This is a genomic window from Methylobacterium sp. E-066, from assembly GCF_022829635.1.
Taxonomy (GTDB): Bacteria; Pseudomonadota; Alphaproteobacteria; order Rhizobiales; family Beijerinckiaceae; genus Methylobacterium.
On sequence record NZ_JAKSYO010000033.1, the window covers coordinates 55,866 to 111,804 of the forward strand.

Sequence of the window (55,939 nt, forward strand, 5' to 3'; positions counted from 1 at the left end):
GCTTCTGGAGCCCAAGCCGGAGCGTCCGTTTCGCCGAAGCACCTGGACCCAGCCCATCGAAACGCCCTCCGGAACGCACGCCGCCTGGGCAGCGTCACAACCCATGGTCGCATCGATTTTCTAATCAATGGTTGTAGTGTTTGTCTGAATTCCAGTGTTTCGAGCCGAATACCGGATGTCAGATGTCCACGGCCGGCCGCAGCGTCCCGATCTCCGATGGGGCGAAGGCGGCGCTCTTGATCACCGCGTGGACGGGGCGCCCCGGCGCCAAGCCCAGCTCGCGGACCGCGACCGCCGTGACGCGGGCGGCGATCAGCGCGCCGTTGCAATCGATCTCCACCGCCACCTCGGCGCCGCCGGGGGTCAGCGCCGCGATGCGGCCGGGCAGGATGTTGCGTGCGCTCAAACCCCGGGGTTGCTCGGTCGCCACCAGCACGTCGCGGGCGGGGATCCGCACCCGCAGCCGGGTCCCGAGCGGACGCGCGCCCAGGCCCGGCACCAGCAGCTGACCGGCTTGGCCCATGAGCCGGGTGAGTCCGGTCTCCGGATCGGCCCCGCCGACGACCATGTCGAGGAGCGCACCCGCCTCCGCCTCATGGACCGGCACGAGGTCGGCCCGCCGCAGGATCGCCTCGGCGGGACCCGATGCCGCCACGCGCCCCGCCTCCAGCACGATCACCGTGGTGGCGAGCCGCGCCACCTCGGCGACCGCGTGGCTGACATAGACGATCGGCACGCCGGCCTCGTCGCGCAGGCGCTCGATATAGGGAAGGATCTCGGCCTTCCGGGCCTCGTCCAGGGCCGCCAGCGGCTCGTCCATCAGCAGCAGGCGCGGCTTGGCGAGCAGCGCCCGCCCGATCGCCACCCGCTGGCGCTCGCCCCCGGACAGGCCCGCGGGCCTCCGGTCGAGGAGATGGCCGATCCCGAGCATTTCGGTCACCGCGGCGAATCCGGCCGGGTCGGCGGGCCGGCGCCCGAAGACGCGGCCGTAGCCGAGATTGCTCCGCACGCTGAGATGCGGGAACAGCCGCGCATCCTGGAACACCACCCCGACCCGGCGCCGGTGGGGCGGCAGGAAGATCCTCGCCGCACTGTCCACCAGCGTGGCGCCGTCGGCGACGATCCGGCCGCGATCCGGCCGGGCCAGCCCGGCGATCAGGTCAATCAGCGTCGTCTTGCCGGAGCCCGAGCGCCCGAACAGGGCGGTCAGTCCCGGCCCAGCTTCGAACGCCGCCTCCAGGCTGAAGGCGCCGCGCCGAAGGTTGAGGTCGACCTCGATGCTCATGCGATTCGCCCCCGGCGGCACGGGCGGCGGCGATGCGCGTTGGCACCCGCCACGGAGCGCGCACGATGATCACCGTCCACCATCTCGAGAACAGCCGCTCGCAGCGCGTGCTCTGGCTGCTGGAAGAGCTCGGCCTGCCCTACACGGTGAAGCGCTACGAACGCGACAAGCGGACCATGCGAGCGCCGCCAGAACTCGTGGCTGTCCACCCGCTGGGCAAGTCGCCGGTCATCACCGAGGACGGGATCGTGGTGGCCGAGACCGGCGCCATCGTCACCTACCTCACCGACCGGGCCGGGGGCGCCCTGGTGCCCGCGCCGGGAACGCCCGAGCGCGCGCGCTACACCTATTGGCTGCACTACACCGAGGGCTCGGCCATGCCGCCGCTGCTGCTCAAGCTGGTCTTTTCGCGCCTCGCGCCGGGGAGCCCCTGGGCGCTGCGGCCCCTGGTTCGCCGGGTCGCCGAGACGGTACTCAAAAACTTCGTCGATCCGGACCTGCGGCGGCACGCGGCGTTCTGGGAGCAGGAACTCGCCGACCGGCCGTATGTCTGTGGCGAGACGTTCACCGCCGCCGACATCATGATGAGCTTCCCTCTGGAAGCCTTCGCGGCCCGCGGAACCGGCACCGGGCCGCAGGTCACGGCTTGGCTCGCGCGCATCCATGCCCGCCCGGCCTACCGAAAGGCCCTGGAGCGGGGCGGCCCCTACGCCTATGCCTGAGTGGCGGTCACGCCAGCACGCGGTCGATCGGGCCGCCATTCAATCCGCCCTCAGCCGGCGCGCGACGCGGGACGCCAGGAACTCCGAGACCAGCAGGGCCGCCACCGACAGGGCGACCGAGATCAGGGTCAGGCGCAGGGCCGGCCCTTCCCCGCCCGGGACCTGGGTGAGCGTGTAGATCGCCGAGGGTAGGGTCTGGGTCTCTCCGGGGATGTTCGACACGAAGGTGATCGTCGCCCCGAACTCGCCCATCGCCTTGGCGAAGGCGAGCACGGCGCCCGCGATGCAGCCCGGCAGGCTCAGCGGCAGCGTGACGGTGAGGAACACGGCGAGCGGGCCGGCCCCGAGGGTGCCGGCAGCCTGTTCGAGCCGGGGATCGACGGCCTCGATCGACAGCCGCATCGCCCGCACCATCAGGGGGAAGCCCATCACCGCGCAGGCCAGGGCCGCCCCGGTCCAGCGGAACGAGAAGACGATGCCGATCTCTGCGAGCGCGCTGCCGAGGACGCCGCGCCGGCCGAGCGCCAAAAGCAGCAGGTAGCCGGTCACCACCGGCGGCAGGATCAGCGGCAGGTGGACCAGCCCGTCGAGGAGCGCCCGGCCGGGAAACCGGCGCCGCGCCAGAAGCCACGCCACCGCGAGCCCGGGCAGCAGGCTCGCGAGCGTCGCCACGCTCGCCACCCGCAAGCTCAGGGCGACGGCCGTCCAGGCGTCGGGGGGCAGGCCGAGCAAGGCCGTGGGCGCGGGCGGCTACTGGCTGACGCCCGGCTTCTCGACCACCGTGAAGCCCTGACGCTCGAAGAAGCCCCGGGCTGCCGGGCCGCGCAGATAGGTCAGCAGGGCGGCGGCATCCGGGTTGGCCGAATCCTTGAGGAGGGCTGCCGGATAGACGATCGGCGGGTGGCTGTCGGACGGGAAGGTCGCGACCACGTGGACGCTCGGGTCGGCGGCCGCGTCCGTGGCGTAGACGATGCCCAGGGGCGCTTCGCCGCGGGCGACGAGCAACAGGGCGGCACGGACGTTCTCGGCCTGAGCGACCTGCCCCTTCACGGAGTCCCAGGCGCCGAGCTTCTCCAGGGCGGCCTTGCCGTATTTCCCGGCCGGGACGGCGTCGATCGTGGCCATGGCCAGCTTGCCGCCGCCGAGGATCCGGGTGAGCGTCGAGCCGAGATCCGGCGCCAGGGCGACTTGCGGATCGGAACCAGCGTTCTTCGGGCCGGACGCGATCAGCACCAGGGCGTTACGCAGGAGGTCGACGCGCGAGCCCGGCTTCAGGCTGCCGGCCTTCTCGGCATAGTCCATCCAGGCCTGATCGGCAGAGATGAACAGGTCGGCCGGTGCCCCGGCCTCGATCTGCTTGGCGAGCGCGTTCGAGCCCGCATAGGAGATCCGGGCAGTCTCGCCGGTCTCCTTCGTCCAACTGGCAGCCGCGTCGTCCAGCGCATTCTTCAGGCTCGCCGCCGCGAAGACCACCACCGAATCGGCAGCTCGGGTCGGGCCGGCCGCCGACACGAGGGCCAGCACGGCGAGCAGGGTCCAGATCCGTCGGGTGTGTCGCATCGGCTCGGGCATCCCGTGGGGCGACCCGTCGGCCGGCCGCCTTCGCGATCGACCTTAAGACGGGCGCCCCCGCGGACCAAGCGCCGTTCAGGCTGTCGGCCCAGACGGCCTCCTGGGTTCACGTGTGCGGCGTCTCCCGGCGCTCCCGTGGCGCCGCCTCGGCGCGGTGCAGCTGGCTCAGCAGGACAAGGAGACGACCCGGCAACGGGCCGTCCGGCGCCGGACCGCCGAACAGCCGCTCGCGCGGTGAAGGACGGACGGCGCCATCGTTGACGACGACGGGTCCGCGCGGTCCGGAACGCCTGGACTTGGTCACGCTGTACGCACCCTGCTCGATCACGCCTCTGGCGAAAGCCGGCAAAAACGCCGGCTCCTGTCGCCGGTTCCGCAGGCAATCGGTGGATTCTGTGGTTAACGCGCAGACATCCTGCCGCATTCCTGGGCGGTCCCCGCCGCGAATCCGGATTTCTGGCTCACCAGGTCCGAATGTCGCGCCGCTCACGCGTCTCGGTATCGGGCGCCGGCGTCATCCCGGTCGCAACCAGGACGGCCCAAAGCGTGACCACGAGGGTCGTGGTGAGGGTGACGGCGACGCTGACGAGCAGGGATGAGTTCATGGGGGGGCTGTCATTGATCAAAACGGGCGCGCCGGTTCACGAAGATCGGCGCGCCAGAGTTGAGGGTCTAGCCTTGGGGAGGCCGAGACTGTTGTAATCAGAGAAATTGTGCTCGGAAACTGATTTAAATCGTTTTCGGCGCGCCGATTGTTAGATGTGTCGCAGCAGCAACAAATCAGCAATCCTGGTCTCAGGCGCCGCGAGATCGGGGCACCGGATGCGGATTTTTCGCGTCTGCCCCTGTGATGCGGCGCGCTCCGGGGCTACAGCCCGGCATCATGCTCGAAGGTCTGCCGCCCCACCGCCCGACTCACATCCTGCGCCTGACGACCGACGAGCGGTCGGCCCGGGCGATGACGGATCTGCTGGGCGAGATGTTCGATCCCACCGAGACCGCCGTCGCGGCGTTCGAGGATGCGGATGGCCACACCTGGCGGCTCGAAGCCTATTTCGCCGACGCGCCGGACGAGGATTACGTCCGCGACCTGATCCGCCCGGTGATCGGGGACGAAGCGGACGTCGCCGAATTCCGCACCATCGAGCAGCAGGATTGGGTCCGCACCTCCCTGGAGGGGCTCAATCCGGTCCGAGCCGGCCGCTTCCTTGTCCACGGCGCGCACGACCGCGACGCGGTGCGCGGCAACGACCTGCCGATCGAGATCGAGGCCGCCCTCGCCTTCGGCACCGGCCATCACGGCACCACCCTCGGCTGCCTGCGCGCCCTGGTCTCCGAACTGAAGCAGCGGCGGCCGGCTCATGTCTTGGATGTGGGCACCGGCACCGGGATCCTGGCCTTCGCGGCCGCCAAGGCCCTGCGGCAGCCGGTGGTGGCCGGCGACCTCGACGGTGAGGCGGTGCGCACCGCCCGGGAGAACGCGCGTCTCAACGGTCTCGGACCCTACCTCAAGCTCTACGAAGGGCCGGGCGTGCGCCACCGGCTCGCGGACAGGCCGCGGCACTTCGACCTCGTCTTCGCCAACATCCTGGCGCGACCCCTGCGGCGCCTTGCCCCGACCCTGTCCCGGGTGGTCGCCCCCGCGGGGGTACTGGTCCTGTCCGGGCTGATCGAACGCGACGTGGCGGGGGTGCTCTCGACCTATCGCCACCAGGGTTTCCACCTCGTGCGGCACGGCCTGATCGAGGGCTGGGTCGCCCTGGTCCTGGCCCGCGGCGGTGCGGCGAAGCGGCCCCGCCGCTGAACCGGCGCCCGGCCCGCGCATTGCCCGGGCATGAGCCAGCCGCCGCACCACGATCCGCTCGCCGATCCCATCACCGAGGGCGCGCAGGCTCGGGCCCGAGGCCGGCCCAAGGATGCCTGTCCCTATCCGGCGGCGTCGCCGGCCCGTATCGCCTGGCTGGAGGGCTATGACGGCGTCCCAACCGGCCGCGCCCGGGATCTGCCGATCGCGGACGCCTGATCGGCGGGGCGCGCCCTATCGCGCGGTCCGCAACTGCCGGAACAAGGCTGAATCCTCCGGCGCCGTCTCGACAGCCGGGCCTTCCGCGTTATCCCTCTGCGCCACCGGAGCGCCCAACGCCGCCATCAGGACGCGCAAACCGTCGACCCACTCCTCGGCCTCCGCCAGCGAGCCGAAACCGTCGCGCCGAATCACGGTGTCGGGCTCGATCGTGGTGATGGCGTCGAAGAGGCCGTCGGGTCTGTCGCTGATCCGGTAGAAGACGCGGCGTGGCATGACTGGGAAGATAGGGCAAAGAACGGGCGTGATAAGATTGTCCGCGATGCTAAACCCTAGGTTATGGCTTCGTCTATGGATCTCACGATGGGTCCGATGCGGTTGCGATCATGGACCGCCGGGCGATAGGCTCTCGGCATGACAGAGCCCAGTCCGCCCCGCCACCGATTCCAGACCTTCGACGATCCGAGCCATCGCAAGGGCGCTGAGCGGATCGAGGCGCTGCGCGCGGCTTTGCGCGAGGCGGCGCTGGACGGCTTCGTGGTGCCTCGCGCCGACGAGCACCAATCCGAATACGTCCCCGCGGACGCGGAGCGTTTGGCCTGGCTCACCGGCTTCACCGGATCGGCCGGGACGGCGGTAATCCTCATGGAGTCCGCAGCCCTGATCGTCGATGGCCGCTACACCCTGCAGGCGCCCGAGCAGGTCGATACCGGTGTGGTCACCGTGGTGCCGCTGGCCGAATCGACCGCCGAGGCCTGGATCGCCGACAGCCTCAAGCGCGATCAGGTGCTGGGCTACGATCCCTGGCTGCACACCTCGGACGGCGTCGCGCGCCTAGAGCGGGCCGCGGTGAAGGCCGGCGGTTCGGTGCGGGCGGTGCCGAACCTGGTCGATGCCGTCTGGGCTGGCCGGCCAAAGCCGCCCGCCGGGCCGGTGGTCATCCATCCCGAGGCGTTCGCGGGCGAGACGGTCGCTGAGAAACTCACCCGCGTGCGCGAAGCCCTGGCCGAGGGCGGCTGCGACGCCCTGGTGATTTCGGATCCGCACAACCTCGCCTGGGCGTTCAACCTGCGCGGCGCCGATGTCGGCCATACGCCCCTGGCGCTCGGCTACGCGATCCTGCCTCGCGAGGGGCGGGCCCGGCTGTTCCTGTCTTCCCCCAAGGTCGATCCGGCTTTGCGCACGGCCCTGGCGCCGGTCGCCGAGATTCTGTCGCGGGCCGACCTCGATGACGGGCTCGGCTCCTTCAGCGGCGTGCGCGTCCGGGTCGATGCCGCGACGGGCGCCGTCGCCCTGAAGAAGAAGATCGAGGCCGCGGGCGGGACCGCCGATATCGGCAAGGACCCGATCACCGCCATGAAGGCGGTCAAGAACACCGCCGAGATCGAAGGCGCCCGCGCCGCCCATACCCGCGACGGCGCCAGCGTCGTGCGCTTCCTGGCCTGGCTCGACGGCGCCGCCGCCGCGGGGAGCTTGAGCGAGATCGCCGCCGTGGAGGCTCTGGAGGATGTCCGCGCGGCCGGCGGCGACCTGCGCGACGTGTCGTTCCCAACGATCTCGGGCTCCGGCCCGAACGGCGCGATCGTGCATTACCGGGTCACCCGCGCCAGCGACCGAGTCGTGCGGCCGGGCGAGCTGTTCCTGATCGATTCGGGCGCGCAATACCCGGACGGCACCACCGACATCACCCGGACGGTCGCGGTCGGCGAACCGACGGAGGCGATGCGCGACCGCTTCACCCGGGTACTGAAGGGGCACATCGCCATCGCCCGGGCGGTCTTCCCGAAGGGCACCACCGGCGCCCAGATCGACGCCTTCGCCCGTGCCCCGCTCTGGCAGGCCGGGCTCGATTTCGACCACGGCACCGGCCACGGCGTCGGCGCCTTCCTGTCGGTGCACGAGGGGCCGCAGCGCATCGCCAAGACCGGGACCGTGGCGCTGGAGCCCGGCATGATCCTGTCGAACGAGCCGGGCTACTACGCGCCCGGCGCCTACGGCATCCGGATCGAGAACCTCATCCTTGTCGAGCCGCGCGCGATCCCTGGCGGCGAGCGCCCGATGCTCGGCTTCGAGACCCTGACGCTCGCCCCCTACGACCGGCGGCTGATCCGCCCGGACCTGCTCGCGCCGGAAGAGCGGACCTGGATCGATGCCTATCACGCCCGGGTGCGTGACACGCTTGCGCCTCTCGTCGACGCGGAAACCCGCGTGTGGCTGGACCGCGCGACGGCGCCCCTGGCGGGTTGAGGGCGGGGAAGCCGCTCCGAGAATGGCCTTCGCGCCCTTGTGTGACCGAGGCCGGCTCGACAGATTATGTGGACGACTTGGCTGATCGGGCGTTCGGTTTCGTCGCGGGCGAGCCCGCCAGGATCGTAGAAGGTCGCCGGATCATGCCCAGACGTTCTCCAGATCTTGCCGAAGTCGCGAAGAAGGCCGCCAACGCATCCTTCGGCACCGCCGTAGTGCAGGATGTCCGCCTCGGCGACATGGAAGGCTCCGACGGCGAGGACGTTCGGCGCGTCCAGCTGATCGTCTCCGAAAACGCGATCGACCAGCTCGATGGCGACAAGCTGCTTGATGCCGGCTTGGCTATCCGCAAAGCCTTGCAGAAGGCCGGCGAGACGCTGCGCGTGGTCGTCGAGTATGCCGAGCAGCGCGAGCTCGACGAACTTGGCGCTGATTAATCCCGAGCATCTGTTCAGCCAGGCAGATGCGCTTCTTCTCCAAATCGGCCGCGGCTCGTTGCGGCAGGCCGATCTGCGCCGTACCTTCTCCAACGCCTATTACGGCCTGTTTCACGCGATCCTGACGGCTGCGGCCGACGAGGCAGTGGGGCGGACGCGGCGCAAGGATCCGCTCTGGACGCTGGCGTATCGTTCAGTCTCTCACCAGCGTTTGAAAAGCATCTGCAACGATCTCCAGGCCGCGACGCTCAAGCCGAAGATCAGGCGGTATGAGCCGCCCGGTGGATTTGGTGGTCACGTCATCACGATTGCCGGGGCCACTTCGGAATTGCAGGACCGGCGGCACGCCGCCGACTACGATCCGTCCCTGTCGTTCCTGCAAACCGACGCGCGGGCGGCGCTGCAGACGGCCCGGTCGGCGGTCAACCGGCTGGCCCATCTGAGGGCGGATCAGCGACGGGCGTTCCTCTACCTCATCCTGTTCGAGCCCCGCTGAGCGACCCCAGCGGCGTCATGGTCTCGGCCTCACCGCGCTGAGCGGAGGACAGGGCGCTGACCCCCGCGCTATAAGCGCTCCCGTCACGGAAGAGCCCGCGCCGGTCCCGAAGGCACCCGGGTGAAACCGCGACCGCTTCGCGCGCGAAGGAACAGCATGATCCGCCGCCTCGCCTTCCTGCTCCTGATGCTCGCCGCGAGCCTGTCGGCCGCGTCGGCGCAGGGCTTCCGCACGCCGCCCGATCTCGTGCGGGCGAGCCTCGTGGCCGAGCCGGTGGCGGTGGCCGGGGCGCAACCATTCACGCTGGCGGTGCGGATGCAAGTGAAGCCGGGCTGGCACGTCTACTGGCGCAATCCCGGCGATTCCGGCCTGCCGCCGGAGGTGACCTGGACCCTGCCGGCGGGCTTCAATGCCGGTGCGATCCGGTGGCCGGCGCCTGAGCGCATCGCCATCGCGACCCTGATGAATTACGGCTACGAGGGCGACGTCACGCTGCTCGTGCCGGTCACGCCGCCGCCGAGCCTCGACCCGGCCGATCCGGTGCGGATCCAGGCCAAGCTGACCTATCTGGTCTGCGAGACCGAATGCGTGCCGGGCTCCGCCGATCTCGCCCTGACCCTGCCGGTGGGCGAGCCCCGGCCGGATGCCGGCCAAGCCGCCCTGTTCGAGCGCGCCCGGGCCGCCCTGCCCGCCCGGGCGCTCTGGCCTGTGCGCCTCTCGAGCCAGGGCGATACGCTGCAGCTCGATTTTGCCGCGACCGGCCTCAAGCCCGAGACGATCAAGGGCGTGGCCTTCTTCCCCTATTCCGAGACCGCGATCGACAACGCCGCCGCCCAGGTGATGACGATCGACGAATCCGGCCTGCATCTCACGCTCGCCCGGAGCAACCCGGCCGAGCCGGCACCGGCCGCCCTGCCGGGGGTGCTGACCGTGGAGGAGGCGACCGGCGCCGGCACGCACCGCCTCGCCTTCGCGTACGGAGACGAGCCGGTCCCGCCGGCCTCGGCGGTGGCGGCCGAGACCTTGGCGACGCCGCCGCCCGCCCCCGCGTTCGACGCGCTGACGCTGGCGACCGCGGCCGCGCTCGCCTTCCTCGGCGGCCTGATCCTCAACCTGATGCCCTGCGTCTTCCCGGTCCTGTCGATCAAGGTGCTCAGCCTCGTGCGGCACGCGGGCGAGAGCACCGCCCGGGTCCGGTTGCACGGCCTCGCCTACACGGCCGGCGTCTTGGCGAGCTTCCTCGGGCTGGCCGGTCTGTTGCTCGCCCTCAAGGGCGGCGGGGCGGCGATCGGCTGGGGATTTCAGTTGCAATCGCCGGCCGTGGTCGCCGGGCTTGCTTACTTACTTCTCGCGATGGGCTTGAGCCTGTCGGGTGTGTTCCATCTCGGCGGGCGTCTCGCCGGCCTCGGCGACGGGCTGGCCCGGCGCTCGGGGCTCAGCGGTTCGTTCTTCACGGGCGTGCTCGCGACCCTGGTGGCGACCCCCTGCACGGCGCCGTTCATGGGCTCGGCGGTGGGCTTCGCCCTGACGCAGAGCGCCGGCGTCGCCCTCGCGGTGTTCGCCAGCCTCGGCCTCGGCCTCGCCCTGCCCTTCCTGGCGCTCACCCTGTGGCCGCCGGCCCTGCGGGCGTTGCCGCGGCCGGGCGCCTGGATGGAGACCCTGAAGCAGGTCCTGGCCTTCCCGGTCTACGCGACGGTGGCGTGGCTGGTCTGGGTCCTGGCGCAGCAGGTCGGTCCGCAGGGGCTGCTCGCCGCGCTGATCGGCCTGGTGCTGGTGGGCTTCGCCGCCTGGGCGTGGGAACACGGGCGCGCTGCGTCACCGCAGGTCGGGCGGATCGTCCAAGGACTTGCGGCGCTGACGATTGTGGCAGTCGCGGCGCTCACCCTGACCCTCGACCGCGACCGGGCCGCCCCAGCCGCCCAGGCGGCCGCCAACGGCATCGAACCGTTCACCCAGGCCCGCCTCGACACCCTGGTGAACGAGCACCGGCCGGTCTTCGTGAACATGACCGCCGCCTGGTGCATCACCTGCGCGGTCAACGAGACGACCTCGCTCTCGACCAAGGCCGTGCGGACCGCGATGGCGGACAGGGGTGTCACCTACCTGAAGGGCGACTGGACCAACCAGAACCCCGAGATCACCCGCCTCCTGGAGACGCACGGGCGCAGCGGCGTGCCGCTGTACCTGCTCTACACGGGGACCGGCGAGCCGCAGGTGCTGCCGCAGATCCTCACCGAGGGGACGGTTCTGTCGGCCCTGGAGACGGTGCCGGCTGCCGGCAAGAGCGCGGCGCTGGCCCGCTGACCGGAACGGCGCGCTAGGCTTCCAGCGAAAACGTCTCGTCGAAGGCGTAGCCCGAGCCTCGGACCGTGCGGATCGGGTCGGCCTGCCGCGGGGCGTTGAGCGCCTTGCGCAGGCGGCCGACATGCACGTCCACGGTGCGCTCGTCGATGTAGACGTCGTGGCCCCAAACCCCGTCGAGGAGCTGCTCGCGGGAGAAGACCCGGCCGGGCGCCAGCATCAGGAATTCGAGCAGCCGGAACTCGGTTGGGCCGAGATGCAGTTCCTCGCCGGCGCGGCGGACCCGATGGCCGGTGCGGTCGAGCTCGATGTCGCCCGCTGCCAGACGATCGGCGACATGGGAGGGTTTGGCCCGGCGCAGCAGCGCCCGCACCCGGGCGAGCAGCTCCGGGACCGAGAACGGCTTGACGATGTAGTCGTCTGCACCCGTGCCGAGGCCCCGGACCCGATCGCCCTCCTCGCCGCGGGCGGTGAGCATGATCACCGGTAGCCGCTCGGTCTCGCGCCGGGCCCGGATGCGGCGGCACAGCTCGATCCCCGAGAGGCCCGGCAGCATCCAGTCCAGCAGAACGAGATCGGGCGTGCGCTCGGCCAGAAGCAGCTCCGCGTCGTCGCCGCGCGTGGCGGAATCCACCAGAAAACCCTCGGCTTCGAGGTTGTAGCGCAGCAGGGTGGTCAGGGCCTCCTCGTCCTCGACGATCAGGACTTGCATGCTCACGTTCGATAACCTGTTCCGTAGACGGCACCGGACGGCTCGCCCGCGCCGGATCGCCCGAGCGGGACGATGGTGCGGCAGTCGCCGCGCTCCCTCAACCCGCCCGCACCCTCAATCTGACTCTGCCCCACAAGAGGATTGCGCGTTGCCCGGACGCAACGCGGTCCGCGCGTCACGGGGCCGTGGCGGCCGGGCCGACCGTCGCGTAATTCGACGCATCGTTCTTCGGCCGCTCTCCGGCCAGCGTATCGCCCGTGGCGAGGTAGTGGATCGTCTCGGCGATGTTGGTGGTGTGGTCGCCGATCCGCTCGACGTTCTTGGCGCAGAACAGCAGATGCGTGCAGAACGAGATGTTGCGCGGATCCTCCATCATGTAGGTCAGGAGTTCGCGGAACAGCGAATTGTATAGGGCGTCGATCTCGCCATCCCGTTCCCAGACATCGTAGGCGGCCTTGACGTCGCGGCTGGCATAGGCGTCCAGGATGTCCTTGAGCTGCGCCTCGGCGAGGTCGCTCATGTGGCGCACGCCGAGCACGATCTTCTGGGCGGGCGCCTGATCGGAGATCGCGACGACCCGCTTGGCGACGTTCTTGGCAAGGTCCCCGATCCGCTCGAGGTCGCCGGAGACGCGGATCGCCGAGATGGTCTCGCGCAGGTCGATCGCCAGCGGCTGGCGCCGGGCGATGAGCAGCACGGCCCGCTCCTCGATATCGCGCTGGAGCGCGTCGAGCCGCTTGTCTGCGAGGATCACCGCCTGGGCTAGGGTGTCGTCCCGGCGAACCAGGGCGTCGGTCGCCTCGGCGGCCATCTTCTCGGCAACGCCGCCCATCTCGGAAATCGAGCGGCGGAGGTCATCCAGGTCGGTGTCGTAGGAGCTGACGATATGGCCGGGCATGGTGGATCCTTCGATGGCGTCCCGCAAACCTTGATCCGCGAGGTCTGGCGGAAACCCGCCGCTCCGAGCACGGATACCGCGGCGCGTTCCCCGGTATCCAATCCCTTGCGCAGTCTAGGACATGAGACGGAGAGTTGAGGATCGATGTCCAAAACCCAACACCCAACCACAATCGGCTGAACCAAGCCGATGTTCCCGGATCAACGCAGCATGTTCCGGAGCCGCACCGGCAGCCTTGCGATCGGGCGCGGCTCCAAGTCTTGTGGGTGGCATCCGAATGGGCGCCGGAACGGTACTCTACTTTACGGCGAATGCTCAGCCGAACCGGCCGGTGATGTAATCCTGCGTCCGCTGCTCGACGGGATTCATGAACATCCGGTTGGTCGGGCCGAACTCGATCAGTTCACCGAGATACATGAAGGCGGTGAACTGCGAGATGCGCGCCGCCTGCTGCATGTTGTGGGTCACGATGACGATGGTGAATTCGTCGCGCAGCTGCTCGATCAGCTCCTCGATGCGGCCGGTGGAGATCGGGTCGAGCGCCGAGGTCGGCTCGTCGAACAGGATCACCTCCGGGCTCTGGGCCACGGTGCGGGCGATGCACAGGCGCTGCTGCTGTCCGCCCGAGAGACCGGTGCCGGCCTGGCGCAGCTTGTCCTTGACCTCGTCCCAGAGGGCGGCCTTGCGCAAAGCCTGCTCTACCCGCCCGTCGAGTTCGGATTTCGGCAGCTTCTCGTAGAGGCGCAGCCCGAAGGCGACGTTGTCGTAGATCGACATCGGGAACGGCGTCGGCTTCTGGAACACCATGCCGATGCGCGCGCGCAGCTCGTTCAGGTCGACGGAGGGGTCGAGCACGTTCTGGCCGTCGAGCAGGATCTGCCCCTCGGCCCGCTGCTCCGGGTAGAGGCTGTAGATCCGGTTGAAGCAGCGCAGCAGGGTGGACTTGCCGCAGCCGGACGGTCCGATCAAAGCCGTGACCTGCCGGTCGTGGAAGTTGATGTCGACGTTCTTCAGCCCGTGGAAGCTGCCGTAGTAGAAGTTCAAACCCTTCACGGCGATCCGGACCGCCCCGCCCTCGTTGGCGTGGTTGCGGGTGAGATCGACCGTGGGGATCGCGGAGGCGGCGTTCATCGTCGTGTCCTCGAGAAGGGTCTTAGCGCGACATCTGCGGCTTGATGACGAGACGGGCGATGATCGACAGCACCAGGATCGTCGCGGTGATCAGGAGCGCCCCGGCCCAGGCGAGGCTCTGCCAGTTCGGGTAGGGCGACAGGGCGAACTGGTAGATCATCACCGGCAGGTTCGCGACGCCGCCCATCAGGTCGGGCGAGAACCAGGAATTGTTGTTGAGCGCCGTGAACAGCAGCGGCGCGGTCTCGCCGGCGATGCGGGCCAGCGCCAGGATGATCCCGGTGACGATGCCGGCCGAGGCCGCCCGCCACGTGACGCTCATGATTACCGTCGAGGGCGGGGCGCCCAGCGCCGCACCGGCCTCGCGCAGGGTGCCCGGCACCAGGCGCATCATGTCCTCGGTGGTCCGCACGATCACCGGTACGGCGATGATCGCGAGCGCCACGCCGCCGGCCCAGCCCGAATAGGTCCCCATCGGCCGCACCATCAGGGTGTAGACGAACAGACCGATCAGGATCGACGGCGCCGAGAGCAGGATGTCGTTGAGGAAGCGGATCAACCCGGCGATCTTGGAGAACCGGCCGTACTCGGCCAGGTAGGTCCCGGCCATGACGCCGATCGGCGTCGCGATCGTGATCCCGATCCCGGTGAGCACCAGGCTGCCGAGGATCGCGTTGGCGATGCCGCCGCCCTCGGAGCCGGGTCCCGGGGTCGGGTGCGTGAACATGGCGGGCGTGAAGCCCTGCACGCCCTGGATGATCAGCATCAGCAGGATCGAGCCGAGCACCACGGCGCCGACGATCGTGGCGACCAGGCAAGCGGTCCGCAGCACCCGGTCGGCGATCCGCCGGCTGGAGCGGACGCGCCCCGTGCGGTGCGGTGCAGATTCGGAGAGGGTCATGGGGTTGGACGCGTCCATCGTGAGCCCTCCTCAGGCAGCCTTGACGCGGCGCGTCAGCAGCCGGGCGATGATGAGCACCACGAAGGTGATGACGAACAGGATGCAGCCCAGAGCCATCAGCGCGTTGAGCTGGAGACCGTCCGCCTCGTTGAACTCGTTGGCGATGCGCGACGCGATGGTCGAGCTCGGGTCGAAGATCGAGGCCGAGAGGCGGTTGGCGTTGCCGATGACGAAGGTCACCGCCATCGTCTCGCCGAGCGCCCGCCCGAGCCCGAGCATGATCGCCCCGATGATCGAGACGGAGGCCTGCGGCACCAGCACGTGGCGGACCACCTCCCAGGTGGTGCAGCCGATCCCGTAGGCGCTCTCGCGCAGGACGGTGGGGATCTGGTCGAGCATGTCGCGGGCGATCGATGCGATGAACGGCACGATCATGATCGCCAGGATGATGCCGGCGGTGAACACGCCGACGCCGGACGGCACCCGGGCGTAGAACAGCGTGCCGACGATCGGCATGCCCTCGACAAGGTTGGAAACCGGGATCTGGATGAAGCGCGCGAAGAGCGGCGCGAACACGAACAGGCCCCACATGCCGTAGATGATGCTCGGCACCGCGGCGAGCAGCTCGATGGTCATCGCCACCGGCTTGCGCGCCCAGCCCGGGCAGAGCTGCGTGAGGTAGACGGCGATCCCCAGGGAGACCGGCACGCCGATCAGCAGCGCCAGGGTGGCCGAGGCCACGGTGCCGATGACGGCGACCAGGGCGCCGTACTGCTCGGTCCCGACGTTCCAGGCGCTCGAAGTCAGGAAGGCGAAGCCGAATTCGCGGAAGGCGGGCCAGCCGCCGTACAGGATCGACCCCAGGATTCCGGCGAGCACGACGAGCACGAACAAGGCCGCGCCGTAGGAGCAGACCCGGAACAGGGTGTCGAGGCTCCGGCTCGGCCCTTTGCGCGCGGCGGCGGCGCGGGGTCGTGCGAGGGCAATCGTCTCGGTCAAAGCGGGCATCCGCGATTCTCTGCGAAGGGGGCGTGGTAGCGCGGTGCGGGCCGCGGCGCGAGGGAGGGGGCGACACACCCCCTCCCCGTCTCACTCACATGTTGAAGACGGGCTTACCGTCCTTACCCTTCACGGATTTCCACTCTTCGTGGATCAGACCGACGACGTTGTCCGGAAGCGGGACGTAATCGAGGTCCGAGGCGAGCTTGTCGCCGTTCTTGTAGGCCCAATCGAAGAACTTGAGCGTATCGGCGGCCTTGGCCGGATCAGCCGGTTCCTTGTGGACGAGGATGAACGTCGCCGCCGTGATCGGCCACGCGTCGTCGCCCGGCTGGTTGGTCAGCGAGATACCGAAGCCCGGCGCCGACTTCCAATCGGCGCTGGCGGCCGCCGCCTGGAATGCCTTGTCCTCCGGCTGCGGATACTTGCCGGCCTTGTTCTGCAGCAGGGCGTAAGCGAGCTTGTTCTGCTTGGCGTAGGCGGATTCGACGTAGCCGATGGCGTTCGGCACCTGCTTCACGGTGGCGGTCACGCCTTCGTTGCCCTTGCCGCCCTGCCCGACCGGCCAGGAGATCGTGGTGGCCGCGCCGTATTCCTTCTTCCAGGTCTCGGAGGCCTGGGACAGGTAGGTGGTGAAGATGTTGGTCGTGCCCGAGGCGTCCGACCGGTAGACCGGGGTGATGGTGGCGTCGGGGAGCTTCAGGCCCTCGTTGAGCTTCGCGATCCGCGGATCGGACCACTTCGAGATCTTGCCGGCGTAGATGTCGGCCAGGATGTCGCCGGTGAGCTTCAGCTTGCCGGGCTCGAGGCCGGCAATGTTTACCACCGGCACGACGCCGCCCATCACGGTCGGGAACTGGACGAGGCCGTCCTTGGCCAGCTGCTCGCCCTTGAGCGGCGCGTCGGTGGCGCCGAAATCGACGGTCTTGGCCTGGATCTGCTTGATGCCGCCGCCCGAGCCGATGGACTGGTAATTCAGTCCGGAGCCGGTCTCCTTGCGGTAGGCTTCGGCCCACTTGGAGTAGACCGGGAACGGGAACGTGGCGCCGGCACCCGTGATATCGGCAGCGAGTGCCGCGGACGCCAACTGAACCGTCGCGAGGCCGACGGCGAGCGCGTAAGCGAAGGGTCTCAAGGGTATCTCCGTTGCCGTCGGGCGAAAGCCTGCGCCTCCCTGCCGGCAAGCCCATGCCCGCGGCAGAGCTGTGCGGCCGGTCTTCCAAGAGAGCCGGCGCCGGCCGCCCGATGGGCCGGGCGTTACGACAGAGAGATGACACCGCCATGACACCGCGCCGCACCAAAGACGGCACGGTTCGGGGCGCTCGCGCGTTCAAGCCCGGTGTCGGCCCCGGCCGATCGGCGGACGATGCTGCCCGCGTCTTCAGGAAGGTGTTCGGATCGTGGCTGACCAGGGGACCGACGCAGAGAAAGGTCCCGACGCGGCAGGTTCGGACGCCGCATGGCTCGCGCTGCATGCCGACCGTGAGGCCGTGGAGCGCGCGCTGACCTTGGCGCAGGCGCGCCAGCGCTTCGGCACCGATGCCGACGCCATCGCCCAGGCGCGCGTCGAGGAGGCCGAACTTCTGGTGGATCTCGATCGGATCCTGACGCAGATCCGGGCGGCGGAATACCGCCGGCAGCCCGGTTCGCGGCGCTGGTAGCGCTGGGCGTTGCGTCCGAAAAAAACTTTCCGCGGAAACGAAAACTGATTCGGGGATAATGCGTCCCGGACGGGAGCCTTATCCGGCCCGACGCAGCTCCCGCTCCTTCTGGCGCAGGCGCAGGAGCAGTTCCACGTGGGTGTCGGTGATCGGCTGCCTGTCGACGCTGTCTTCGTAGACGGTGCGGAGCGTCAGCCCGAGCTGCTGCGTATCGATCGCCTGTTTGAGGGACCGACCCGGATGCGGGCGCCCCTCGGACGCGACGATTGACGGCTTCATGCGTTCCTCCCGCCCTTCAACCGCGCGCTCCTGACCACGGTCCCGGGATGCAATCAGTCTCGTCAAAAATGGTTAATGAAGCGTTACACTCAACCAACGGTTAAGGTTGACGCGCGTTCACGCATCCGCGCCCTGGAGCAGCCGGGCCGCCGCCGCGCGAGCCTCGTCGGTCACCGTGGCGCCCGCCAGCATCCGGGCGATCTCCTCGCGGCGCTCTGCCACGGGCAGGCTCGCCACCCGGGTGGCGACGCGACCGGCGCCCTTCACGGGGGCCTTGGCGATGAGGAAATGCGTGCTCGCTCGGGCGGCGACCTGAGGCGCATGGGTCACCGCCACCACCTGCACGGTGCTGGCCAGCCGGGCGAGGCGCAGGCCGATCGCATCGGCGACCGCGCCGCCGACCCCGGTGTCGATCTCGTCGAAGATCAGGGTCGGGGCCGAGCCCTTGTCGGCGAGCACCACCTTCAGGGCCAGCATGAAGCGCGACAACTCGCCGCCGGAGGCGACCTTCATCATCGGGCCGGGCTTGGTCCCGGGATTGGTCTGCGCCCAGAACTCGACGCGGTCGATGCCGGCGGGGTCGCGCGCCTCCGGGTCGGTGGCGATCTCGGTGATGAAGCGGGCGCGCTCCAGCTTCAGCGGCGGCAGCTCGGCCTTCACGGCGGCGTCGAGCTGCTTGGCCGCCCGGCGGCGGCCGGCGCTGAGTTTTTCCGCCGCCTCGGCATAGGCGGCCTCGGCCTTGGCGCGGGCCTGTTCCAGACCTTCGAGGGCGGCCTCCCCGGCATCGAGGGTCGCGACCTCGCCGGCATAGCGCTCGGCCAGGGCGGCCAGCTCGTCGGCCGGGACGTCGTACTTGCGGGACGCCGCCCTGAGCGCGAACAGCCGCTCCTCCGCCCGCTCCAGGTCGCGCGGGTCGAACTCGGTTTCGGAGACGGCGGCGTCCAGCACCGCGCGTGCCTCGTCGAGGGCGACCATGGCGGCGTCGAGGGCGTTGACGCAGGGATCGATCAGGGCCGGAAGCTGACCGGCCCGGCGCTCGAGCTTGCGCAGGGCGGCCGAAAGGTGCGGCATCCCCGAATGCGGGCCGCCGACCGCGTCCAGGGCCTCGTTCAGCTCGCGGGCGACCTTTTCCGATTGCTGCATGACGCTGCGGCGCTCGGCGAGCTGGGCCTCCTCGCCGGACTGCGGCGCCAGGGCGGCGAGCTCCTCCACGGCGTGGCGCAGGAAATCGGCCTCCTTGCGGGCCGCATCGATACGGGCGCGGTGCTCGGCGAGTTCGGCACGCGCCGCGCGCACGGCCTTGGCCGCCGCCGCGACCTTGGTCAGCTGGGTCTGCAGGCCCCCGAAGGCGTCGAGGATCGCCCGGTGCGAGGCCGGGTCGGCCAAGGCCCGGTCGTCGTGCTGCCCGTGGATCTCCACGAGCGCCGCGCCGATCGCCCGCAGGACCTGCACGCCGACCGGCTGGTCGTTGACGAAGGCGCGGGTGCGGCCGTCGGCCATCTGGGTCCGGCGCAGGATCAGGTCGCCCTCGGTGTCGATCTCGGCCTCGGCCGCGATCGCGCGCGCCGGGTGATCCAGGGGCAGATCGAACACCGCGGTGACGCCGCCCTGCGGCTCGCCGTGGCGCACGAGCCGGCCGTCGCCGCGACCGCCCAGGGCCAGGGCGAAGGCGTCGAGCAGGATCGATTTACCCGCGCCCGTCTCTCCGGTCAGGACACTCAGCCCCGTCCGGAAATTCAGTTCGAGCCTGTCGATCAGAACGATGTCGCGGATCGCGAGCTGCGCCAGCATGCGGCGACGGGATTCCTGAGGATGGGACCGCAGACATAAGGCCGCTGCGGCGCGGATTCACCCCAAAAATGCGTCGCGGCGCATCTCCGGTGACGCGGGGCTGCGCGGACGAGAAAGGCCCGGAGCGGCGGCTCCGGGCCTTGGGGCTTGATCGGGCAGGCCGCGGCCTGCCGGTGACGTCACTCAGCCGAGGCGGTCTTGCCCGTCACGGTGCGGTAGATCTTGGAGAGGAACGAGCCCTTCTCCTCGCGGGGCTCGACGCCGCCCGTGGCCAGGAGCGCGTGCGCGTCCTTGTACCAGGGGCTGTCGGGGAAGTTGTGTCCCAGCACGGCCGCGGAGTTCTGCGCCTCCTGGGTGATGCCGAGCGCCCAGTACGCCTCGGTCAAGCGCTCGAGCGCTTCTTCGGCGTGGCGGGTGGTCTGGTATTTGGCGACGACGTCGCGGAACCGGTTGATCGCGGCCGGGAAGTTGCGCCGCTCCAGGTAAAAGCGGCCGACCTCCATCTCCTTGCCGGCGAGCTGGTCGCGGGTGATCTGGATCTTGGAGCGGGCGTCGGCCGAGTACTCGGAGGTCGGGTACTTCTGGACCAGCTCCTGCAGGGCGACCAGCGCCTTCTCGGACCGGTCCTGGTCGCGGGTCACGTCCGGGATCTGCTTATAGTTCGACATCGCCATCAGGTACTGCGCGTAGGCCGCATCCTTGCTGGCCGGGTGCCGCTGCAGGTACCGCTTCGCGGCGCTGATCGCCTCGTCGTATTTCTGGCCTTCGTAATTGGCGTAGGCCGTCATCAGCAGCGCCTTCCGAGACCACTCGGAATACTGGTACTGCTTGTCGAGATTGTCGAACTTCTTGACGGCGCCCTCGTAGTCGCTGTCCTCCAGCTTGGCCAAGCCCTCGCTGTAGAGCTTGTCCGCCGGGACATCCGGCACGACCTCGGGTTTGTATTTCTCGGCGAAGAGGCTGGTCGGGTCGAAGTCGCAGCCGCCGAGACCCAGGCCGAGAACGGCCACGAGGGGCGCCATGAAGGCCGCCGCCCGGCGATGACGAATGGTGACAGGCATCTGGCGCTCTTTCCCGGAACCGGCGCACGTCCCGCGCCGTCGTGCCATCGCGTGAGTGGATCCGGCCCGACCGGGCCGTGCCCGTCGTTCACGGACCATTAAACCGTGACGTTTGATTCGGGCACGAAAGCGGCAAGGCTGCGGCAGCCTGGATCAGTTGCCGGCTGTGTCCCGCGGGTGACAGGTCGGGATCAGAGCTCGCCGGCGAAGGCGGCGATGCCGAGGCCGACGCCGAGTTCCGAGAGCACGGTCTCGCGGCGCGAGCCCTGCGCCTCGACGATGGCGTAGTTGGATCGGTCGGCGAACAGGGCGGAGAGCACACCGACATTCATCCGGTGGCCGCCGCAATAGGAGCGGTAGGCCCCCTGGATCGGCAGGCCGGCCAGCGCGAGGTCGCCGACCGCGTCGAGGATCTTGTGGCGGACGAACTCGTCCGGGAAGCGCAGGCCCTCAGGGTTGACCACGGCGGTCTCGCCGACCGCAACGGTGTTCTCCAGGGAGGCGCCCAGCGCGAAGCCGGCTTTCCAGTAGCGCTCAACGTCCTTCATCATGCCGAAGGTGCGGGCGCCGGCGATCTCGCGGCGATAGGTGGCGGGCGACAGGTCCATCGCCTTGCGCGAGCGGCCGATCACCGGGCTGTCGAAATCGATCTCCACGTCGAGGCGGAAGCCCCGGTCGATCGGGCGCAACTCGGCGAAGGCGCGGCCGGTCTCGATGCGGACGTGCCGCAGGACCTTCAGCCAGCGGCGCGGCGTACCGCAGGAGGCAATCCCGACCGAGTCGATGGCCTGAACGAATTGGAGGGCGGACCCGTCGAGGATCGGCATTTCAGGCCCGTCGATCTCGACGAGGGCGTTGTCGACGCCCAATCCGTAGAGGGCCGACATCAGATGCTCGATGGTGGCGACGGCACCGGTCTCGACGTCACCGATGACGGTGCAGAGCTCGGTGGCGGAAACGAGGGCGTGGTGGGCCTTGATCAGGCGGTCGTTGCCGTGGGTGGTGCTGGTGCGAAGAAACGCGATGCCATGATTGGCTGGCGCGGGCCGGATGGTGATCTCGGCCGGGTTCCCGGAATGGACCCCTACGCCCGAGAGCGTCACCGGCCCCTTCAGGGTCGTCTGTTTATGCGTTCGCATTCATTAGCCCCCGGCCGCAATCAGGTCCCGCCATCCCTAACCGGGGATGGTGAGGAAACTGTCCGATCCGTCCGCTGCTTGAAGCCCCTATCGCGCTATCAGGTTGTGTCCTGCAGCGCGTCTCATTGGTCTGCGAGTGTCTATAGCTGCACCGCACAGGGCAGCCAAATCACGGATTCTTACGCTCTGTTACAGACACGCTTGTTGCTTGGAGCCGCTAAAAACCTGACGGCACAAAGGCTTAAAGCTTGGTTAATGCGTGGCTAACCGACGGCCATTCTGTGGCGCGGCTGCATCAGGCAGCTGGGGATAGCGTCACAAACGTTAACCGCGCTGTGACTCCAGTCCTCCAGATCGACAATCAAAGGTTGTATCGCTGCAGCGCGAAGAGCCGGCGGTTTCCCGCCGGCTCCGCAACTCGTCGGTGATCGAGGCCGTTCAGTTCGCCTGGCGGCGGAGGAAGGCCGGGATCTCGAGCTGGTCGTCGTCCATCATCCGCGACTGCGGCGCGATGCGGCCCTGGGCGTCGAGGCCGCCCTGGGCCGGCCGGTATTGCGGCGCCTGCGGAAGCGGAGCGCGCGGGGCCGGCGGCACATGCGGCTGAGCCAGGTGCTGCGGCTGGGCCAGTTGGGGCTGCGCCATATGCGGCTGCGGCGCGACCGGGGCCGCGGCCCGCGGGGCGGGCACGCCCTCCATCTCGTCGCGCCGGCCGCCGAAGCCGACGGTGGCGAGACGACGCAGCAGCGAGGTCCGCTTGGACTCGGGTGCCGCTTCCTCGGCCGCCCGGTTCGCCAGGATCTGGTTCTGGGCGATCGGCGGCAGCTCGTGGATCTGCGGCATCCGCGGGGCGCGGGCGAGCGGCGCGGCGGCCGGGGCTGCCGGACGCGGCGGCACGAACGGGCCGGCCTGGAACTGCGGCGCGGGCTCGGCCTGCTGCGGGGCGGGAGCCGGGACGAACGGCGCGGCGGCGCGCGGCTGGGCCGGGGCGAGCAGGACCTCGTCACGAGCGACCGGCGCGGGAGCCTCGAACCGGGTCTCGGTCCGGGCCTCGGGGGCCGGCTGCGGGGCGGCCGGCGCCGGGTTCTGTGCGGGGGCCTGGGCGACCGAGTCCGTGCGGATGCTCGGAACCGGCGAGGACGCGCGGGCGCGGGCCTCCGCGCGCAGCCGCTCGGCGACCTCGGCGATGCGCTGCTCGGTCTCGGCGATGACCGGGTTGTTGGTCGCGTTGGCCGAGATCAGCAGCGGCTCGATGCCGGTGGCGACCACCGAGACGCGGATGATGCCGTCGAGGCTCTCGTCGAAGGTGGCGCCCAGGATGATGTTGGCGTCCTGGTCGACCTCCTCGCGGATGCGGGTGGCGGCCTCGTCGAGCTCGTACAGGGTCAGGTCCGAGCCGCCGGTGATCGAGATCAGCAGGCCGCGGGCGCCCTTCATGGAGACGTCGTCGAGGAGCGGGTTGGCGATGGCGGCCTCGGCGGCGCGGTTGGCGCGCTTCTCGCCCGACGCCTCGCCGGTGCCCATCATGGCCTTGCCCATGCCGCGCATGATCGCCCGGACGTCGGCGAAGTCGAGGTTGATCAGGCCTTCCTTGACCATCAGGTCGGTGATGCAGGCGACGCCCGAGTAGAGCACTTGGTCGGCCATCGCGAAGGCGTCGGCGAAGGTGGTCTTCTCGTTGGCGACCCGGAACAGGTTCTGGTTCGGGATCACGATCAGGGTGTCGACCGCGGCCTGCAGCTCCTGGATGCCGGACTCCGCCGTGCGCATGCGGCGCACGCCCTCGAACTGGAACGGCTTGGTGACGACGCCGACCGTCAGGATGCCCATGTCGCGGGCGGTGCGGGCGATGACCGGCGCGGCGCCGGTGCCGGTGCCGCCGCCCATGCCGGCGGTGATGAAGCACATGTGGGCGCCCGAGAGCTGGTCCCGGATCTCGTCGATCACCTCGTCGGCGGCGGCGGAGCCGACCTCCGGGTGCGAGCCGGCGCCCAGACCCTGGGTGACGCCCAGGCCCATCTGGATCACCCGCTCGGCCTTCGAGGAGGTGAGCGCCTGCGCGTCGGTGTTGGCGACCACGAACTCGCAGCCGAGCAGGCCCGACTCGATCATGTTGTTGACTGCGTTGCCGCCTGCGCCGCCGACACCGAAGACGGTGATGCGGGGCTTGAGTTCCCGGATGTCCGGCGCCTGGAGGGTAATGGCCATGGTGTCGAGCCTCTCGCTTACTCTGCTTTCCGTCCGGCGCTGCGGCGCCGATATTTTTTCGATCCCCCGCCCGTGAGGGCGGGGGTGAAACTCTAGAAGCTCTCTCGGAGCCAGCGGCCGACCCGGCTGATGTACCGGTCCGATCCCGTGGCCGCGAAGGCGCCGTGCCCCCGCGGCTCGAAGTGCTCGGCATGTGCCACCTGCGGGTAGACCAGCAGGCCGACGGCGGCCGAGAAGGCCGGTCCCTTGGCCGCCTCGGGCAGGCCGCGGATCCCCAGGGGGCGGCCGATCCGGACCTGACCCTGGAGGATGCGCCGGGCGACCTCGGGCAGGCCTACGAGTTGGCTGGCGCCGCCCGTTAGGACAACCCGCCGGCCGGCCTGGGCGGCGAAGCCGGCATCCCGCAGACGGTCGCGGACCAGCTCGACCACCTCCTCGACCCGCGGCTTGATGATCCGCACCAGCTGCGAGCGCGGGATGTGGGCCGGGGCCTCGCCCTCGTCCTCGCCGACCCCGTGCACGGCGATCATGTCGCGCTCGTCGGACGGGGTGGAGAGGGCCGAGCCGTAGAGGGTCTTCAGCCGCTCGGCCGCGGCCATGCGGGTTGAGAGCCCCCGGGCGATGTCCATGGTGACGTGGTGGCCGCCGACCGCGACCGCGTCCACGTGGACGAGGTGGCCGCCCGAGAACACCCCGACGCTGGTGGTGCCGCCGCCCATGTCGACGACGCACACGCCCATCTCGGCCTCGTCGTCCACCAGGGCCGAGAGCCCGGCGGCATAGGGCGTGGCGATCACCGCCTCGACCCCGAGATGGCAATGCTCGACTGCCAGCATGACGTTGCGGGCGGCGGCGAGCTCGCTGGTGACGACGTGCAGGTCGACCCCGAGGGCCTCGCCGATCATGCCCGAGGGATCGATGACCGCGCCCTGTCCGTCCAGCGCATAGCCGGTGGGGAGCGCGTGCAGCACCGCCCGGCCGGGGCTGACGCCGTGGGCGCTCGCCGTCTCCAGCACCCGCTCGACATCGCTGCCGGTGACGGTGCCGGAGCGGACGTTCACCCGGGCCTGGAAATGCTGCGAGGCGAGCCGCCCGCCCGACATGTTGACGATGACCGACTGGACCTCGACCTTCGCCATCCGCTCGGCGGCGTGCACCGCCTGGCGGATCGCGCCCTCGGCGGCGGCGAGGTCGACGATCGCCCCGCCTTTCAGCCCCAGGGAGCGCTGGTGGCCGATGCCGATGATCCGGGCGAGGTGCGTCCGGCCGCGCAGGGTCGAGAGCGCTTCGGCGGGCTGCAGCTCGGCGATGAGGCAGACGACCTTGCTGGTGCCGATGTCGAGCACCGACAGGGTGGTCGAGCGTCGGGCCGAGAGCGGCTTCAGTCGCGGCGTGAGGCCGTGTTGGCTGTGCATTGACACTACCGGACGCAGAAGGCGGGACGGGCGGAGATTGCGGTTGAGGGCATCAGCTGGCCGCGCCCTTCTTCTTCGCCTTCTGGGCTTCCGCGCGGGCGGCGGCGGCCTCCTCGGTCAGGCGCACCACCAGGCGGTCGGGCATGCGCAGGTCCACCGCGATGATGTCCTTCTCGAGCAGGCCGGCCTCGCGCTCGAACCGGACGAGGCGCGCGAGCGCTGCGGCGGGGTCGATTTCGGGCAGCCGCACGTCGACACCGTCGAGCTTGAGCGTCCAGCGGCGGCCGGAGACGTAGGTCCCGGCCTTGATCCGCTCGGAGAGCGGCCCGGCGGCGGCGATCAGGGCGAGATATTCCGGAAGCTTGTTGTTGGCGTCGTCGCCGACGACCAGGGGCAGGCTGGCGTAGCGGTCGTCCCGCATGGCGTCGATCACGGTGCCGTCGGCGGCGATCACGTTGATCTCGCCGTTCTTCTGCCAGAGGGCGGCGGGTTCGCGCTCGACCTGGGTGATCGCGATCTCGTTGGGGTAGATCTTGCGGACCGAGGCCTGGGCGATCAGCGGCACGGCGAGCAGCTTCTCGCGCACCGCGACGACGTCCAGGAACGGAACGGACGAGCGCCAGTCGATCCCGGCGGCAGCCAACACCTCACGCTCGTACATCCGCGAGATGCCCGAGATGGTCACGCGCTCGACGCCGAAGCCGAGGACCCGCGCGGCGATATCGAGGGGCCGGCCCTGCTCGGTCACGAAGGACTCGTAGCGCCCGCTCGCCACGAAGCCGGCGAGCGCCACGGCGGCGAGGGACACGGAGACGCCCACAGTGCCGACGCCCCGCGGCAGGCGCCCGGTCAGCTGCTGGCCCTTGCGGGACCGGCGCACCGAGAGGGAGCGGGCAGGAGCGCGTCCGGTGAGCCGATCCAGCGCGGCGCCGAGGAGGCGCGCAGGAAGGCTGCGACCGGCAGCGTCACCGCCGCTCAGCGATTCAGAGAAGCGTCCTCCACCATCCATCGGACGAGCTCACCGAAACCCAGGCCCGCATGGGCCGCCATCTCAGGCACAAGGCTCGTCTGGGTCATGCCGGGTTGCGTGTTGACCTCCAGAACCACGAGCAGACCGGTTCCACCCGGTGTGTCGTCGTAGCGAAGGTCGGCACGGCTGACGCCCCGGCAGCCCAGTGCTTGATGCGCCGTTAACGACAGTTCTTGGACACGCTGGTAAACATTTGGTTTAAGTTCGGCCGGCAGCACGTGCACCGAGCCCCCCGGGGCGTACTTCGCGTCGTAGTCGTACCACTCCCCCGTGGAGGCCTTCACCTCGATCACCCCGAGGGCCTTGTCGCCCATCACCCCGCAGGTGAGCTCGCGACCGGCTATGTAAGGTTCTGCAAGGACTTGCTCGCCGAACTTCCACTCTTCCGAGGCCAGGATCTGGGGCGGGTGCGACCGGCCGTCGCGCACGATGATGACGCCGACGGAGGAGCCTTCGGCGATCGGCTTGACCACGTAGGGCGGCGGCAGCGGGTGGTTTTTCGCGGCCTCGAAGCGGTTAACGATCCGGCCCGCCGGCACGTCGACCCCCGCGGCGTGCATCACGGTCTTCGCCCGCTCCTTGTTCATGGCGAGCGCCGAGGCGAGCACGCCGGAATGGGTGTAGGGGATCTTCAGGATCTCCAAGAGGCCCTGGATCGTGCCGTCCTCCCCGTCCGGGCCGTGCAGGGCGTTGAAGGCCACGTCCGGCCGCAGCTCCGTGAGCACGGAGGCGATATCCGGGCCGACATCGACCCGGGTCACCCGGTACCCTTCCCCTTCGAGCGCCGCGGCGCAGGCCGCGCCGGAGCTGAGCGAGACCTCGCGCTCGGCGGAGGTGCCGCCCAGGAGGACGGCGACGTGCTTGGACATGGTGGGCTCCGGGGAAAGCTGGGTCGAGGATCGGGTCACGCGTGGCCGACCATGCCATGGATCGCGGCATAGACCGCCGCCGCCGCGTCGGGATTCAGGGTGCCGAGGCGGCGGAGGATCCGGTTGGGTTCGATGCAGGCGATTTTCAGCGGACGGACCACGGAGGCGACGCCGAGGCCGGCCGCTCCGAGATCCGCGATCGGAATGTCGCCGGCCATGCGGGTGTTTCGGGCGCTCGTGATCATCGCGATCCACACATAGCCGGCCTCTGCGACCGCGGTGCCGGACACGACGAGTGCGGGACGCCGCTTCTCGGCCAGCCGGTCCGAATAGGGGAACGGCACGACCACGATGGTGCCGGCCGGGACGCCTGGGGTCTCAGAGGTCGGCATAGTCTTCGTCGTCGATGGGGCCGCCCCATTCCGTGAACGCCACGAACGGATCCTCCCCTTCCGGCGGAGCCTTGTCGATCTGGATGCCGTCTGGCGTGATCCGGTAGCGCAGACGATCGCCCGGGCCGATGGCGAGACGCTCGCGCACCTCGGCGGGCAGCACGGTCTGGCTCTTCACGGAGATTTTCGAATAGGCGGTGCGGGCGATTTTTTCCGGCATCGCATAGGCCCCTCCGGTGCGACTTACAGCTTACCGGCTTACCATCGTCGGATCCACGCCGATCCGCCGGATCTCCCAGCGCAGCTCGACCCCGCTGGTCTCCCGAACTCGGCGCCGGACCTCCTCGCCCAGCCCTTCAATGTCGGCGGCGGTGGCACCGCCGGTGTTGATCAGGAAGTTGCAGTGCATCGGCGAGACCTGGGCGCCCCCCCGGGTCAGGCCCCGGCAGCCGGCGGCGTCGATCAGCTGCCAGGCCTTGCCCCCCTCCGGGTTGGCGAAAGTCGAGCCGCCGGTGCGCTCGCGGATCGGCTGCGCGGCCTCGCGCGCGGCGGTGACGCGCTCCATCTCGGCCTCGATGGCGGCGCGGTCGCCGGGCTTTCCGCGGAACAGCGCGCGCGTGAAGATCACGTCCTCGGGCGCATCGGAATGGCGGTACGAAAAGCCCATCGCGGCGTGGCTGAAGCGGCGCAGCGCGCCGGTCCGGTCGATGCCGTGGGCCTCGACCAGCACATCCGTGGTCTCGCCGCCATGGGCGCCGGCGTTCATCCGCAGGGCGCCGCCGATGGAGCCCGGGATACCGCGATAGAAGGCGAGCCCATCGAGCCCGGCCTCGGCCGCTGCCTTCGCGAGGCGCATGTCCGGCACGGCGGTGCCGACCTGCAGGGTGTCGCCATCGATCGCGATGCCGCCGAACGCCTTGCCGCCGAGGCGGATCACCACGCCCGGCACCCCACCGTCGCGGACGATCAGGTTCGAGCCGAGGCCGATCACCGTCACCGGCACGTCGGGCTCCAGGGCAGCGAGCAGGAGCGCGAGATCCTCCTCGTCGGCCGGGGTGAACAGCACTTCGGCCGGACCGCCGACCCGGAACCAGGTGAGGTCGGCCAGCGGCTGGTCGGCGAGCAGGCGCCCGCGCAGGGCCGGCGCGGCGGCGCGGATTCGGTCGTGGAGCGATGCGGTCATGGGTTGATCTCCCCTCTCCCCGCACGCGGGGAGAGGGATGCGACGACCCTGTCGTCGTCGCATCGAGGCGGCAGCCGAGGGTGAGGGGGCGGCTCCGACAAAGGCTCGTCCGGAGCCGCCCCCTCACCTTCGCCCTTCGGGCTTGCCGCGCCGACGACGCGGTCGTCGCGGCCCTCTCCCCGCGTGCGGGGAGAGGGGGGCAGCGCGGCCAGGATGGTGTCCAGGACCGCACCGATATTTTCCGCGATCTCGGGATTCCAGTAGCGGAGAACGCGGTAGCCTTGCGCGGTCGGCCATTCATCTCGAACCTGATCGCGCGTATTGTCCGCGTGCTGGCTGCCATCGATCTCGACGATCAGGCGCGCCTCGCGACAGCAGAAATCCGCGACGTAGCGCCCGACCGATTCCTGCCGCACAAACTTGAAGCCGGCGAGACGTCGATCGCGCAGGCGGTTCCAGAGATGGCGCTCCGCCTCCGTTTGGGATTGGCGCAGATGCCGACGGAATCGCGCGCGTTCCGTCTGGGCCGATCGCATCCCCCTCACTTCCCCCGCGCGGCGAGTTCGCCCGGGAGCGCGTAGGCCCATTGGGTGATCGTGCCGGCGCCCAGGCACACGACGTAGTCGCTGGGCTTGGCGAGCTCGGCGATGATCCCGGCCAGCTCTTCCGGCCGGTCGAGGGGGCGGGCGTCGCGGTGGCCGCGGGAGCGCAGGCCGGAGACCAGGGCGTCGCGGTCGATCCCCTCGATCGGCGCCTCGCCGGCCGTGTAGACCGGGGCGACGATCACCGTGTCGGCGTCGTTGAAGCAGGTGCAGAAATCATCGAACAGCGAGGCCAGCCGGGTGTAGCGGTGCGGCTGCACCACCGCGATGACGTTGCCGTCGGTCGAGGCGCGGGCGGCCTTGAGCACCGCCTTGATCTCCACCGGATGGTGTCCGTAATCGTCGAAGATCGTGGCGCCGTTCCACTCGCCGGTGCGGGTGAAGCGGCGCTTCACGCCACCGAACCCGGCGAGCGCCCGCCGGATCGCGTCGTGCGAGACGCCGAGCTCGTTTGCCACGGCCAAAGCCGCGGTGGCGTTGAGCGCGTTGTGCTTGCCGGGCATCGGCAGGACCAGGTCTTCCATCTCCATGCGGAAGCCCGGGCGCCGGTCGCGGATCATCACGCGGAAGCGGCTCTGGCCGCCCTTCAGGTCCACGTCGAGCAGGCGCACGTCGGCCTGGGGGTTCTCGCCGTAGGTGATGATCCGCCGGTCCTCGATATGGCCGACCATGTCCTGCACCACCGGGTGATCGGTGCACATCACCGCGAAGCCGTAGAACGGGATGTTGTCGATGAAGCGCCGGAACGCGTCCTTCACCGCCTCGAACGAGCCGAAATGGTCGAGATGCTCGGGGTCGATGTTGGTGACGATGGCGACGTCGGCCGGCAGCTTGAGGAAGGTGCCGTCGGATTCGTCGGCCTCCACCACCATCCAGTCGCCCTCGCCCATGCGGGCGTTGGTGCCGTAGGCGTTGATGATGCCGCCGTTGATCACGGTCGGGTCGAGGCTGCCGGCATCGAGCAGGGTCGCGACGAGCGAGGTCGTCGTGGTCTTGCCGTGGGTGCCCGCGATGGCGACGCAGGACTTGAAGCGCATCAGCTCGGCCAGCATCTCGGCGCGGCGGACCACCGGCAGGCGGCGTTCGCGGGCGGCCTGAAGCTCCGGGTTGTCCCGGCGGATCGCGGTCGAGACCACGACCAGGGCGGCCGCGTCGACGTTCTCGGCCTGGTGGCCGACGAAGGTGCGGATGCCCTTCTCGGCCAGCCGGCGGACGTTGGCGTTGTCCGAGGCATCGGAGCCCTGGACCGTATAGCCGAGGTTGCTCATCACCTCGGCGATGCCGGACATGCCGATGCCGCCGATGCCGATGAAGTGGATGGGGCCGAGCTTGTCGGGCAGCTTCATCTGTCGTCGTACCTTCCGTAAAGTCATGGTTTCAAAAGGTCTGGGACCTTTTGCGGGTGCAGGGCGGAGCCCTGCTGTCGGGCCTTGCCCAACGCATCAGGGCTCCGCCCTGACAACCCGCCAAAGGGCTGAGCCCTTTGGAAACCCGATTGCTAACCGCTTCTGGCAGTCTGGATGACGACCTCGGCCAGCCGCTCGGCGGCGTCGTGGATGCCGGCGCTTCTGGCCGCATCGGCCGCCGCGGTCAATTTTGCCGGCGTCTCGAAGCACGCCACCAGCTCGGCCGCGAGGCGATCGGGCGTGAACGCGGTCTGCTTCAGGGCCAGCGCCGCGCCGATCGCCTCGAGGGTCGCGGCGTTGGCGGCCTGGTCCTGATCGAGGGAGCCCGGCAGCGGCACCAGGATCGAGGGCCGGCCGATCGCGGCGAGTTCCGAGACCGTCGAGGCCCCCGAGCGCGAGACCACGAGGTGGCTCGCGGCCATCCGGGCCGGCAGGTCCTTGAAGAACGGCGCCGCCTCGAGCCCGGCGAGCCCGAGGGCGAGGTAGCGGTTCTGCACCGCGGTCAGGTCCTCGGGGCGGACCTGCTGGACGAGGTGCAGCCGGGCGCGCAAAGGAGGGGGCAGGCGCTCGATCGCCTCGGGCACGACCTCACCCATCACCCGGGCGCCCTGGCTGCCGCCGAACACCAGGAGGTGCAGGGCGTCGCCGTCGCCAAGCGTCGGATACGGGATCTTGGCCGCCTCGATCACGGCCGGGCGGAGCGGGTTGCCGGTGTGGATGCGGGGCGCGCGCGCCTTGTCGGGCACGCCGCGGACCTCCTTGAAGCCGGTGGCGATGGTGTGGGCGCCGCGCGCCAGGAAGGCGTTGGCCCGGCCCATCACGGCGTTCTGCTCGTGCAGCACCGTCGGCACCCGCAGGATCTGGCCGGCGAGCACCGGCGGCACGGTCGGGTACCCGCCGAAGCCGACGATCGCGGCCGGGTTGATCCGCCGGATCTCCTTGGCGGCGACGCCGAAGCCGCGTCCGAGCGTCAGCACCGCGCCGGCCCGTTTCAGCGGCGAGCGGCCGGACGGCGTCGCCGAGGCGATGGTGATCACCTCGGAGGCCGGGAACTCGCTCGCGATCGCGTCGACCCTTGCGTCGGTGGCGAGCGCGACCCGGATACCCCGGGCGCGGAGCGCATGGGCGAGGCTCTCGGCCGGGAACAGGTGGCCGCCGGTGCCGCCCGCGCAGAGCAGGATCGTGGGGGTGAAGACCGTCACCGCATCACCCCGGCGACGGTCGCCGACGCGGTGCCGGGCGGCTTCTGGCTGAGCAGCACGGTGCGCGGGCGCTTGCGGGTCAAGGCGACCAGGAAGCCGGTGCCGAGCGCCAGCGAGATCATCGACGAGCCGCCGAAGGAGACGAACGGCAGGGTCATGCCCTTGGCCGGCATCAGCTGGGTGTTCACCGCCATGTTGATGCAGGCCTGGAGGCCGAACAGGGTGGTCAGGCCGGTGATCGCCAGGCGCGAGAAGGTGTCGTCGGTGCGCCGGGCGAGCTTGAGGCCGCGCAGCACGATGAAGGCGAACAGGCCCACGAGGCACAGGCAGACGATCACGCCGAACTCCTCGCCGGTGACGGAGAAGATGAAGTCGGTATGTGCGTCCGGAAGGTGCCGCTTGGCCACCCCCTCGCCCGGGCCGGTGCCGAACCAGCCGCCCGAGCGGAACGATTCCCGCGACCAGAAATCCTGGAAGCCGCCGCCGGAATCGCGGTCGAGGAACTTGTTGAAGCGCTCGCGGACGTGGTGGAAGAACAGGTAGGCCGCGAACACGCCGCCGAGGCCGAGCACGCCGAGCAGCGCCACCCAGATCAGGTGCAGGCCGGCGACGAAGAACAGCGCGCACCACACCATGGTGATCAGCATGGTCTGGCCGAAATCCGGCTGGAGCAGCAGCGGCACGATGGTGACCGGCAGGAGCAGCATCGCCAGGAACCCGCCCGGCATGTCGCGGCGCTGCGCGCCCTCCGAGAAAGCCCAGGCGGCGACCACCACGAAGGCCGGCTTGACGAATTCCGACGGCTGCAGGCCGATCGGCCCGAACTGGATCCAGCGATGCGCGCCCTTGATCTCGGGGCCGAACTTGCCCGCCAGCAGGCAGAGCGCGACGCCGCAGATCCAGGTGACCAGCGCCAGCCGCCGGACCCCGCGCAGGGACAGGAACGACACCGCGCAGATCAGCAGGATGGTCGGCGCCAGGTACAGGGCCTGCCGGTTGAGGAAGTAGAAGGTCGGCAGGCCGATGCGCTCGGCGACCGGCGGGCCGCCGCCCATCAGGAAGACCAGGCCGGCCACCATCAGCGCGAACAGCGCCGCGAGCAGCCCGCGGTCCACCGTCCACCACCAGTCGGTCAGCGGTGTGCGTTCCGCGCGAGAGATCATGCCGGGCACCGAACTCCAGGCCGCGCGGAGTCCGGTCCGCGTGGGTCGGGCCGGATCCTGTGGGGGAATGGTAAACGGAGCCTTATGGCCGGCCGAGGCCCGCGATCCGGCGGTCCCGGCACGCGGAAAGAACTACCGTATTCGCCAAATCTGTACTTTGGCTGAGGTCATCGAATGTTAATTCCCGCAGTGCAACCCTGAGATGCATTCCCTCCAGGATCGGTAAGCGGCCCGTCGAACGTCCCGCTTTGCCAGGCCCGATCCGCACAGCAGAAGCCGCTCCGCCATGTTCGCTGCTCTGAAGGTCCGTGAAGCGCAGGCCAAGCTGGCTGCCCTCGACCGCGTCCAGGGGATGATCGAGTTCGATCTCGATGGGCGTATCCTGTCGGCGAACGGCAATTTCCTCGATGCGGTCGGCTACACCCTGCCGGAGGTGGTCGGACAGCATCACAGCCTGTTCGTCGAGCCGAGCTACCGGGACTCGCTGGACTACCAGGCCTTCTGGGAGCGCCTGCGCGCCGGCGCGTTCGAGTCGGGCCAGTTCCGGCGGGTCGGCCGCGGCGGCCGCCCGATCTGGATCCAGGCCTCCTACAACCCGATGCTCGATGCCCGGGGGCGGCCCTACAAGGTGGTGAAGTTCGCCACCGAGATCACCCGGCAGCGCACCGAGGAGGCCGACCGCGCCGGCCAGATCGCGGCGATCCACAAGGTGCAGGCGGTGATCGCCTTCGACCTCGACGGCATGGTGATCGAGGCCAACGACAATTTCCTCGCCGTGATGGGCTACGACCGCGACGCGGTGGTCGGCCAGCACCACAGCCTGTTCGTCGAGCCCGGCTACCGGGACAGCGAGGCCTACCGGGCGTTCTGGGCGGCGCTCCGGAACGGCACCTATCAGGCCGCGCAGTTCCGCCGCCTCGGCAAGGACGGGCGCGAGGTCTGGATCCAGGCGTCCTACAACCCGATCCTCGACGCCGCCGGCCGGCCCTACAAGGTGGTGAAGTTCGCTACCGACATCACCGAGCAGGTCCGCCTGCTGGCCGACCTCCGGACGCTGATCGACAGCAATTTCGGCGCGATCGAGCACGCGGTCCTGCACTCCACCGACGCTGCCCGCCTCGCCGGGACGGCCGCGGATTCGACCTCCGGCAACGTCCAGACCGTGGCGGCGGCCGCCGAGGAGCTCGCCGCTTCCGTCGCCGAGATGTCCCAGAGCATCGTCCGCTCCCAGGGCGCTACCGACACCGCCTATGCCTGCGTGCAGGAGGCGGACGGCCACACCAAGCGGCTCGCCGACAGCGCCGCCGCAATGTCCAGCATCGTCGGCCTGATCCAGAGCATTGCCGGCCAGATCAACCTGCTGGCGCTCAACGCCACCATCGAGGCCGCACGTGCCGGCGCGGCCGGCCGCGGCTTCGCGGTGGTGGCCAGCGAGGTGAAGGCGCTCGCCGACCAGGCGGCCCGCGCCACCGGGCAGATCAACAGCGAGATCGCCAGCGTTCAGCAGGTCTCACAGGAGGTCGTGGTGGCTTTGGGCTCGATCGGGACCTCGGTCACGGTGATGCGCGAGACCGTGGTCTCCACCGCGGCGGCGATCGAGGAGCAGAGCGCGGTGACCCGCGACCTCGCCGAGAGCATGCAGAGCGCCGCCGGCGCGGTCTCGGCGATCACAGGCAATATCGGGGCGATCGCCCAGGCCGTCGCCGATGTCTCACAGGCGGTCGCCACCACCCGGGACGCCGCCAAGGTGCTGGCGCGCTGACGGGCTGGTACTGGGATCCCAAAGGGCTCGGCCCTTTGGCGGGGTTCGGGGGCGGAGCCCCTGATGCATCGGGCGAAGCCCGACACCAGGGCTCTGCCCTGGACCCGCAAAAGGTCTCGACCTTTTGAAACCCCGATCGACGCCTTCAGGGCAGCGCCTGCACCAGCTCCCGGAACCGGTCGCCGCGAATCTCGAAATTACGGAACTGGTCGTAGGAGGCACAGGCCGGCGAGAGCAGCACCACCGGCTCCGGGGCGCCGGAGGCGGCGGCGTTCTCGGCGGCCTTGGGCACCGCGACCTCCAGGGTCTCGCACCGGGTGTAGGGCACGACGCCTTCGAGCGTCGCCGCGAAGGCGTCCGAGGCCGCGCCGATCAGGTAGGCGTGGGCGACCCGCTGGAAATACGGCACCAACGGGAAGATCCCGCCTTCCTTGGCCTTGCCGCCGAGGATCCAGTGGATGTCCCGGAAAGCCGTGAGCGCCTTCTCGGTGGAATCCGCGTTGGTCGCCTTGGAATCGTTGACGAACAGCACGCCGCCGCGGCGCCCGACCTCCTCCATCCGGTGCGGCAGGCCCGGGAAGGACGAGAGGCCGGCCTGGATCGCCTCGCCGGTCAGGCCGAGCGCCCGGGCGACCGCCACCGCCACGGCGGCGTTCTGCCAATTGTGGGTACCGCGCAGCGAGCCGATGCCGTTGACGTCGGCCAAAGCCGTGCCGTCGGGATCGCGGACGATGCCGTCGCGCACCGTCAGCGCGTCGGTGCAGAGCGCGTCGCCTGCGGGCACGTGGACCCGCACGAGGTCGCCCGTGCGCCGGTCGGCGATGGCCCGGCTCGGGCCGTCGTCGATGCCGACCACCGCCAGGCCGGCGCCGCTGATCAGGCGCTCCTTGATGGCGGCGTATTGCTCCATGGTGCCGTGGCGGTCGAGATGGTCCGGCGTGATGTTCATCAGCACGCCGACCGTGGGGTCGAGGCTGGGGGTCAGGTCGATCTGGAACGAGGACATCTCGATCACGTGGACGCGGCCGGCATCCGGCGGCTCCAGCGACAGGATCGCGGTGCCGATATTGCCGCCCATCTGCACGTCACGCCCGGCCTGGGCCAGCACGTGGGCGATCAGTGCCGTGGTGGTCGACTTGCCGTTGGTGCCGGTGATCGCCACGAACGGCGCTTCGGGGGCTCGCGCCCGGCGCTCCCGGCAGAACAGCTCGATATCGCCGATGATCTCGATGCCGGCCTCGCGGGCCAGCCGGACGGTCCAGTGCGGCTCCGGATGGGTCAGGGGCACGCCGGGGCTGAGCACCAGGGCGATGACGCCGGACCAGTCGGCTTCGCGCAGATCCTGCGTGCCGATCCCCGCATCCTGCGCGCGCGCGACGCTGTCGGCATTGTCATCCCAGGCAACGACCTCGGCGCCGCCGGCCTTCAGCGCATTGGCCGTGGCCAGCCCCGAGCCGCCGAGCCCGAACAGGGCGACCTTTTGGCCCGCGAAGACGGTGACGGGTGTCATGGGAAACTCAATTCAACGTGGGAACATCGCCGATCCCACCCAACCCCCTCATCCTGAGGTGCCCGCGCCAGCGGGCCTCGAAGGAGCCCTCCAGGGATCGCGCGGCCGGCTGGAGGGCTCCTTCGAGGCGCCCGCTGCGCGGCCGCGCCTCAGGATGAGGGCCTGAGTGGGATCAACCATCTCGGCCGGGAGGTTAGCACAGTTTCTCAGCGCAACTTCAGGGTCGCCAGGCCGGCGAGCGCTAGGATCACCGCGATGATCCAGAACCGGATCACGACCTGCGGCTCCTTCCAGCCCTTCTGCTCGAAATGGTGGTGGATCGGCGCCATCCGGAAGACGCGCTTGCCGGTGAGCTTGAACGAGGCGACCTGGATGATCACCGACATCATCTCCAGCACGAACAGGCCGCCGACGATCGCCAGGACGATCTCGTGCTTGGTCGCCACCGCGATGGTGCCGAGCAGGCCGCCCAGCGCCAGGGAGCCGGTATCGCCCATGAAGATCTGCGCCGGGGGCGCGTTGAACCACAGGAAGCCGAGCCCCGCCCCGATCACCGCGCCGCAGACCACGGCGAGTTCGCCGCTGTCGCGGACGTAGTTCACTTGGAGGTAGCTCGCGGTGAACGAGTTGCCGACGAGATACGCGATGATCCCGAAGGTGCCGCAGGCGATCATCACCGGCACGATCGCCAGGCCGTCGAGGCCGTCGGTCATGTTCACGGAATTGCCGGCGCCGACGATCACGAAGGCCCCGAACAGGGCGTAGAACCAGCCGAGGTTCAGCAGCGCGTCCTTGAAGACCGGGAAGGCGAGCTGGTTCTGGAGCGCGGCGGGCGAGTAGACCGAGATGATCGTGCAGGCCGCGATGGCGATCATCGCTTCCAGCGACAGCCGGAACTTGCCGGAAAAGCCCTTGTGCGACTGCTTCGTCACCTTGAGGTAGTCGTCGTAGAAGCCGATCGCCCCGAAGCCGAGGGTGACGGTCAGGGTCACCCAGACGTAGTGATTGCGCGGGTTGGCCCAGAGCAGGATCGCCACGACGGCGCCCGCCAGGATCATCAGCCCGCCCATGGTCGGCGTGCCGCGCTTGGTCAGCAGGTGGGTCTGCGGCCCGTCCTCGCGGATCGGCTGGCCCTTGCCCTGGCGCAGGCGCAGCAGGGAGATGATCCACGGCCCGAACCAGAACACGAACAGGCCCGCCGTGAACAGCGCGCCGCCGGTGCGGAAGGTGATGTAGCGGAAGACGTTGAGCGGCGAGAACGTGCCGCTCAGTTCCGAGAGAAGGTACAGCATCCGGGCGCTCGGCCCCTTTGTTCAGGCGCGGGTTTCAGGGGGCGGCACCGATCGTCGCGAACGCTCGGGCGTGCCGATTCTGGGGCGGATCACGGGGCGGCGGCCGTTCCGCGCCGCGCCGGGTCGACCGCGTAGCGGGCTTTCAGCACATCGACAATCCGCCCCATGCGGCTGCCGTTCGATCCCTTGACCATCACGGCGTCGCCTGACCGGAGGTTGCGGGTCAGCGGCTCGATCAGGTCGGCGGCGGTGTCGGCGACGCCGCCGCGGCGGCTCACCGGCAGCGCCTCGAACAGGTTGCGCATCAGCGGCCCGGAGGCGAAGACCAAATCGATCCGGGCGGCCTCGATCGCCTCGGCGAGGCCGCGATGCAGGTCGGCGGAGGCCGCGCCGAGCTCCAGCATGTCGCCCAGCACCGCGATGCGGCGGCCGCGCGGGCCGGTCTCGATGCCGGCGAGCGTCGCGATTGCGGCCCGGACCGAGGCCGGGTTGGCGTTGTAGCTCTCGTCGACCAGGTAGGCGGTGCCGCCTTCGATCTCGAGGGCGGTGCGCTCGCCGCGCCCGACCGGCGGACTCAAACCCGCCAGCGACAGGGCCGCCTCGGCGAGGTCGGCACCCAGCGCGTGGATGACGGCCATCACGCCGAGGGAGTTCTGGGCCGCGTGCCGCCCGGCGGTGCCGAGCTTGTAGGTGACGGGCTGGCCCATCACGACGGCGTCGACCACCGACAGGTCGGGGCGCAGCACGATTTTTTGCGCCCTCACGTCGGCCTCCGGATGCTCGCCGAAGCTGATCACCCGGCCGGCGCGGGAGGCCCTCGCATGGGCGAGCAGGCGCTCGAAATGCGCGCTGTCGCGGTTGATGATCGCGACGCCCCCGGGCTCGAGGCCGGAAAAGATCTCGCCCTTGGCGTCGGCGATCGCCGAGACCGAGGCGAAATGCTCGATATGCACCGGCTCGACCGTGGTGATCAGCGCGATGTCGGGGCGGACCTGGGCGGTCAGCGGCACGATCTCGGCCGGGTGGTTCATGCCGATCTCGAACACGCCGTAGCGGGTGGCTTGCGGCATCCGGGCGAGCGTCAGGGGCACGCCCCAATGGTTGTTGTAGGAGGCCGCCGAGGCATGGGTCTCGCCCTGCGCGGCGAGGACGTGGCGCAGGGCCTCCTTGGTGCCGGTCTTGCCGACCGAGCCGGTCACCGCCACGATCTGGGCCTCCGTGCGCGCCCTTGCGGCTTCGCCAAGACGCGTCATGGCGGTCAGGACCGGGTCGGCGCCCAGTTCCGGGACCGCCAGCAGGGGCCCGTGTGCCGACAGATCGGCGGCGCGGGCCTCGCTCACCACCGCAGCGCCGGCCCCGCGCCCCAGCGCGTCGGCGACGAAATCATGGCCGTCGCGGGCCTCGCCCCGTATGGCGAAGAACAGGTCGCCCGCCTCGATCGTGCGAGTGTCGATCGAGGCGCCCATGATCGGGCGGTCCGCGCCGATCAGGCGCCCGCCGGTGGCGGCTTCGAGCGCGTCGCGGGTCCAGAGTGCGGTCATGGTCAGCCTCCGGTCCCCATCCGGCCGCGCCATCAGCGTGCGGCCTCGGCGATCGCAGCGCGCAGGACCTCGTGGTCCGAGAACGGCAGGGTGCGATCTCCCACGATCTGGCCGGTTTCATGGCCTTTGCCGGCCACGACCAGCACGTCGCCGGGTCCGAGGCGGCGCACGGCTTCGCGAATTGCGGCCGCTCGGTCGCCGATTTCCTCAGCCGCTGGAGCGGCTTCGAGGATCGCCCGGCGTATCGTCGAAGGATCCTCGGTGCGCGGGTTGTCGTCGGTGACGATCGCGACATCGGCCAGCCGCGCGGCGATCGCCCCCATGAGCGGTCGCTTGCCCCGGTCGCGGTCGCCGCCGCAGCCGAACACGACCACGAGCCGGCCGGACGCGAACGGCCGCAGGGCGGTCAGCACGCTCTCCAGCGCCTCCGGCTTGTGGGCGTAATCGACCAGGCAGAGTCCGCCGCGCACCTCGCCGACCCGCTCCATCCGGCCCGGCACGCCGGTGAGATGGTCGAGGGCCGCGAATACGCCAGCCGGATCGGCGGCACCGGCCGGTGTCGCGAGCGCCAGGCCGGCCGCCACCAGGGCGTTCGCGACCTGGAAATCGCCGACCAGGGGGAGACGCACGGCATACGCGGTACGCCCTCCGGCCCCAGGCCCGTGCAGCCTGAGCACCTGAGCAAATCCCTCGGTTCTTTCCTCTACCAGGCGGATAAAGCCTCCAGCACGACCGGTCGTTCGGACTTCGCGTCCGGCAGCGTCGGCAGCGTTGATGACTCGGCCAGAGTATGCCCCGTCGGCATTGACGATCGCCGGGCAGCCCGGCGGCAGAAGATCCGTAAAAAGGCGCAGCTTGGCCGCGAGGTACTCCTCGATGCTCGCATGGTAATCGAGGTGGTCGCGGCCGAGATTGGTGAAGCCCGCCGCGGTCAGCCGCACGCCGTCGAGCCGGCGCTGCTCGATCCCGTGGGAGGACGCCTCCATGGCGAGTTCGGTCACGCCCGCCCGGGCGAGCCGCGCCAGTGTCTGGTGCAGCGTCACCGGGTCGGGAGTCGTGAGCGAGCCGTATTCGGCGCCACGGTTGGTGACGATCCCGACGGTGCCGAGGCTCGCGGCGTCACGGCCGAGCCGGGCCAGGATCTGGCGCACGAAATCGGCGACCGAACTTTTTCCAGCCGTGCCGGTGACCGCGACCACGGCCCCGGGCTGCGCGCCGGCGAGCCGGGCAGCGGCGAGGGCTAAGGCCCGGCGGGCATCCGGTACGCCGATCCAGGCGACGGCCTCGGGCAGGTCGGCGGGGCGATCCCCCTCCCCGGCCACAGCGACGGCGCCGTGTCCGGCGGCCTGGGCGGCAAACAGGCGGCCGTCGGCCTGGGTGCCCGGCACGGCGACGAACACGCCGCCCGGTACGACCTTCCGGCTGTCGGCGGTGAGCGCCGACACCATCAGGTCGGCGGCCGGACCGGCAGCCTCCGGAAAGAGGTTGGCGAGGCGGCTGCTCACGGGCCGCCCAGCTGGTTGACGTGGTAGGCGTTGAGCTTGACCATCTGGGGGAACGGCCGCACCGGCGGCTCGAATTGCGGCGGCAGGCCGAGGATCGGGGCGACCCGCTCGATCACCTTGCCGGTGACGACGCCGGAGTTCCACGCCGCGGTGGCGTAGCCGCCCGATTCCGGCAGGCCCTGCGGCTCGTCCATGATCGTGACGAAGAGGTACTTGGGGTCGTTCATCGGCGCCGCCGCCATGAAGGTGGTGAACAGGCGGTTGTGGATGTAGCGCCCGCCGATCACCTTCTCGGCGGTGCCGGTCTTGCCGCCGACGAAGTAGTACGGGACCGCCGCCTTCTTGGCCGAGCCCTCGGCGGCGTTGAGGCGCATGATGTAGCGCATCGCCTCGGAGGTCTGGCCGGAGAGCACGTGCGTGGCGCGGGCCTTGTCCTCGGGGGCCGCCTTCAGGAAGGTCGGGGTGATCAGGTCGCCGCCATTGGCGATCGCCGCCACCGCGGCGGCCGCCTGGATCGGTGCCACCGCGATGCCGTGGCCGAACGCGATGGTGATCGTGTTGATCTCGCTCCAGCGGGACGGGACGATCGGGGCCGCGCTCTCGGGCAATTCCGTGCGGAGCCGGTCGAGCAGGCCCATCTTCTTCAGGAACGCCTTGTGGCCGGGCACGCCCACGCCCAAAGCCATCTTGGCCGAGCCGATGTTGGAGGAGTGGGTGAACACCTCCGGCATGGTGATGAGCCGGTTGGTGCCGTGATACTCGTGGATCTTCTGCCGGCCCCAATTCAGCACGCCGCCGCGGGTGTCGAAGGTCGAGTTGACGTTGTACTTGCCGGAATCGAGCGCCATGGCCAGCGTCATCGCCTTGAAAGTCGAGCCCATCTCGTAGACGCCGACATTCATGCGGTTGATCCGGTCGGGCGAGAGCGCGTCCTTCGGGTCGTTCGGGTCGAAGTCCGGCATCGAGACCAGGGCGATGACCTCGCCGGTCTTCACGTCGAGGATCATCGAGGCGCCAGCCTTGGCCTTGAAGTGGTCGATGCCCCAGGCCAGCTCGTCGCGCACGGCGAACTGGGCGCGCAGGTCGATGGAGAGTTGCACCGGCTTCAGGTCGGCCTGCTTGTTGACCAAGCCGAAGCTGTTGAGCGCCTGCAGGCCGGTGGAATCGATGTACTTCTCCATGCCGGCGATGCCGACGCCGTCGAGATTGGTCGCGCCGAGGATGTGGGCGGCAGCGGTTCCGTTCGGGTAGACCCGTTTGTGGTCGGGCAGGAAGCCGATGCCAGGGATGCCGAGCCGGTGGACCTCGGCCTGCTGCTTGGGGGTCAGCTCGCGCTTCACCCAGACGAAGCCGGCGCCCTTCTTGTCCTTGCGCGAGGACAGCTTGGCGCGCAGCTCCGAGGCGTTGAGTTCCGGCAGGACCGCGGTGAGCAGTTCCACCGCCTCGTCCTTGTCGTAGATGTTGCCGGGCTCGGCGAAGACCGAGACGGTGCGGATGTCGGTGGCCAGGATCTCGCCGTTGCGGTCGACGATGTCGGGGCGGAACGCCGTCGAGGAGGCGGCCGCGACCCGGTGCTCCTGGCTGGGCGGATCGCCGAACACGGCCATCATCAGCAGCTTCGCCGAGATCGTCCCGAACACCGCGACGAAGACCAGCCCGACCAGGGCGACGCGCATGTGCGAGCGCTCGATGGCGAGCCGGAACATGCTCCGCACGAACGCCTTGGCGCGGGCGGCGCGCATGTCCGGGTGCAGCGCCCGGGCGGCGGCCTCGAGCGCGGCGGCATCCTGCTCGGACACGGCGTAGTGCGCCGCGTCGTGAGCCGGCGCCGCGTGCACCGATGCCTCTTCGGCCAATGCCTCTTGGGCCTGTACGTCATGCTCCGAGATCTGCGCTTCGGCTGCCGCGTCTCGGGTGTGGTCGGCGTCTTCGGACACGGGTGATTACCTCGAAGCGGTATTCGGGGTGCGGGTCGTGGTGACGGTGCGGGTGATCGCGCCGGTGGTGCGCGGCTCGGCCGTGCCCTTGTCCTTGGGCGTCGCCGTCGCGGCGAGCAGCCGGCCGATCTCGTCGCCGCGTTCCGGGCGGGCGGGCAGGTCCGACAGCCGGGCCAGGTGGCTGGTGCCGATCGGCTCCAGGGCGAGGTGCTTGTCCACCGCCGCCTGCAGCCGGTCCGGCCGGGTCAGGAGCTGCCACTCGGCGCGCAAAACCGCGATCGCCTGACGCTCCTTGTGGAGCGCGGTCTGCAGCTTCGAGACCTGACCGCCCTGGTAGAGCGTGTCGTACTTGATCGAGTAGGCGTAGATCGCCGAGGCCACGAGGCCGGCGACCGCCAGAAGGTTCAGCAGGCGGATCATCGGCGATGGCCCCCGCGGGCGGCTTCGGGCAGGCTCGCCAGCGCGTGGAGCGCGGCGAGCGGTTCGGGCGTCTCGGATTCGGTCCGCTCCCCAGCCCGAAGCTTGGCCGAGCGGGCGCGCGGGTTGCGGGCGATCTCGGCCTCGCCCGGCAGGACCGGCCCCTTGGTGACCAGGCGGAAGCTGCGGATCGTCTCGGCTTGGCCGCCGGGCAGGTGGCGCGAGCCCTGTGCGGAGCGGCCGCTGCGGGCGGCGAAGAACTGCTTGACGATCCGGTCTTCCAGCGAATGGAACGTCACTACGGCGAGCCGGCCGCCCGGGGCGAGCACCCGCTCGGCGGCGTGGAGCGCACGCACCAGCTCGCCGAGCTCGTCGTTGACGGCGATCCGCAGGCCCTGGAACGTCCGGGTCGCCGGGTGGATGTGGCTGCCGGGCTCGGCCCAGACCACGCTGGCGACCAGCTCGGCGAGCTGGGCGGTGGTCTCGATCCGGCCGCGGCGCCGGGCCTCGTGGATGGTCCGGGCCACGGCGCGCGAGCGCCGCTCCTCGCCGTAATGGTAGATGATGTCGGCGAGCACGGTCTCGTCGGCCTCGTTAACGATGTCGGCGGCGCTCGGGCCGTCCTTGCCCATGCGCATGTCGAGGGGGCCGTCGTTGCGGAACGAGAAGCCCCGCTCCGGCGTGTCGATCTGCATCGACGAGACGCCGATATCGAGCACGATCCGGTCCGCCTTGGCCTCGCCGGCCTCGCTGAGCAGCGCGTCGAGATCACCGAACCGGCCGGGGACGAGGCGCAGGCGTTTGCCAGCCTCGGCGACCAGGGTCTGACCGTTGGCGATCGCCGTAGGATCGCGGTCGATGGCGATCATCCGCAGGGCCGGATCGGCCGCCAGCAGCGCGCGGGTGTAGCCGCCAGCCCCAAAGGTGCCGTCGATGGCCAAGCCACCGTCGAGCTTGAGCGACTCGATGACCTCGTCGAGCAGCACCGGCACGTGGGGCTGGGTGGAGACGGGGCCATCGCAGCGCGCGGCGGCCGCGACCTCGGCCGGGGGGCGGCGCCGAATCATGCGCGCCTCGCCAGGCCGGTGCAGGGACAGTCGGGGTTTCTGCGCGATCCGGGAGTTCCGGCGCGGGTGCGGCTCGTGCGTCTCATGGTGCCCTGTGCCGGGCCGCGCGAGCGCGGCGCGCGTGACGGGAACGGCACCGGATGCAGAGCGCGCGAAACGCCGCGCACGGACGGGACCTGCACCTGCGCAGGTTACGCCCGGCGATCCGATACACGCCGTTGACGGGAGGATGCCGGGTATCATGGGCCTCGGAGGATCGTCAACGCGCGAGCCTGGCGCTGGCGAGCCGACCGATCTGACCCCGGTACGGTTAACCGAAGGTTTTTGCCCGGCGCGAATTTTTAGGCCCGGCCGCCGCGGGTCGAAGCGCGGGCCGGCCCACACGGCGGCGCGGATTCAGGGGGTTGGATCAGCCGGCCTATAAGCCGGGTTCTGTAAGGCCGGAGCGCTCGCGCGCGCCGACGTGGCGGCCATTCCTCTGGGACGGTCGTTGCCGACCGCCTCGAGCAACCAACCCGGGCGACTGGCCTGGAGAGCGGGCCTGCCCTTCTCGCGAAGGGCGCGCCGCCCCTATTCGGTCTTGCTCCCGGTGGGGTTTGCCGTGCCGTCCGCGTTGCCGCGTCCGCGGTGCGCTCTTACCGCACCCTTTCACCCTGACCCCGGACGCATCCGGGGCGGTCTGCTCTCTGTGGCACTGTCCCTGGGGTCGCCCCCGCCGGACGTTATCCGGCACCGTCTCTCCATGGAGCCCGGACTTTCCTCCCCGGATGCTCGCGCATCCGGAGCGGCCGCCCGGCCGGCTGATCCGCGGGCAGATGCGCCCGCGCCGCCGTCCGGGTCAAGGGTGCAGAAGCGCTCGCAGCCGAAGTGGAAGCCGGTTCGGCGTCCGCGAGCGCGTCACGTCGAGCCTTCCGTTTACCAGCTGCCGGTGTTCTCCATCGAAGCCCAGGGCTCTTGGGGCTCCTTGGCGCCGCCCTTCTGCAGGATCTCGATGGAGATCCCGTCCGGGGACTTCACGAAGGCCATGTAGCCGTCGCGGGGCGGACGGTTGATGGTCACGCCCTTGTCCTTCAGCTTTGCGCAGAAGGCGTAGATGTCGTCGACCTGATAGGCGAGGTGCCCGAAATTGCGCCCGCCGGAATAGGTCTCCGGGTCCCAGTTGTAGGTCAGCTCGACCAGCGGCGACTTGCTCGCCTGCGCCCGCTCGACATCCCCGGGGGCGGCCAGGAAGACCAGGGTGAAGCGGCCCTTCTCGTTCTCGACCCGGCGGACCTCCTTGAGGCCGAACGTGTCGACGTAGAAGGCGAGCGCCCGGTCGAGATCGGCCACCCGGACCATGGTGTGCAGAAATTCCATAGGGAAGCTATCCTATTGATATCAGCAGGGTTTTTATGGGCCCTGGCAAGAAACTGACACGAGCTTGGTTGCGGGGCGTCCGCCCGCGTCAGCCGGTTGATCGCCGCGATAGCTAGCGTTGAATGAGCCGGTGAGTAGGCCGCATCTGAGCTGCTATCGGCCCGAGGTCATTGAGGGGTTCCGGTATCTTCCACGAGGCTCGAATTGGACGGTTGGGTCGGTACGCTGGCGATCGGCGCAACGACGTGATGGTGTAAACCTCTGATTTTAAACAGCTCTGCTGGAAGGCGGATGATCGAGTTCGCGAATGGGAAGCAGAGCAGTATCGCTATTATGCCGCTATCCGCACCCTGAGCTGTCGTTCGAGCTCACCTTCCGCGGCTCCCCCTCGCTACTCCTGATCGCTCGATCCATCCCTGGTCGGAAATTTACCCCGCCTGATCGCTGGCCCGAATCAGCCTCTTTGGCTCTTCGGTCTCAGCCTCAGGATCGAGCTCCCTCCCCCCTGATCCTCCTCGCCACTCCAGCATGCTCAGCGCATGCCTCAGGATCAGCTATGACCTGACACTTCGTGCGGGATGTAAGGTGCTTCCAGCGCCAAGCATTCTTCGTCAGTGAGCTCGAGCGTCAGGGCAGCAACAGCGTCCGTCAGGTGATTCAGCTTAGACGCACCGATGATCGGTGAGACCTGTTTGCCCTTCCTTAGAAGCCATGCGAGCGCGATTTGAGCACGAGGTACGCCTCTCTGCTCAGCGACCTTGCCAAGTGCATCGACGACCTTGCGATCCGCTTCCTCGGTCTTGCCGTAGAAACGGTGAAGCGCATCATCCGTTCGTAGCCGATCGGTCGTCTCGTCCCAGGGACGCGTCAGTCGCCCTCGTGCCAGTGGGCTCCACGGCATCACCGCCACCCCCTCCTCCGCACATAGGGGCAGCATCTCCCGCTCCTCCTCCCGGTAGAGGAGGTTCACGTGATTCTGCATGCTGATGAACTCCGTCCAGCCGTGCAGACGCGAGACGTACAACGCCTTGGCGAAGCGCCAGGCCGGCATCGAGGAGGCGCCGATGTAACGCGCTTTGCCGGCCTTCACGACGTCGTGGAGCGCTTCCAAAGTCTCCTCGATGGGCGTGTCGTAATCGAAGCGATGGATCTGGTAGAGGTCGACGTAGTCTGTTCCGAGTCGCGTCAGACTGGCGTCGATCTCTCGCATGATCGCCTTGCGCGACAAGCCCATCCCATTCGGGCCGGGTCGCATGCGGTTGTAGACCTTGGTGGCGAGGATGATGTCGTCACGATTGGCAAATTCCTTGAGAAGCCTGCCCGTGATCTCCTCCGACGAGCCGTCGGAGTACACGTTTGCCGTGTCGAAGAAGGTGATCCCGTGTTCAATCGCTTGGCGAATGACGGGCCGACTCTTCTCCTCGTCGAGCGTCCAGGGATGGGCACCCCTCTCGGGATCACCGAAGGTCATGCAGCCGAGGCAGAGGCGAGAGACCTTGATCCCTGTCGAACCGAACTTCACGTACTCCATGCGGCTTTCCTCGCGGTGAGTTTAATTGTCGTTGGGTGCAGCGTTGATCGGTTGGAGTTCGTCGCAGAAGGCAGGCTCACTCAGCCCTCGCCCACCGTTGGCTTGCAGCCTTCCGAACTCGGCCTTTCCGCACCTAGTCGACAACCGGAAGACCTGAGAAACCGATTTTTCCAAAGTAGGGCAGCAGCGTCTTCGGCTGGTAGGTCGCAGACGAGTGCGCTCCATTCTCGTCGTTGGTGCACAGCTGAGCGGGCTTGCCGTAGCGCTCGATCACGCTCCGGTGCACCGCCTGGTTAATCGCTTGAACCGGCCGTCCGTTCTCGTCCTGGGCGATATACAGGCTCTCGTTGAACGCTGCCTCACACGGACGTTCACCGATCCGCCGTAGCGTTGGGCGGAAGTGGTCGAGGGCAAACAGCCCTGATGACGAGTCGTGGGCGGGCGCCCCCGCGTCCAGCTGTCCCTTCGGCAAACAATCCCAATCGATCGCGAGACCGGCCGCCTCGGCCTTCCTCGCCATCCAGACCAGCGGGATGTCGGCGAGCGTTCGGGTGTTGTAGCCGCCTCCGACATCGGCATGCGCGCCTGCGAACCACACCTGCTGGACCGAAGAGCCGGCCGGCGCGGTGCCCGTCCAGTAGGTCGGGATAAAGTTGTGGCGATGTTCGTCGATGGCCAGGGCTTGGACGGCCGTCTTCACGATGGAGCAAGGGCTTGTGTCGTGGAAGGCGAAGGCCTTCTTGTTGGCATCCGCAAGGAGGGTGCCGGGGATGCCGAGGCTGCCTACCGTGTCCCACACGCCTAAAAATTTGATCGTTACGCCGTCGTGGACTTGGGCTTTGGATCTGTCAGCGAAATCCTTCGGCGAATGGGGCTTGGAGGAGCGATAGTACGCCCAGGCGTCCGGCAGCGATGCCAGAGATTGCCGCTTCAGGACCCCGCAAGCGGATATCAAGCCGACTAGGCTACGGGCTGTGAAAGCGCCTCGCGAGAATCCGAACAGGAAAATCTCGTCACCGGGAACATAGTTCTGAGCGATGAACTGGTACCCTGACCTAATGTTATCGTCGATACCGAATCCGGTCGCGCCCTCGATGAACGTCTCCAATTTCAAGCCGGTTGTTCCGACGCCTCGAAGGTAGAGCACGATTTGGAACGAGGCCTCGCCTGTCTCGACCGACCCGTGGATCGAGCGTGCGATCTGCGCAACGTTTGTGTCGTCGGTCTGGAGGTCGTCATTGTTCCAGGTGCCGTCGCAGCAAACCACGATCCGTTTCATCAGAACCTCCCCCGCGATCGCCGCTAAACGACCGCCGGTAATGATTTAGGACGGTTTAAAACGAATCCCTATGTCGGCTGTCACAAGCTCGGTGACTGCCCCCGAATGACGGTCGGTCTCGGACTCATATCTACCCCACCGGTGATCTTCGGCCGTCCGCCAAGACGTAGGCGCGGAAAGGCGGAGGCAACACGCCGACGCTTGATGCTCTCGTCGGCCAAATAGAGGCGTTACCCGGGTTGGCTACAATCTTCCACGACTGGCATGCGGGGCCGTACCCTGCCGCGATGCCAGCGTCGGTCGACCGCTGATGGTCCGGGTCGAATTCGACAGTTGGTCGAGCGAATGATTAGATATTACGTTGGGTTTTCCGAGTAAAACCTTGATCATTAAGGCAATTTTTTAGACTTTGGAGACATGAAAGGATCGAATGGAGTGTTAGTAGTATCGTTAATATGCCCCGATCCCACTCCGCCACGCGCCGGTTAATATGCCCGGATCCCCCTCCTTGCCCTGTTCGCAAACTCAATCGAATATACGCCGTCGCTAGATTATCTATCTAAGCTTGCTGGCCTATTCCGCTGCTCGTTCAGTAAGGACTCGCATCGCGCCGTTGGGCGTTCCCATAGTGGCGAACGTAGCCTTAATGGGATGTCCTCAAGCGACACTCTCAGCTTAGCCTGAATGTCCGGGTTTGGCCGTAAGCGGAACGGCCGCTTCGGAGAATGCCGGCCGGAAAAGCGGACAGCCTCCTATCGACCCTTTGCAGGCTTTCGGAATGTCTGCTTATCGGCGACTTAATTCGCCCCAAATGGCCAAGTTTGGCCGAAAGCTGTCTGACTGTTTTCAGGCGAGCAACGAGGTGAAGCAGATTTTTCCGCTTGTAATCTCGCCGACAGAAGCATGCCGTCCGGCTGTGTGATCACGCCAGCATCGCTCGATTGATCCGGGGAGGTGGAACGCGTTCAGAACGTCAGGCGTGCCGTCAGCACGAACGTCCGACCTGGACCGGGCGTGGCCGAGCCGTAACCAGAGACGCTCTCGAAGTTCTTGGTATCGGCGATGTTATAGACGTTGAGCTGCAACGCCGCGTTTTCGGTAAGCCGGTAGGTGGCCAGTGCGTCGAACCGCCAATAGCCGGGCACGAGGGCGGTGTTCGCCGAACTGGTGAAGCGCTCGCCCACATAGTACGCGCTGCCGCCGACCGTCAGGCCCGGCAGGATCAGGTAGGTGCTGGTGAGCGCGAACGTGTTGTGCGGCGTGTTGGCCAGGATGTTGCCCGGCGTCGACACGAAGGCGCCCGTGGTATTCTGGGCGCTCTTCAGGACGCGGCCGTCCAGATAGGTGTAGCCGCCGAACACACTCCACGCGTCGGTGATCTTGCCGGCAACGCCAAGCTCGAAGCCCTGCACACGCGTGGTGCCGACCGTCGAATAGATACCGTTCGTTGAGTCGACGGCTTCGATCGCGTTCTGCTGGGTGACCTGGAACACAGCGCCCGTCAGGCTGAGCTGACTATCGAACAGGTCGTACTTGGCGCCGGCCTCATAGGTCTCGTTGGTGGTCGGCTTGAGGTTCTGCTGGCCGCCGGTGATCGTCAGGTACTCGCTCGATGGGTCGAACGAGGTTCCGTACATGAAGTAGACGCTAGCGTTGTCGACTGGATGAACGACGGCGCCCGTCCGCCAGCTGACGAACTGCACCTTGTTGACGACGTTGTACGGCGTTGTCGCGTTCAGCGGGCCGGTCTCTATGTAGCTCGGCGTTCGAACGGTCGCCGCGTGCTGGTGGACCGAGAGATCGTCGTACCGAAGGCCGCCCAGGATCTCAAGGTAGCGGTTGATCTTGACCTGATCGCTCGCATAGACGCCGACCGTGTTGCCGACGTCGTAGGTGTCCGTACTGCTGGTTGGAACGACACCCGGACTGGTCGGATAGGGATTGGGGAAACCGACGTTGACACGTGAACCACCCGCGATGTTGGTCCGGTACTGATCGCGGGTCTCCTGACTGAGCTCGATCCCGCTTAGCAGCGTGTGCTGAAGGCCGAACGTATCGATGTGGCCGACGAGATCGGTCTGGTTCGTGAATAGCGTGTTGACGGTGTGGTTCTGGAAGTCGTTCGTGTTGTTCACGTAGAGGCTGCCCAGTGGACGCGCGAACAGGGCTGCACTCGAAAGCGCCGCGCCGCCGGTGGCCTGCCCGTACAGGTTCGTACCGTTGACCTGGACACCGCGGACGCGCACGAACCGATCGATCAGCGAGTAGCGCGTGGTGTTTGCGATGCTCCAGTCCTGATCGAACGTGTGCTTGTACTGCAGCGTGCCGATATGGGCGTCGACCTGCTCGGTGTCGGAGAAGCCCGGGCTGAGGCGGCCGAAGTAAGTGTTCTTCGAGACCGGCGCAGGTCGGCCATAGTAAGTGCCGAAGTAGCCACCCGGCAGAACCGGGATGCCGTAATCCGGGATATTATTGTCCTTCTGGTAGATGTAGCTGACAGTGACCTGATCGTCCGGTGTCAGGTTCGCCCGAAGCGAAGGGGCGACGCCGAAGCGTGTGGTGTTGATGTGGTCGCGGCCGGCGACATCCGTATCGTTGGCAAGGAATGCGAGGCGGATGGCGGAGTCGCCAAGGACCGTGTTGATGTCCCCGGTGACGCGCGCGCCCGGTGCGCTGTAGCCCGACGCGTCGATCTGCACCTTGTCGGCGGCGAAGAATGGCAGCTTGCTGGTGACGTTGACGACGCCGCCGGTCGAACCGCGCCCGAACAGGAACGAGGACGGACCTTTGAGCACCTCGACGCTCTCGATGCTGAACGTGTCGCGCGTGTACCAGCCAGGGTCGCGGACGCCGTCGCGGTAGAAGTCGTTGCGGGCGGAGTAGCCGCGGATGTTGATGTTGTCGCCCTGCGTGCCTCCCTCGCCGCCGAACATGGTGATGCCGGGCACATTGCGCAGCGTCTCGACAAGCGTCGAGTCGCGCTGATCCTGGATGAGCTGCTGCGGGACGACCGTGATGCTCTGAGGGGTGTCGAGGATCGGGGTCGGCAATCGCTGCAGCTGAAGCTGCCGGGGGTTGTATGGCGAGCCTGTGGGCGGTCCCGACGTGGTGACGTCGAGCTGGTCCATGACGATCGACATGGCCTCTTGCCCTGCTGCCGGCGCAGCGACGAAGGCCAGCGAGGCTGCGCCGAACGCAGCCTGCGAGAGGCGGGTCAATCCGGCTGCGCGAGGGCTGGATCCATTGTCGAATGAGGAGCTGACCCCATCATCGGCGGCCGAGAAAAGTTCGGCGATCAGTTCCTGCTTCTTCATAACAATTCCAGGATACCCGCCCCGTACGTATCTGCCGGGTATCTTAATCCGCATTCTAATATCAATCGGAATCTTTGTATCTGAAATCTTTTGCTGTTATTTCTTGATTATAATAATTCAAAACTGAAGATATACTAGATGAATTCTAAGCTAGCTGATTTGCTTTCGATGGAGTCTTGAACCAAGACCGGCCGGCGGTGACCGAGCGGGTGCAAGACCGATGGCGTTTGAACGACCCCCTTCCTGGCGCACGATGTTCCGCAAGGTGCATCTGTGGCTCGGGATCGGCTTGGCGCTCCTGATCGTGCCGATCACGCTCACCGGCTTGGTCCTCGTGTTCGATGACGAGATCGACGAGGTCCTCAATCCCAGCTTCTACGCGACCACCGGCACGGCTGTGGCTCGTCCCGCGGACGAGTACATGCAGGGCGCAAGCGAGGCCGTGGGCGGGCGAGCTGCGATGCTGCGCTGGCCGAACGGAGAAGGCAGGCCGGTTACCGTCATGGTCCGCCTCCAACCCCCACCATCCGCGGTTGAGCGCAAGCTGGACGGTGAGCGTGGCACCAACCGGAGCGGCAGGCCCGAGGGCCAGGCCGGCAACAGGCGGCCGCCCAGCCGTCTCGTCTATCTCGACCCACCGACCGGCGCGGTGCTCGGCATCAAGGACTTCCGTAATTCGTTGATCGGGCAGGTCCACGTCTTCCACGAGAACCTGATGGTTCCGGAGTACTCCGGCCGCGCCATCGTCGGCTGGACGGGCGTCGCGCTGCTGCTGCTGTCGTTGACCGGGCTGGTCCTCTGGCTGCCGCGCAATGCGCGCCTCATGCGCGCCTTCGCCTGGCGCCGGGGCCCAACGATGAGCATCAACCTGCACCACCTCGCGGGCTTCTGGATCTCGATCCCCTTGGGATTGATGGCGCTCACCGGCATCGTGCTGGCCTTCCCGCCGCAGGCGAGCGCCGTGCTGAACGCGTTCGACACGCCGCAGCCACCTGTCAGGCGCACCGGCGCCGATCCACTCATGCCGCACCCGGCACTCACGGCGGAACGTGCCATTGAGATCGGGAAGGACGCTGCCGAACCCGAGACACCGCGGATGCTCGCTGCGCCCAGCATCACCACGAGGGCGTGGCGCTTGGAAGTCGAGGCTCCAGATGGCACGCGGCACTCGATCAGCATCGACGACGCGACCGGGCAAGCGACGCTGGAACGACCGCCGCGCCGCGGGGATGTCATAGGCACCTGGATGCGACGCGTGCATGAGGGCCGCTCACACGGCCCGATCTGGGCCACGCTGGCGGGCCTCTGCGGGGTCCTGCCGACGCTTCTGGCGATCACCGGCGTACTGATGTGGCTGCGGAAGCGGCGCAACAAGGCGGCGCTGCGGGGTGGCACCTCCGCATTGACTGACTCGCGTATGATGCCCGCCGAGAGCGCCTAGCCAAACGGACCCATCCCATGCTCGTACATATCCCGCAGGTGCTCAGCGCAGATCAGGTCGCCCGCTGCCGTGCGATCATGGATCGTGCTGCCTGGACCGACGGCCGGGTCACCGCCGGGTTCCAGTCGGCGCAGGTCAAGAAGAACCTTCAGCTGCCGGAGGGCACTCCGGAGGCTCGCGAGCTCGGCGACATGGTCCTGCTCGCGCTCAAGCGTAGCCCGCTGTTCCTCTCGGCCGCGCTGCCGCAAACCGTGTTCCCGCCTTTGTTCAACCGGTATGACGCCGGCATGACCTTCGGCGCACACATCGACAACGCCATCCGGCAGTCGCTGGACGGCCAGCGCATCCGGACCGACATCTCGGCGACGCTGTTCCTCAGTGGGACGGACGAGTACGACGGCGGCGAGCTAACGGTCGAGGACACGTACGGCAGCCACGCCGTCAAACTTCCTGCCGGTGATCTGGTAATCTATCCAGCCGACAGCCTGCACAACGTCACGCCGATCACGCGCGGCTCACGAGTGGCCTCCTTCTTCTGGATCCAGAGCCTGATCCGCGACCGGACCCGCCGGGCCCTGCTGTTTGACCTCGACACTTCGATCCGGCATCTGACCCGCGACGTACCGGGACACGAGGCCCTGGTGTCTCTGACGGGGACCTATCACAACCTGCTTAGGCAATGGGCCGAGACGTGACGTGCTTCGTCGATGCGATCAGCCTTTGCCGCAGCCGCCTGCACATCAGCACGCTCCATTCGAATATTCGCCCTTCCACGAGCAAGGCGTCGCCGCTTCACATACGGCGGTACCGCTAAGCTGCGGGCGACTGTCAGCGGCTGGTTCGAGGCGCCTACGTCCGCTTCCGCAGTTGAACGTGTACAGTCGGGGTCTCCGCGCTGAACGCGGAGCCGAAGGTCCGCTTCCGGGCGTCAACCCAACTTCCGCTGCCCACCCAACCCGACCGTTCACCTGCGCCTACCAACACGGCCGATGCTGTCCGGAAGCAGCACGTCCGCTTCGGAGGCAATCCGGTGCAAAAGCAGACGATCCCCAACCGACCAATGTCAGACGCCCGAACCGCCGTTGGCGCCTCCCCAAAGCGGCCGTTCCTCGTCAGTCCGGCAGTTTCGTCTCGGCGTGGGACGCGGACTTCAATGGCCCATACGGAAGATTGCGGCCGGCCTACGCGAGAGGGGGTTAATGCGTAGACCGGCCGTCCATCATGCGGTCGACGACCATCGGACCGCATGATCGATTCGAGCCGTGGGGTCAGTGGGCCTCGATGGGGCTCGCCGTCCGCTGCGGCTTCTTCAGGACGGCGACCACGGCGAGGCTCAGCACGAGGCTGACGCCGACGAGATAGAAGCCGTCGGCATAGGCCATGACGTAGGCCTCGCGGCGGACCTGGGCCGCCAGCATGCCGAGGGCGGCTCCCTTAGCGGCTGCCTGGTCGACGATGTGCCCGTGCAGGCCGGCAGCCAGGGCGGCGATCCGATCCTGGGTGCGCGTGGCGTTCACTGTGATCGCCTCGGCCAACACCGAGAAGTGCATGTGCTCGCGCCGGTCGATCATCGTCGACAGCATCGCGATGCCAATCGAGCCGCCGAGGTTGCGCATCATGTTCGACAGGGCCGAAGCGTCGGCGGTGTCGCGTGGGCTCAGGCCGACGGTGGAGAGCTGCGAGAGCGGGATCGTGAACAGCGGCTGGCCAATGGCGCGCAGGAGCTGCGGCAGGATCAGCTGATCGGCCCCGACGTCGTGGGTTAAGCTGACGTTGATCCAGCAACTCGCGATGAAGAACAGCGTGCCCGCGACGACAAGCAGCCTCGCGTCGAGGGTCCGCATCAGCAGGGGCATCATCGGGAACAGGACGAGCTGCGGCAGGCCCGACCACATCACCACGTAGCCGATCTGCTGGGCGTTGTAGCCCTGGATCTGCGCGCAGTAGACCGGGATGATGTAGATCGATCCAAACGAGACCGCGCCAAGCACGGTCATCAGCACGCAGGCCCCGCCGACCGAGCGGTTTGCCAGCACTCGCAGGTTGATGAATGGACGCTCGGCGATCAGCTCCCGCACGATGAAGCCGGTGATGCCGGCGGCGGCCAGGAGGCTGACCTGGACGATGATGGGGGACCCGAACCAGTCCTTCCGCTGACCCTCCTCCAGCACGTAGGTCAGGGCCGGCAGGCCGGTGGCCATCAGGCCGATGCCGATCCAGTCGCCCTTCAACAGCTCAGCCCAGCGTGCCGGGGCGTTGTCGAAGGCCCCGAGCTGGATCCCAGCAGCGAGCGGACCGAAGATCAGGTTCAGGTAGAAGATGTAGTGCCAGGACAGGTTGTCGGTGAGCCAGCCGCCCACCGTCGGGCCGATGGCCGGTGCGAAGGTGGCGGTCAGCCCGAACAGCGCGATGCCGATCGGTTGCTGGCTCTTCGACAGGCGCGTGCGCACGATGACGATGGCGGTCGGGATCAGCACGCCGCCGGTGAATCCCTGGCCAGCGCGAAACAGGATCATCTGCGAGAGCGAGGTCGAGAGCGCGCAGGCGAGCGAGAAGGCGGTGAACAGCATCGTGTTCACGGACAGGTAGCGGCGCAGGCCGATCACCGACGAGAGCCAGCCGGTGAGCGGGATCACGATGATCTCGGCCATCAGGTAGGCGGTCGAGATCCAGCTGCCTTCCTCGGTCGAGGCGCCGAGCGCCCCCTGAATGTCGGCGAGCGATGCGTTGGTGATCTGAATGTCGAGGATGGCGGTGAACGCGCCGAGGATCGCGCCAAACACCGCGAGCCAGTCGCGTGCGCTCGCCTTGACCTCGGGCCTGCCCACGGCCGGCACGACGCTCATCGGGGGAGAGCCTCGCTGA

52 protein-coding genes and 1 other RNA gene (2 of these 53 only partly in view) are annotated in these 55,939 nt (G+C 68.6%); 11 read left to right on the plus strand and 42 right to left on the minus strand.

Annotation, left to right across the window (positions count from 1 at the left end):
• Both MKL20_RS02430 and modC read right to left on the minus strand, forming a co-directional pair.
• A protein-coding gene (locus MKL20_RS02430; RefSeq protein ID WP_244035336.1) for a TadE family protein crosses the window boundary here: on the minus strand, positions 1–15 show its 5' end (the start). 390 nt of this gene lie to the left of the window's left edge; the window shows 15 of its 405 coding nt (coding positions 1–15); it begins with the start codon at positions 13–15; the stop codon falls past the left edge of the window.
• Positions 16–178: 163 nt separating this feature from the next.
• The gene (modC, locus tag MKL20_RS02435; protein ID WP_244035337.1) at positions 179–1,285 is read right to left on the minus strand and encodes a molybdenum ABC transporter ATP-binding protein; all 1,107 of its coding nucleotides are present in this window, start codon (positions 1,283–1,285) and stop codon (positions 179–181) included.
• A 65-nt stretch (positions 1,286–1,350) separates the two neighbouring features.
• Here modC and MKL20_RS02440 point away from each other — a divergent pair, with 65 nt between their 5' ends.
• A complete protein-coding gene (locus MKL20_RS02440; RefSeq protein WP_244035338.1) occupies positions 1,351–2,007 on the plus strand; it encodes a glutathione S-transferase family protein in 657 nt (218 codons plus the stop codon).
• Between the two features lie 39 nt (positions 2,008–2,046).
• Here MKL20_RS02440 and modB read toward each other — a convergent pair whose 3' ends face one another.
• From modB to MKL20_RS02460, 4 genes are all read right to left on the minus strand, one after another.
• Positions 2,047–2,739 (minus strand): molybdate ABC transporter permease subunit, encoded by a 693-nt coding sequence (gene modB / locus MKL20_RS02445; protein ID WP_244035339.1) that lies wholly within the window; start codon positions 2,737–2,739, stop codon positions 2,047–2,049.
• Between the two features lie 18 nt (positions 2,740–2,757).
• Entirely contained in the window at positions 2,758–3,567 is an 810-nt protein-coding gene (modA, locus tag MKL20_RS02450) for a molybdate ABC transporter substrate-binding protein (RefSeq protein WP_244035340.1), read from the minus strand.
• Between the two features lie 118 nt (positions 3,568–3,685).
• A complete protein-coding gene (locus MKL20_RS02455; protein WP_244035341.1) occupies positions 3,686–4,003 on the minus strand; it encodes a hypothetical protein in 318 nt (105 codons plus the stop codon).
• Positions 4,004–4,040: 37 nt separating this feature from the next.
• A complete protein-coding gene (locus MKL20_RS02460; protein ID WP_243968759.1) occupies positions 4,041–4,184 on the minus strand; it encodes a hypothetical protein in 144 nt (47 codons plus the stop codon).
• A 278-nt stretch (positions 4,185–4,462) separates the two neighbouring features.
• Here MKL20_RS02460 and MKL20_RS02465 point away from each other — a divergent pair, with 278 nt between their 5' ends.
• Both MKL20_RS02465 and MKL20_RS02470 read left to right on the plus strand, forming a co-directional pair.
• Positions 4,463–5,383 (plus strand): 50S ribosomal protein L11 methyltransferase, encoded by a 921-nt coding sequence (locus tag MKL20_RS02465; protein ID WP_244035342.1) that lies wholly within the window; start codon positions 4,463–4,465, stop codon positions 5,381–5,383.
• Between the two features lie 30 nt (positions 5,384–5,413).
• Positions 5,414–5,602: an Rmf/CrpP family protein gene (locus MKL20_RS02470; RefSeq protein WP_244035343.1), complete on the plus strand. Its 189-nt coding sequence runs from the start codon at positions 5,414–5,416 to the stop codon at positions 5,600–5,602.
• A 15-nt stretch (positions 5,603–5,617) separates the two neighbouring features.
• Here the strand turns inward: MKL20_RS02470 and MKL20_RS02475 are convergent, their stop codons facing one another.
• Entirely contained in the window at positions 5,618–5,878 is a 261-nt protein-coding gene (locus MKL20_RS02475) for a hypothetical protein (RefSeq protein WP_244035344.1), read from the minus strand.
• A 138-nt stretch (positions 5,879–6,016) separates the two neighbouring features.
• On the opposite strand from MKL20_RS02475, the gene MKL20_RS02480 reads away from it, so the two are divergent.
• The 4 genes from MKL20_RS02480 to MKL20_RS02495 all read left to right on the plus strand — a co-directional run bounded on the left by MKL20_RS02480 (position 6,017) and on the right by MKL20_RS02495 (position 11,086).
• Positions 6,017–7,849, plus strand: a complete 1,833-nt coding sequence (locus tag MKL20_RS02480) for an aminopeptidase P family protein (RefSeq protein WP_244035345.1) — start codon at positions 6,017–6,019, stop codon at positions 7,847–7,849.
• A 41-nt stretch (positions 7,850–7,890) separates the two neighbouring features.
• Positions 7,891–8,286, plus strand: coding sequence for a hypothetical protein (locus tag MKL20_RS02485; protein ID WP_244035346.1), 396 nt, complete (start codon positions 7,891–7,893; stop codon positions 8,284–8,286).
• Positions 8,273–8,782, plus strand: a complete 510-nt coding sequence (locus tag MKL20_RS02490) for a hypothetical protein (RefSeq protein WP_244035347.1) — start codon at positions 8,273–8,275, stop codon at positions 8,780–8,782. Before MKL20_RS02485 ends, MKL20_RS02490 begins: the two co-directional genes overlap by 14 nt.
• A 156-nt stretch (positions 8,783–8,938) precedes the next feature.
• Positions 8,939–11,086, plus strand: coding sequence for a protein-disulfide reductase DsbD family protein (locus MKL20_RS02495; RefSeq protein ID WP_244035348.1), 2,148 nt, complete (start codon positions 8,939–8,941; stop codon positions 11,084–11,086).
• 13 nt (positions 11,087–11,099) lie between these two features.
• On the opposite strand, the gene phoB is transcribed toward MKL20_RS02495, so the two are convergent.
• From phoB to pstS, 6 genes are all read right to left on the minus strand, one after another.
• Entirely contained in the window at positions 11,100–11,795 is a 696-nt protein-coding gene (phoB, locus tag MKL20_RS02500; protein WP_243945579.1) for a phosphate regulon transcriptional regulator PhoB, read from the minus strand.
• Positions 11,796–11,970: 175 nt separating this feature from the next.
• Complete coding sequence (gene phoU, locus MKL20_RS02505; RefSeq protein WP_244035349.1) at positions 11,971–12,693, minus strand: phosphate signaling complex protein PhoU; 723 nt, start codon at positions 12,691–12,693, stop codon at positions 11,971–11,973.
• 315 nt (positions 12,694–13,008) lie between these two features.
• Entirely contained in the window at positions 13,009–13,824 is an 816-nt protein-coding gene (gene pstB / locus MKL20_RS02510) for a phosphate ABC transporter ATP-binding protein PstB (RefSeq protein WP_244035350.1), read from the minus strand.
• A gap of 22 nt (positions 13,825–13,846) precedes the next feature.
• Complete coding sequence (pstA, locus tag MKL20_RS02515; RefSeq protein ID WP_244035351.1) at positions 13,847–14,743, minus strand: phosphate ABC transporter permease PstA; 897 nt, start codon at positions 14,741–14,743, stop codon at positions 13,847–13,849.
• Between the two features lie 12 nt (positions 14,744–14,755).
• On the minus strand, positions 14,756–15,733 hold the full coding sequence (gene pstC / locus MKL20_RS02520; protein WP_244035352.1) for a phosphate ABC transporter permease subunit PstC: 978 nt from the start codon (positions 15,731–15,733) through the stop codon (positions 14,756–14,758).
• A gap of 85 nt (positions 15,734–15,818) precedes the next feature.
• The gene (pstS, locus tag MKL20_RS02525; protein ID WP_244035353.1) at positions 15,819–16,859 is read right to left on the minus strand and encodes a phosphate ABC transporter substrate-binding protein PstS; all 1,041 of its coding nucleotides are present in this window, start codon (positions 16,857–16,859) and stop codon (positions 15,819–15,821) included.
• Positions 16,860–17,124: 265 nt separating this feature from the next.
• On the opposite strand from pstS, the gene MKL20_RS02530 reads away from it, so the two are divergent.
• Positions 17,125–17,385: a hypothetical protein gene (locus MKL20_RS02530; protein ID WP_244035354.1), complete on the plus strand. Its 261-nt coding sequence runs from the start codon at positions 17,125–17,127 to the stop codon at positions 17,383–17,385.
• A gap of 78 nt (positions 17,386–17,463) precedes the next feature.
• On the opposite strand, the gene MKL20_RS02535 is transcribed toward MKL20_RS02530, so the two are convergent.
• The 15 genes from MKL20_RS02535 to MKL20_RS02605 form a co-directional block, all read right to left on the minus strand.
• Positions 17,464–17,664: a hypothetical protein gene (locus MKL20_RS02535; RefSeq protein WP_244035355.1), complete on the minus strand. Its 201-nt coding sequence runs from the start codon at positions 17,662–17,664 to the stop codon at positions 17,464–17,466.
• Between the two features lie 117 nt (positions 17,665–17,781).
• Complete coding sequence (recN, locus tag MKL20_RS02540) at positions 17,782–19,455, minus strand: DNA repair protein RecN (RefSeq protein WP_244035356.1); 1,674 nt, start codon at positions 19,453–19,455, stop codon at positions 17,782–17,784.
• 179 nt (positions 19,456–19,634) lie between these two features.
• Positions 19,635–20,516 (minus strand): outer membrane protein assembly factor BamD, encoded by an 882-nt coding sequence (locus MKL20_RS02545; RefSeq protein WP_244035357.1) that lies wholly within the window; start codon positions 20,514–20,516, stop codon positions 19,635–19,637.
• A 191-nt stretch (positions 20,517–20,707) separates the two neighbouring features.
• Positions 20,708–21,655, minus strand: a complete 948-nt coding sequence (lpxC, locus tag MKL20_RS02550; protein ID WP_243968727.1) for a UDP-3-O-acyl-N-acetylglucosamine deacetylase — start codon at positions 21,653–21,655, stop codon at positions 20,708–20,710.
• Positions 21,656–22,093: 438 nt separating this feature from the next.
• On the minus strand, positions 22,094–23,860 hold the full coding sequence (gene ftsZ / locus MKL20_RS02555; protein ID WP_243968725.1) for a cell division protein FtsZ: 1,767 nt from the start codon (positions 23,858–23,860) through the stop codon (positions 22,094–22,096).
• 92 nt (positions 23,861–23,952) lie between these two features.
• Complete coding sequence (gene ftsA / locus MKL20_RS02560; protein ID WP_244035358.1) at positions 23,953–25,275, minus strand: cell division protein FtsA; 1,323 nt, start codon at positions 25,273–25,275, stop codon at positions 23,953–23,955.
• Between the two features lie 52 nt (positions 25,276–25,327).
• The gene (locus MKL20_RS02565; protein ID WP_244035359.1) at positions 25,328–26,284 is read right to left on the minus strand and encodes a cell division protein FtsQ/DivIB; all 957 of its coding nucleotides are present in this window, start codon (positions 26,282–26,284) and stop codon (positions 25,328–25,330) included.
• Entirely contained in the window at positions 26,251–27,174 is a 924-nt protein-coding gene (locus MKL20_RS02570; RefSeq protein WP_243968718.1) for a D-alanine--D-alanine ligase, read from the minus strand. The genes MKL20_RS02565 and MKL20_RS02570 overlap by 34 nt, the downstream gene beginning before the upstream one ends.
• A 35-nt stretch (positions 27,175–27,209) precedes the next feature.
• Positions 27,210–27,566: a type II toxin-antitoxin system PemK/MazF family toxin gene (locus MKL20_RS02575; protein WP_244035360.1), complete on the minus strand. Its 357-nt coding sequence runs from the start codon at positions 27,564–27,566 to the stop codon at positions 27,210–27,212.
• Positions 27,553–27,786 carry an AbrB/MazE/SpoVT family DNA-binding domain-containing protein gene (locus MKL20_RS02580; RefSeq protein ID WP_243968714.1) on the minus strand — a complete coding sequence of 78 codons (234 nt, stop codon included), beginning with the start codon at positions 27,784–27,786 and terminating at the stop codon, positions 27,553–27,555. Before MKL20_RS02580 ends, MKL20_RS02575 begins: the two co-directional genes overlap by 14 nt.
• A 30-nt stretch (positions 27,787–27,816) precedes the next feature.
• Entirely contained in the window at positions 27,817–28,749 is a 933-nt protein-coding gene (gene murB, locus MKL20_RS02585; protein ID WP_244035361.1) for a UDP-N-acetylmuramate dehydrogenase, read from the minus strand.
• Positions 28,746–29,285 (minus strand): endonuclease domain-containing protein, encoded by a 540-nt coding sequence (locus MKL20_RS02590; protein WP_244035362.1) that lies wholly within the window; start codon positions 29,283–29,285, stop codon positions 28,746–28,748. The genes murB and MKL20_RS02590 overlap by 4 nt, the downstream gene beginning before the upstream one ends.
• 5 nt (positions 29,286–29,290) lie before the next feature.
• Positions 29,291–30,697, minus strand: coding sequence for a UDP-N-acetylmuramate--L-alanine ligase (gene murC / locus MKL20_RS02595; protein WP_244035363.1), 1,407 nt, complete (start codon positions 30,695–30,697; stop codon positions 29,291–29,293).
• A 152-nt stretch (positions 30,698–30,849) separates the two neighbouring features.
• On the minus strand, positions 30,850–31,959 hold the full coding sequence (gene murG / locus MKL20_RS02600; RefSeq protein WP_244035364.1) for an undecaprenyldiphospho-muramoylpentapeptide beta-N-acetylglucosaminyltransferase: 1,110 nt from the start codon (positions 31,957–31,959) through the stop codon (positions 30,850–30,852).
• Complete coding sequence (locus MKL20_RS02605; protein WP_147854205.1) at positions 31,956–33,122, minus strand: FtsW/RodA/SpoVE family cell cycle protein; 1,167 nt, start codon at positions 33,120–33,122, stop codon at positions 31,956–31,958. Before MKL20_RS02605 ends, murG begins: the two co-directional genes overlap by 4 nt.
• A gap of 286 nt (positions 33,123–33,408) precedes the next feature.
• On the opposite strand from MKL20_RS02605, the gene MKL20_RS02610 reads away from it, so the two are divergent.
• Positions 33,409–34,884, plus strand: coding sequence for a PAS domain-containing methyl-accepting chemotaxis protein (locus MKL20_RS02610; RefSeq protein ID WP_244035365.1), 1,476 nt, complete (start codon positions 33,409–33,411; stop codon positions 34,882–34,884).
• A gap of 145 nt (positions 34,885–35,029) precedes the next feature.
• Here MKL20_RS02610 and murD read toward each other — a convergent pair whose 3' ends face one another.
• The 12 genes from murD to MKL20_RS02670 all read right to left on the minus strand — a co-directional run bounded on the left by murD (position 35,030) and on the right by MKL20_RS02670 (position 51,633).
• Complete coding sequence (gene murD, locus MKL20_RS02615; RefSeq protein ID WP_244035366.1) at positions 35,030–36,394, minus strand: UDP-N-acetylmuramoyl-L-alanine--D-glutamate ligase; 1,365 nt, start codon at positions 36,392–36,394, stop codon at positions 35,030–35,032.
• A 206-nt stretch (positions 36,395–36,600) separates the two neighbouring features.
• A complete protein-coding gene (gene mraY / locus MKL20_RS02620) occupies positions 36,601–37,686 on the minus strand; it encodes a phospho-N-acetylmuramoyl-pentapeptide-transferase (protein WP_243968696.1) in 1,086 nt (361 codons plus the stop codon).
• Between the two features lie 89 nt (positions 37,687–37,775).
• Entirely contained in the window at positions 37,776–39,227 is a 1,452-nt protein-coding gene (locus MKL20_RS02625) for a UDP-N-acetylmuramoylalanyl-D-glutamyl-2,6-diaminopimelate--D-alanyl-D-alanine ligase (RefSeq protein WP_244035367.1), read from the minus strand.
• A gap of 32 nt (positions 39,228–39,259) precedes the next feature.
• Positions 39,260–40,732, minus strand: coding sequence for a UDP-N-acetylmuramoyl-L-alanyl-D-glutamate--2,6-diaminopimelate ligase (locus tag MKL20_RS02630; RefSeq protein WP_313902701.1), 1,473 nt, complete (start codon positions 40,730–40,732; stop codon positions 39,260–39,262).
• On the minus strand, positions 40,729–42,669 hold the full coding sequence (locus MKL20_RS02635; protein ID WP_244035368.1) for a peptidoglycan D,D-transpeptidase FtsI family protein: 1,941 nt from the start codon (positions 42,667–42,669) through the stop codon (positions 40,729–40,731). Before MKL20_RS02635 ends, MKL20_RS02630 begins: the two co-directional genes overlap by 4 nt.
• 6 nt (positions 42,670–42,675) lie before the next feature.
• Complete coding sequence (locus MKL20_RS02640; protein ID WP_092041622.1) at positions 42,676–43,089, minus strand: hypothetical protein; 414 nt, start codon at positions 43,087–43,089, stop codon at positions 42,676–42,678.
• A complete protein-coding gene (gene rsmH, locus MKL20_RS02645) occupies positions 43,086–44,153 on the minus strand; it encodes a 16S rRNA (cytosine(1402)-N(4))-methyltransferase RsmH (RefSeq protein WP_244035369.1) in 1,068 nt (355 codons plus the stop codon). The genes MKL20_RS02640 and rsmH overlap by 4 nt, the downstream gene beginning before the upstream one ends.
• A gap of 405 nt (positions 44,154–44,558) precedes the next feature.
• Positions 44,559–44,957, minus strand: an RNA gene (rnpB, locus tag MKL20_RS02650) — RNase P RNA component class A.
• Between the two features lie 111 nt (positions 44,958–45,068).
• Positions 45,069–45,509, minus strand: a complete 441-nt coding sequence (locus MKL20_RS02655; protein WP_244035370.1) for a VOC family protein — start codon at positions 45,507–45,509, stop codon at positions 45,069–45,071.
• Positions 45,510–46,059: 550 nt separating this feature from the next.
• Positions 46,060–47,040, minus strand: a complete 981-nt coding sequence (locus tag MKL20_RS02660; protein WP_244035371.1) for an aldo/keto reductase — start codon at positions 47,038–47,040, stop codon at positions 46,060–46,062.
• A gap of 133 nt (positions 47,041–47,173) precedes the next feature.
• Entirely contained in the window at positions 47,174–48,319 is a 1,146-nt protein-coding gene (locus MKL20_RS02665) for a DUF2235 domain-containing protein (protein WP_244035372.1), read from the minus strand.
• Between the two features lie 965 nt (positions 48,320–49,284).
• Positions 49,285–51,633 (minus strand): TonB-dependent receptor, encoded by a 2,349-nt coding sequence (locus tag MKL20_RS02670; RefSeq protein WP_244035373.1) that lies wholly within the window; start codon positions 51,631–51,633, stop codon positions 49,285–49,287.
• A 253-nt stretch (positions 51,634–51,886) separates the two neighbouring features.
• Between MKL20_RS02670 and MKL20_RS02675 the strand changes: the two genes are divergently transcribed.
• Positions 51,887–53,074, plus strand: coding sequence for a PepSY-associated TM helix domain-containing protein (locus tag MKL20_RS02675; protein ID WP_244035374.1), 1,188 nt, complete (start codon positions 51,887–51,889; stop codon positions 53,072–53,074).
• Between the two features lie 17 nt (positions 53,075–53,091).
• Positions 53,092–53,769: a Fe2+-dependent dioxygenase gene (locus tag MKL20_RS02680; RefSeq protein WP_243939925.1), complete on the plus strand. Its 678-nt coding sequence runs from the start codon at positions 53,092–53,094 to the stop codon at positions 53,767–53,769.
• 573 nt (positions 53,770–54,342) lie between these two features.
• On the opposite strand, the gene MKL20_RS02685 is transcribed toward MKL20_RS02680, so the two are convergent.
• Together MKL20_RS02685 and MKL20_RS02690 are read right to left on the minus strand one after the other, a co-directional pair.
• Positions 54,343–55,920, minus strand: coding sequence for a DHA2 family efflux MFS transporter permease subunit (locus MKL20_RS02685; protein WP_244035375.1), 1,578 nt, complete (start codon positions 55,918–55,920; stop codon positions 54,343–54,345).
• A protein-coding gene (locus MKL20_RS02690) for an HlyD family secretion protein (protein ID WP_243970584.1) crosses the window boundary here: on the minus strand, positions 55,917–55,939 show its end. The gene runs 1,063 nt beyond the window's last position; the window shows 23 of its 1,086 coding nt (coding positions 1,064–1,086); its start codon lies off the right edge, out of view; its stop codon occupies positions 55,917–55,919. Before MKL20_RS02690 ends, MKL20_RS02685 begins: the two co-directional genes overlap by 4 nt.

What these genes read in the sequence shown, in the direction of transcription:
- modC (WP_244035337.1), bottom strand. Translation starts at nt 1,285, where the DNA reads ATGAGCATCGAGGTCGACCTCAACCTTCGGCGCGGCGCCTTCAGCCTG.
- MKL20_RS02440 (WP_244035338.1), top strand. Translation starts at nt 1,351, where the DNA reads ATGATCACCGTCCACCATCTCGAGAACAGCCGCTCGCAGCGCGTGCTC.
- modA (WP_244035340.1), bottom strand. Translation starts at nt 3,567, where the DNA reads ATGCGACACACCCGACGGATCTGGACCCTGCTCGCCGTGCTGGCCCTC.
- MKL20_RS02455 (WP_244035341.1), bottom strand. Translation starts at nt 4,003, where the DNA reads ATGCGGCAGGATGTCTGCGCGTTAACCACAGAATCCACCGATTGCCTG.
- MKL20_RS02460 (WP_243968759.1), bottom strand. Translation starts at nt 4,184, where the DNA reads ATGAACTCATCCCTGCTCGTCAGCGTCGCCGTCACCCTCACCACGACC.
- MKL20_RS02465 (WP_244035342.1), top strand. Translation starts at nt 4,463, where the DNA reads ATGCTCGAAGGTCTGCCGCCCCACCGCCCGACTCACATCCTGCGCCTG.
- MKL20_RS02470 (WP_244035343.1), top strand. Translation starts at nt 5,414, where the DNA reads ATGAGCCAGCCGCCGCACCACGATCCGCTCGCCGATCCCATCACCGAG.
- MKL20_RS02475 (WP_244035344.1), bottom strand. Translation starts at nt 5,878, where the DNA reads ATGCCACGCCGCGTCTTCTACCGGATCAGCGACAGACCCGACGGCCTC.
- MKL20_RS02480 (WP_244035345.1), top strand. Translation starts at nt 6,017, where the DNA reads ATGACAGAGCCCAGTCCGCCCCGCCACCGATTCCAGACCTTCGACGAT.
- MKL20_RS02495 (WP_244035348.1), top strand. Translation starts at nt 8,939, where the DNA reads ATGATCCGCCGCCTCGCCTTCCTGCTCCTGATGCTCGCCGCGAGCCTG.
- phoB (WP_243945579.1), bottom strand. Translation starts at nt 11,795, where the DNA reads ATGCAAGTCCTGATCGTCGAGGACGAGGAGGCCCTGACCACCCTGCTG.
- phoU (WP_244035349.1), bottom strand. Translation starts at nt 12,693, where the DNA reads ATGCCCGGCCATATCGTCAGCTCCTACGACACCGACCTGGATGACCTC.
- pstB (WP_244035350.1), bottom strand. Translation starts at nt 13,824, where the DNA reads ATGAACGCCGCCTCCGCGATCCCCACGGTCGATCTCACCCGCAACCAC.
- pstA (WP_244035351.1), bottom strand. Translation starts at nt 14,743, where the DNA reads ATGGACGCGTCCAACCCCATGACCCTCTCCGAATCTGCACCGCACCGC.
- pstC (WP_244035352.1), bottom strand. Translation starts at nt 15,733, where the DNA reads ATGCCCGCTTTGACCGAGACGATTGCCCTCGCACGACCCCGCGCCGCC.
- MKL20_RS02535 (WP_244035355.1), bottom strand. Translation starts at nt 17,664, where the DNA reads ATGAAGCCGTCAATCGTCGCGTCCGAGGGGCGCCCGCATCCGGGTCGG.
- recN (WP_244035356.1), bottom strand. Translation starts at nt 19,455, where the DNA reads ATGCTGGCGCAGCTCGCGATCCGCGACATCGTTCTGATCGACAGGCTC.
- MKL20_RS02545 (WP_244035357.1), bottom strand. Translation starts at nt 20,516, where the DNA reads ATGCCTGTCACCATTCGTCATCGCCGGGCGGCGGCCTTCATGGCGCCC.
- lpxC (WP_243968727.1), bottom strand. Translation starts at nt 21,655, where the DNA reads ATGCGAACGCATAAACAGACGACCCTGAAGGGGCCGGTGACGCTCTCG.
- ftsZ (WP_243968725.1), bottom strand. Translation starts at nt 23,860, where the DNA reads ATGGCCATTACCCTCCAGGCGCCGGACATCCGGGAACTCAAGCCCCGC.
- ftsA (WP_244035358.1), bottom strand. Translation starts at nt 25,275, where the DNA reads ATGCACAGCCAACACGGCCTCACGCCGCGACTGAAGCCGCTCTCGGCC.
- MKL20_RS02565 (WP_244035359.1), bottom strand. Translation starts at nt 26,284, where the DNA reads ATGGATGGTGGAGGACGCTTCTCTGAATCGCTGAGCGGCGGTGACGCT.
- MKL20_RS02570 (WP_243968718.1), bottom strand. Translation starts at nt 27,174, where the DNA reads ATGTCCAAGCACGTCGCCGTCCTCCTGGGCGGCACCTCCGCCGAGCGC.
- MKL20_RS02575 (WP_244035360.1), bottom strand. Translation starts at nt 27,566, where the DNA reads ATGCCGACCTCTGAGACCCCAGGCGTCCCGGCCGGCACCATCGTGGTC.
- MKL20_RS02580 (WP_243968714.1), bottom strand. Translation starts at nt 27,786, where the DNA reads ATGCCGGAAAAAATCGCCCGCACCGCCTATTCGAAAATCTCCGTGAAG.
- murB (WP_244035361.1), bottom strand. Translation starts at nt 28,749, where the DNA reads ATGACCGCATCGCTCCACGACCGAATCCGCGCCGCCGCGCCGGCCCTG.
- MKL20_RS02590 (WP_244035362.1), bottom strand. Translation starts at nt 29,285, where the DNA reads ATGCGATCGGCCCAGACGGAACGCGCGCGATTCCGTCGGCATCTGCGC.
- murC (WP_244035363.1), bottom strand. Translation starts at nt 30,697, where the DNA reads ATGAAGCTGCCCGACAAGCTCGGCCCCATCCACTTCATCGGCATCGGC.
- MKL20_RS02605 (WP_147854205.1), bottom strand. Translation starts at nt 33,122, where the DNA reads ATGATCTCTCGCGCGGAACGCACACCGCTGACCGACTGGTGGTGGACG.
- MKL20_RS02610 (WP_244035365.1), top strand. Translation starts at nt 33,409, where the DNA reads ATGTTCGCTGCTCTGAAGGTCCGTGAAGCGCAGGCCAAGCTGGCTGCC.
- murD (WP_244035366.1), bottom strand. Translation starts at nt 36,394, where the DNA reads ATGACACCCGTCACCGTCTTCGCGGGCCAAAAGGTCGCCCTGTTCGGG.
- mraY (WP_243968696.1), bottom strand. Translation starts at nt 37,686, where the DNA reads ATGCTGTACCTTCTCTCGGAACTGAGCGGCACGTTCTCGCCGCTCAAC.
- MKL20_RS02625 (WP_244035367.1), bottom strand. Translation starts at nt 39,227, where the DNA reads ATGACCGCACTCTGGACCCGCGACGCGCTCGAAGCCGCCACCGGCGGG.
- MKL20_RS02640 (WP_092041622.1), bottom strand. Translation starts at nt 43,089, where the DNA reads ATGATCCGCCTGCTGAACCTTCTGGCGGTCGCCGGCCTCGTGGCCTCG.
- rsmH (WP_244035369.1), bottom strand. Translation starts at nt 44,153, where the DNA reads ATGATTCGGCGCCGCCCCCCGGCCGAGGTCGCGGCCGCCGCGCGCTGC.
- MKL20_RS02655 (WP_244035370.1), bottom strand. Translation starts at nt 45,509, where the DNA reads ATGGAATTTCTGCACACCATGGTCCGGGTGGCCGATCTCGACCGGGCG.
- MKL20_RS02660 (WP_244035371.1), bottom strand. Translation starts at nt 47,040, where the DNA reads ATGGAGTACGTGAAGTTCGGTTCGACAGGGATCAAGGTCTCTCGCCTC.
- MKL20_RS02665 (WP_244035372.1), bottom strand. Translation starts at nt 48,319, where the DNA reads ATGAAACGGATCGTGGTTTGCTGCGACGGCACCTGGAACAATGACGAC.
- MKL20_RS02670 (WP_244035373.1), bottom strand. Translation starts at nt 51,633, where the DNA reads ATGAAGAAGCAGGAACTGATCGCCGAACTTTTCTCGGCCGCCGATGAT.
- MKL20_RS02675 (WP_244035374.1), top strand. Translation starts at nt 51,887, where the DNA reads ATGTTCCGCAAGGTGCATCTGTGGCTCGGGATCGGCTTGGCGCTCCTG.
- MKL20_RS02680 (WP_243939925.1), top strand. Translation starts at nt 53,092, where the DNA reads ATGCTCGTACATATCCCGCAGGTGCTCAGCGCAGATCAGGTCGCCCGC.
- MKL20_RS02685 (WP_244035375.1), bottom strand. Translation starts at nt 55,920, where the DNA reads ATGAGCGTCGTGCCGGCCGTGGGCAGGCCCGAGGTCAAGGCGAGCGCA.